This is a genomic window from Streptomyces sp. DH24, from assembly GCF_029813775.1.
Taxonomy (GTDB): domain Bacteria; phylum Actinomycetota; class Actinomycetes; order Streptomycetales; family Streptomycetaceae; genus Streptomyces.
This window is the reverse complement of record NZ_JARVKW010000040.1, coordinates 1-57,486: the sequence shown is the minus strand read 5'-3', so window position 1 is coordinate 57,486 and position 57,486 is coordinate 1. Positions and strand designations below refer to the sequence as shown.

At 71.5% G+C, this 57,486-nt stretch carries 48 protein-coding genes and 2 pseudogenes (1 of these 50 only partly in view); 27 read left to right on the top strand and 23 right to left on the bottom strand.

The window, feature by feature from the left end:
• On the bottom strand, window positions 1-1,843 hold the 5' portion of the coding sequence (locus QC282_RS26325) for a TIM-barrel domain-containing protein (protein ID WP_279552049.1). It extends 1,757 nt beyond the left edge of the window; the window shows 1,843 of its 3,600 coding nt (coding positions 1-1,843); the start codon lies at window positions 1,841-1,843; the stop codon falls past the left edge of the window.
• 353 nt (window positions 1,844-2,196) lie between these two features.
• Between QC282_RS26325 and QC282_RS26320 the strand changes: the two genes are divergently transcribed.
• Both QC282_RS26320 and QC282_RS26315 read left to right on the top strand, forming a co-directional pair.
• Window positions 2,197-2,982, top strand: coding sequence for a DeoR/GlpR family DNA-binding transcription regulator (locus QC282_RS26320; RefSeq protein ID WP_279552048.1), 786 nt, complete (start codon window positions 2,197-2,199; stop codon window positions 2,980-2,982).
• Between the two features lie 235 nt (window positions 2,983-3,217).
• Entirely contained in the window at window positions 3,218-4,663 is a 1,446-nt protein-coding gene (locus QC282_RS26315) for a Gfo/Idh/MocA family oxidoreductase (RefSeq protein WP_279552047.1), read from the top strand.
• Between the two features lie 141 nt (window positions 4,664-4,804).
• Here the strand turns inward: QC282_RS26315 and QC282_RS26310 are convergent, their stop codons facing one another.
• From QC282_RS26310 to QC282_RS26285, 6 genes are read right to left on the bottom strand one after another with little or no spacing between them, the layout of a single operon-like run.
• The gene (locus QC282_RS26310; RefSeq protein ID WP_279552046.1) at window positions 4,805-5,431 is read right to left on the bottom strand and encodes a gamma carbonic anhydrase family protein; all 627 of its coding nucleotides are present in this window, start codon (window positions 5,429-5,431) and stop codon (window positions 4,805-4,807) included.
• A 38-nt stretch (window positions 5,432-5,469) separates the two neighbouring features.
• Entirely contained in the window at window positions 5,470-6,363 is an 894-nt protein-coding gene (locus QC282_RS26305; RefSeq protein ID WP_279552045.1) for a Gfo/Idh/MocA family oxidoreductase, read from the bottom strand.
• 33 nt (window positions 6,364-6,396) lie between these two features.
• Window positions 6,397-7,596: an ROK family protein gene (locus QC282_RS26300; RefSeq protein WP_279552044.1), complete on the bottom strand. Its 1,200-nt coding sequence runs from the start codon at window positions 7,594-7,596 to the stop codon at window positions 6,397-6,399.
• Between the two features lie 19 nt (window positions 7,597-7,615).
• Complete coding sequence (locus tag QC282_RS26295; RefSeq protein WP_279552052.1) at window positions 7,616-8,482, bottom strand: carbohydrate ABC transporter permease; 867 nt, start codon at window positions 8,480-8,482, stop codon at window positions 7,616-7,618.
• 17 nt (window positions 8,483-8,499) lie between these two features.
• Window positions 8,500-9,519, bottom strand: a complete 1,020-nt coding sequence (locus QC282_RS26290; protein WP_279552043.1) for a sugar ABC transporter permease — start codon at window positions 9,517-9,519, stop codon at window positions 8,500-8,502.
• 31 nt (window positions 9,520-9,550) lie between these two features.
• Window positions 9,551-10,954 (bottom strand): ABC transporter substrate-binding protein, encoded by a 1,404-nt coding sequence (locus QC282_RS26285; RefSeq protein WP_279552042.1) that lies wholly within the window; start codon window positions 10,952-10,954, stop codon window positions 9,551-9,553.
• 126 nt (window positions 10,955-11,080) lie between these two features.
• Between QC282_RS26285 and QC282_RS26280 the strand changes: the two genes are divergently transcribed.
• The 6 genes from QC282_RS26280 (at window position 11,081) to QC282_RS26255 (ending at window position 18,754) form a co-directional block, all read left to right on the top strand.
• Window positions 11,081-12,127 (top strand): zinc-binding alcohol dehydrogenase, encoded by a 1,047-nt coding sequence (locus QC282_RS26280; protein ID WP_279552041.1) that lies wholly within the window; start codon window positions 11,081-11,083, stop codon window positions 12,125-12,127.
• Window positions 12,128-12,147: 20 nt separating this feature from the next.
• On the top strand, window positions 12,148-12,948 hold the full coding sequence (locus tag QC282_RS26275) for a sugar phosphate isomerase/epimerase (protein ID WP_279552040.1): 801 nt from the start codon (window positions 12,148-12,150) through the stop codon (window positions 12,946-12,948).
• On the top strand, window positions 12,945-14,309 hold the full coding sequence (locus QC282_RS26270; RefSeq protein WP_279552039.1) for a trehalase family glycosidase: 1,365 nt from the start codon (window positions 12,945-12,947) through the stop codon (window positions 14,307-14,309). Before QC282_RS26275 ends, QC282_RS26270 begins: the two co-directional genes overlap by 4 nt.
• Window positions 14,306-16,252, top strand: a complete 1,947-nt coding sequence (locus QC282_RS26265) for a glycogen debranching N-terminal domain-containing protein (protein ID WP_279552038.1) — start codon at window positions 14,306-14,308, stop codon at window positions 16,250-16,252. The genes QC282_RS26270 and QC282_RS26265 overlap by 4 nt, the downstream gene beginning before the upstream one ends.
• A 409-nt stretch (window positions 16,253-16,661) precedes the next feature.
• On the top strand, window positions 16,662-18,380 hold the full coding sequence (ctaD, locus tag QC282_RS26260; protein WP_279552037.1) for a cytochrome c oxidase subunit I: 1,719 nt from the start codon (window positions 16,662-16,664) through the stop codon (window positions 18,378-18,380).
• A gap of 71 nt (window positions 18,381-18,451) precedes the next feature.
• Window positions 18,452-18,754, top strand: a complete 303-nt coding sequence (locus QC282_RS26255) for a hypothetical protein (RefSeq protein WP_279552051.1) — start codon at window positions 18,452-18,454, stop codon at window positions 18,752-18,754.
• A gap of 64 nt (window positions 18,755-18,818) precedes the next feature.
• Here QC282_RS26255 and QC282_RS26250 read toward each other — a convergent pair whose 3' ends face one another.
• A complete protein-coding gene (locus QC282_RS26250; protein WP_279552036.1) occupies window positions 18,819-19,085 on the bottom strand; it encodes a hypothetical protein in 267 nt (88 codons plus the stop codon).
• A gap of 101 nt (window positions 19,086-19,186) precedes the next feature.
• Window positions 19,187-20,194 (bottom strand): LacI family DNA-binding transcriptional regulator, encoded by a 1,008-nt coding sequence (locus tag QC282_RS26245; RefSeq protein WP_279552050.1) that lies wholly within the window; start codon window positions 20,192-20,194, stop codon window positions 19,187-19,189.
• Window positions 20,195-20,565: 371 nt separating this feature from the next.
• Between QC282_RS26245 and QC282_RS26240 the strand changes: the two genes are divergently transcribed.
• The 5 genes from QC282_RS26240 (at window position 20,566) to QC282_RS26220 (ending at window position 28,204) form a co-directional block, all read left to right on the top strand.
• Window positions 20,566-21,492: a sugar ABC transporter permease gene (locus tag QC282_RS26240; RefSeq protein ID WP_279552035.1), complete on the top strand. Its 927-nt coding sequence runs from the start codon at window positions 20,566-20,568 to the stop codon at window positions 21,490-21,492.
• Window positions 21,493-21,499: 7 nt separating this feature from the next.
• Entirely contained in the window at window positions 21,500-22,450 is a 951-nt protein-coding gene (locus QC282_RS26235) for a carbohydrate ABC transporter permease (RefSeq protein ID WP_279552034.1), read from the top strand.
• A gap of 140 nt (window positions 22,451-22,590) precedes the next feature.
• The gene (locus QC282_RS26230; RefSeq protein WP_279552033.1) at window positions 22,591-23,934 is read left to right on the top strand and encodes an ABC transporter substrate-binding protein; all 1,344 of its coding nucleotides are present in this window, start codon (window positions 22,591-22,593) and stop codon (window positions 23,932-23,934) included.
• A gap of 60 nt (window positions 23,935-23,994) precedes the next feature.
• Window positions 23,995-26,037, top strand: a complete 2,043-nt coding sequence (locus QC282_RS26225; protein ID WP_279552032.1) for a beta-galactosidase — start codon at window positions 23,995-23,997, stop codon at window positions 26,035-26,037.
• A 136-nt stretch (window positions 26,038-26,173) separates the two neighbouring features.
• Entirely contained in the window at window positions 26,174-28,204 is a 2,031-nt protein-coding gene (locus QC282_RS26220) for a glycoside hydrolase (protein ID WP_279552031.1), read from the top strand.
• Window positions 28,205-28,316: 112 nt separating this feature from the next.
• Here QC282_RS26220 and QC282_RS26215 read toward each other — a convergent pair whose 3' ends face one another.
• Window positions 28,317-29,819, bottom strand: a complete 1,503-nt coding sequence (locus tag QC282_RS26215; RefSeq protein ID WP_279552030.1) for a SulP family inorganic anion transporter — start codon at window positions 29,817-29,819, stop codon at window positions 28,317-28,319.
• A gap of 406 nt (window positions 29,820-30,225) precedes the next feature.
• Between QC282_RS26215 and QC282_RS26210 the strand changes: the two genes are divergently transcribed.
• Complete coding sequence (locus QC282_RS26210; RefSeq protein ID WP_279552029.1) at window positions 30,226-30,642, top strand: MerR family transcriptional regulator; 417 nt, start codon at window positions 30,226-30,228, stop codon at window positions 30,640-30,642.
• A 37-nt stretch (window positions 30,643-30,679) separates the two neighbouring features.
• Here QC282_RS26210 and QC282_RS26205 read toward each other — a convergent pair whose 3' ends face one another.
• Window positions 30,680-31,429, bottom strand: coding sequence for a hypothetical protein (locus QC282_RS26205; RefSeq protein WP_279552028.1), 750 nt, complete (start codon window positions 31,427-31,429; stop codon window positions 30,680-30,682).
• Window positions 31,430-31,839: 410 nt separating this feature from the next.
• Between QC282_RS26205 and QC282_RS26200 the strand changes: the two genes are divergently transcribed.
• The 3 genes from QC282_RS26200 (at window position 31,840) to QC282_RS26190 (ending at window position 35,988) form a co-directional block, all read left to right on the top strand.
• Window positions 31,840-33,525 carry a ribonuclease J gene (locus QC282_RS26200; RefSeq protein WP_279552027.1) on the top strand — a complete coding sequence of 562 codons (1,686 nt, stop codon included), beginning with the start codon at window positions 31,840-31,842 and terminating at the stop codon, window positions 33,523-33,525.
• 64 nt (window positions 33,526-33,589) lie between these two features.
• A complete protein-coding gene (locus tag QC282_RS26195; RefSeq protein WP_279552026.1) occupies window positions 33,590-34,321 on the top strand; it encodes a spermidine synthase in 732 nt (243 codons plus the stop codon).
• A 206-nt stretch (window positions 34,322-34,527) separates the two neighbouring features.
• Window positions 34,528-35,988: a SulP family inorganic anion transporter gene (locus QC282_RS26190; RefSeq protein WP_279552025.1), complete on the top strand. Its 1,461-nt coding sequence runs from the start codon at window positions 34,528-34,530 to the stop codon at window positions 35,986-35,988.
• 73 nt (window positions 35,989-36,061) lie between these two features.
• Here QC282_RS26190 and QC282_RS26185 read toward each other — a convergent pair whose 3' ends face one another.
• The 5 genes and pseudogenes from QC282_RS26185 to QC282_RS26165 form a co-directional block, all read right to left on the bottom strand.
• Complete coding sequence (locus QC282_RS26185; protein WP_279552024.1) at window positions 36,062-37,618, bottom strand: GMC family oxidoreductase; 1,557 nt, start codon at window positions 37,616-37,618, stop codon at window positions 36,062-36,064.
• 141 nt (window positions 37,619-37,759) lie between these two features.
• Window positions 37,760-37,987 (bottom strand): annotated as a pseudogene (locus tag QC282_RS26180) (DUF6629 family protein); the annotation flags it as partial.
• A 144-nt stretch (window positions 37,988-38,131) separates the two neighbouring features.
• Complete coding sequence (locus QC282_RS26175; protein ID WP_279552023.1) at window positions 38,132-39,004, bottom strand: trypsin-like serine protease; 873 nt, start codon at window positions 39,002-39,004, stop codon at window positions 38,132-38,134.
• A 167-nt stretch (window positions 39,005-39,171) separates the two neighbouring features.
• On the bottom strand, window positions 39,172-41,181 hold the full coding sequence (locus tag QC282_RS26170) for a spermidine synthase (protein WP_279552022.1): 2,010 nt from the start codon (window positions 41,179-41,181) through the stop codon (window positions 39,172-39,174).
• Between the two features lie 248 nt (window positions 41,182-41,429).
• Window positions 41,430-41,597: pseudogene (locus QC282_RS26165) on the bottom strand (CAP domain-containing protein); the annotation flags it as partial.
• Between the two features lie 306 nt (window positions 41,598-41,903).
• Here QC282_RS26165 and QC282_RS26160 point away from each other — a divergent pair.
• A complete protein-coding gene (locus QC282_RS26160) occupies window positions 41,904-42,326 on the top strand; it encodes a DUF350 domain-containing protein (RefSeq protein ID WP_279552021.1) in 423 nt (140 codons plus the stop codon).
• 132 nt (window positions 42,327-42,458) lie between these two features.
• Here QC282_RS26160 and pgm read toward each other — a convergent pair whose 3' ends face one another.
• Window positions 42,459-44,099: a phosphoglucomutase (alpha-D-glucose-1,6-bisphosphate-dependent) gene (pgm, locus tag QC282_RS26155; RefSeq protein ID WP_279552020.1), complete on the bottom strand. Its 1,641-nt coding sequence runs from the start codon at window positions 44,097-44,099 to the stop codon at window positions 42,459-42,461.
• A 259-nt stretch (window positions 44,100-44,358) separates the two neighbouring features.
• Between pgm and QC282_RS26150 the strand changes: the two genes are divergently transcribed.
• Window positions 44,359-44,877, top strand: coding sequence for a GNAT family N-acetyltransferase (locus QC282_RS26150; RefSeq protein WP_279552019.1), 519 nt, complete (start codon window positions 44,359-44,361; stop codon window positions 44,875-44,877).
• A 208-nt stretch (window positions 44,878-45,085) separates the two neighbouring features.
• Here QC282_RS26150 and QC282_RS26145 read toward each other — a convergent pair whose 3' ends face one another.
• Window positions 45,086-45,877: a TioE family transcriptional regulator gene (locus QC282_RS26145; RefSeq protein ID WP_279552018.1), complete on the bottom strand. Its 792-nt coding sequence runs from the start codon at window positions 45,875-45,877 to the stop codon at window positions 45,086-45,088.
• A gap of 58 nt (window positions 45,878-45,935) precedes the next feature.
• Here QC282_RS26145 and QC282_RS26140 point away from each other — a divergent pair, with 58 nt between their 5' ends.
• The gene (locus QC282_RS26140; RefSeq protein WP_279552017.1) at window positions 45,936-47,138 is read left to right on the top strand and encodes an erythromycin esterase family protein; all 1,203 of its coding nucleotides are present in this window, start codon (window positions 45,936-45,938) and stop codon (window positions 47,136-47,138) included.
• 74 nt (window positions 47,139-47,212) lie between these two features.
• On the opposite strand, the gene QC282_RS26135 is transcribed toward QC282_RS26140, so the two are convergent.
• Window positions 47,213-47,590, bottom strand: a complete 378-nt coding sequence (locus QC282_RS26135; protein ID WP_279552016.1) for a VOC family protein — start codon at window positions 47,588-47,590, stop codon at window positions 47,213-47,215.
• A gap of 409 nt (window positions 47,591-47,999) precedes the next feature.
• Here QC282_RS26135 and QC282_RS26130 point away from each other — a divergent pair, with 409 nt between their 5' ends.
• Window positions 48,000-48,602, top strand: a complete 603-nt coding sequence (locus tag QC282_RS26130) for a hypothetical protein (RefSeq protein WP_279552015.1) — start codon at window positions 48,000-48,002, stop codon at window positions 48,600-48,602.
• A 177-nt stretch (window positions 48,603-48,779) separates the two neighbouring features.
• On the opposite strand, the gene QC282_RS26125 is transcribed toward QC282_RS26130, so the two are convergent.
• The 3 genes from QC282_RS26125 to QC282_RS26115 form a co-directional block, all read right to left on the bottom strand.
• A complete protein-coding gene (locus tag QC282_RS26125) occupies window positions 48,780-49,583 on the bottom strand; it encodes a M23 family metallopeptidase (protein WP_279552014.1) in 804 nt (267 codons plus the stop codon).
• A 520-nt stretch (window positions 49,584-50,103) separates the two neighbouring features.
• Entirely contained in the window at window positions 50,104-50,919 is an 816-nt protein-coding gene (locus tag QC282_RS26120; protein ID WP_279552013.1) for a phosphotransferase, read from the bottom strand.
• 128 nt (window positions 50,920-51,047) lie between these two features.
• Window positions 51,048-51,194, bottom strand: coding sequence for a hypothetical protein (locus QC282_RS26115; RefSeq protein WP_279552012.1), 147 nt, complete (start codon window positions 51,192-51,194; stop codon window positions 51,048-51,050).
• Between the two features lie 224 nt (window positions 51,195-51,418).
• On the opposite strand from QC282_RS26115, the gene QC282_RS26110 reads away from it, so the two are divergent.
• From QC282_RS26110 to QC282_RS26095, 4 genes are all read left to right on the top strand, one after another.
• Window positions 51,419-52,069, top strand: coding sequence for a CatB-related O-acetyltransferase (locus QC282_RS26110; protein WP_279552011.1), 651 nt, complete (start codon window positions 51,419-51,421; stop codon window positions 52,067-52,069).
• Window positions 52,070-52,413: 344 nt separating this feature from the next.
• Window positions 52,414-52,707 (top strand): metalloregulator ArsR/SmtB family transcription factor, encoded by a 294-nt coding sequence (locus QC282_RS26105; protein ID WP_279552010.1) that lies wholly within the window; start codon window positions 52,414-52,416, stop codon window positions 52,705-52,707.
• On the top strand, window positions 52,704-53,090 hold the full coding sequence (locus tag QC282_RS26100; protein ID WP_279552009.1) for a VOC family protein: 387 nt from the start codon (window positions 52,704-52,706) through the stop codon (window positions 53,088-53,090). Before QC282_RS26105 ends, QC282_RS26100 begins: the two co-directional genes overlap by 4 nt.
• A 77-nt stretch (window positions 53,091-53,167) precedes the next feature.
• Window positions 53,168-53,827 carry a class I SAM-dependent methyltransferase gene (locus QC282_RS26095; RefSeq protein ID WP_279552008.1) on the top strand — a complete coding sequence of 220 codons (660 nt, stop codon included), beginning with the start codon at window positions 53,168-53,170 and terminating at the stop codon, window positions 53,825-53,827.
• A gap of 247 nt (window positions 53,828-54,074) precedes the next feature.
• Here the strand turns inward: QC282_RS26095 and QC282_RS26090 are convergent, their stop codons facing one another.
• Window positions 54,075-54,812 carry an NIPSNAP family protein gene (locus tag QC282_RS26090; RefSeq protein WP_279552007.1) on the bottom strand — a complete coding sequence of 246 codons (738 nt, stop codon included), beginning with the start codon at window positions 54,810-54,812 and terminating at the stop codon, window positions 54,075-54,077.
• Window positions 54,813-55,007: 195 nt separating this feature from the next.
• Between QC282_RS26090 and QC282_RS26085 the strand changes: the two genes are divergently transcribed.
• Both QC282_RS26085 and QC282_RS26080 read left to right on the top strand, forming a co-directional pair.
• Window positions 55,008-56,018, top strand: a complete 1,011-nt coding sequence (locus QC282_RS26085) for a YafY family protein (protein ID WP_279552006.1) — start codon at window positions 55,008-55,010, stop codon at window positions 56,016-56,018.
• 218 nt (window positions 56,019-56,236) lie between these two features.
• A partial coding sequence (locus QC282_RS26080; protein ID WP_279552005.1) for a serine/threonine-protein kinase occupies window positions 56,237-57,486 on the top strand: 1,250 nt, incomplete at its 3' end.

Here is a 57,486-nt window from a genome sequence, read left to right as displayed (position 1 = left end):
CCTGCTGCCAGTCGGTGGTGCCCTCGGGGAACATCGGGACGATCGCGCCCGCCCGCACGAACAGCGGCAGCGTGTCCAGCGGCACCCGGTAGCCGTCGAGCGTCCGACCGCCCTCGTACACCCGGCCCGTCCAGTAGTCGACCCAGCGGCCCGCGGGCAGATGGATCCCGTCGCGGACGTCGCTGTCCTCGTACACCGGCGCGACCAGGAAGTCGTCGCCGGCCAGGAACTCGTACTTCGCCTTGTCGCCCCAGGTCGCCGGGTCGTCCGGGTAGTTGAGGTAGAGCGGCCGGGTGGGTCCGACGCCCGTCTTCGCGGCCTGGGCCGTGTGCGTGTAGAAGTACGGCAGCAGCCGCTCGTGCAGCAGCAGGTACTTCTTGTTGACGGCCGCGTACGGCTCCCCGTGGCGCCACGGCTGCTTGTCGCTCGCCGCCCAGCCGCTCATCGAGTAGGTCATCGGCAGGAACGCCTTCCACTGCAGATCACGCACATAGGTCTCGGCGCTGCCGCCGAAGATGCCGTCGATGTCGCCGGTGGTCATGTGCTGCCCGGACATCGTGGAGCCGGCGTACGTCGGGATCTGCCAGCGGATGTAGTCCCAGGAGCCGGACTGGTCACCGCTCCACATCGCGCCGCAGCGCTGGGTACCGGCCCAGCCCTCGATGGTCAGCACGGTGGCGCGGTCGGCACTGTGCTCCTCGATGCCGCCGCGCGCCTTCTCGCAGGCGTCGAGCGCGAAGCGGTAGCCCGGGCCGACCCAGGCCACGTCGGTCTTGCGGACCCGCACCCCGGCGCGGACCTCGGACTCCTGCTCGGTGAGCTCCGACTCGGTCCACAGCCCGAGTTCGCTGCCGCGGTCGTTCAGCATCCTGCCGGTCTCCGGCAGGTCCTCGTAGCCGCAGCCGTAGCCGTCGTTGACGAGCGTCCAGCCGAGCGGGATGCCCCGGTCCGCGTAGCCGTCGGCGATCGCCTGCGCGTCGCGCAGGGTCTTCCGTTCGCCGCGGTTGGCGTTGTGGAGGTAGCAGTCGGCGTCGCCGACCTCCAGCGCGTACATCGGCATCATCGCGGGACGGCCGGTCAGTTCGGTGTAGCCGTCGATGACCTGCCGGGCGTCACCGACGAAGTAGTAGGCGTCGAAGCGCTGTTCACGGTGGGTCGTGCGTACGGGGGCGCCGAAGTCGTAGCGGCCGGGCGCGAAGGTGTTGCGCAGGACGCCGTAGCCCTGGCTGGAGAGGTAGAACGGCACCGCGTTCGGGTTGCCGCCCTCGTTCCAGTTGTAGTCGCGGTCGATGTCGATCGTCTCGCCCCGGTGGCTGAACCGCCCGTTCTGCATGCCGCCGCCGAAGAACTGCTCGCGCTGCCCCTGTTCGAGGGTCTGCACCGTGCCGTCGCCGGACCAGGACAGCGGCGCGCTCTCCCGCCACAGCGGCTTGCCGCTGTCGTCCGCCAGGGTCAGCGTGACCGGCGATTTGGTGACGGTCAGCACCGCCTCGTCGGTACGGATGGTGTACGCGTCGTCCGACTCGGAGTACGTCGAGCCGGCGCCCCGGTAGTCGCGTTTGACGACGATGTCGGCGTCGGGTGCCTTCGGGTCCGCCGGGTCTTCGTTGGCCGGGTCGCCGAACCGCCCGTCGGGAGCGAGGTGGACGCGGAAGAGGTCCTCGTCCTGGAAGTCGATGCGCAGCCTGGCCGGGCCGGACTCCACGGTGTAGGTGTCGCCGTCGGCACGGAAGCCGGTGAGGTCCCCGAGACGGCCGGTGTCCGGCTCGGCGGCGGGTGCTGCCGCGCCGGCGGGCAGCGCGGCGGGGACACCTCCGACCAGCAGCGCCGCCAGGGCGGCCACGAGGAGACTTCTTCGAGGGCCAGGTCTCATGGAGGAACGCTCCAAATCTGCGGGGATCGGTGCGACGAGGGCCGGAGCGAGGGGCGGCATCCTGCAACTGCGTGCCGTCTGAGGGCTCTTGACGGCGACTGAGCGACCGTGGACGGCGCCATCGTCCACCGAACCAGCGAGGAGTGACAAGAGTTGTGCGCAACATCCTCGTTCCTTGCATCCGCGAGCATGGCGACTCGGGTACGGGTGGCCTTCGCGGCATGTGCCGGCCCGCGCGGAGCACGCGACGCCGTGGGCCGACGATCGCCCTCTTCGCGCAGATCGGCGCGGGATAGACTCCCGGCACGAGCGAGGAGGAACGAGTGGCGGCACATGCGCGGTGGACCCAACTGCTCGAAATCCTCGGCGAGGAGCGCCGGATCGACGTGCTGGAGGCCGCCGAGCGACTGAACTGCTCCGCTGCCACGATCCGGCGGGACCTGGACGAACTCGCCCGGCAGAACCTGCTGACGCGCACCCGGGGCGGCGCCGTGGTGAGCGCTGTCGCCTACGACCTGCCCCTGCGGTACAAGGTGGCCCGCAGGGCCGACGAGAAGCTGCGCATCGCCAAGGCCGCCGCCGAACTGATCCCGTCGGGTTCCACCGTGGGGATCAACGGAGGCACCACGACGTCCGAGGTGGCCCGGGAACTGGCGATGCGGCCCGGCCCGGCCGGCGAGAGCGGGGGCATCACCCTGACCGTCGTCACCAACGCGATCAACATCGCCAACGAACTCGCGGTCCGCCCGCACGTGAAGATCGTCGTGACCGGCGGGGTGGCCCGGCCGAACTCCTACGAACTCGTCGGCCCGCTGGTGAACAGCGTCCTCGACAACCTGGCGCTGGACTACACGATCCTGGGGGTGGACGCCGTTCACCCCCGCCTGGGAACGGCCACCCACGACGAGTCGGAGGCCGGTGCCAACCGCGCTCTCGCGGAGTGCGCGAACAAGGTGATCGTCGTGGCCGACTCGTCCAAACTGGGGCGCCGGGCCTTCGCCCTGGTGTGCGAGATGAGCGCCGTGTCGGTGCTCGTGACGGACAAGGACGCGCCGCGGGACATCGTCGAGGAGATTTCCGGCCGAGGCATCGACGTGCTGTGCGTGTGACGCGCGCCTGACCGGCAGCACACCGTCCCCGTCGGCACACCGGTTCGAGAGCCAGGACGGCACGACAACGCCCTCGATCCGTCAGGCGGGTGACACGTGCGCGCGGCAACTTCCCCCTTCTTGCTCGTTTCTGATTACTCCAGCCTTCCAATGAGCATCTATTGACACGGAGTTGTCGGCTCGCCACAGTCGTTCCGCAGGAGCCAGTCGGTCACTCACGAGGAGCGTCGTACGCATGCCTGAGATCCCCGAAGTCTCCCGCCGTTCGCTCATGGGCGGAGCCCTGGTCACCGGCGCGACCCTCGCCGGATTCGGCGCCGGCCCCGCCTCCGCCGTCCCCGCGGCCCCCTCGCGCCTGCCGGACGGCGCCGCGGAGCCGAGGCGCCACAGCGGCCAGAAGTCGATGATCAACGTCGCCTTCGACTCCCACCGGACCGTCCGGGTCGGCCTCATCGGCCTGGGCAACCGCGGATCGGGCATGAGCACCGGCTGGGCAGCCGTCCCCGGCTGCACCGTCACCGCGGTCTGCGACATCCGCGCGGACCGGGCCCGGCGCACCGCCGACCGGCTGGCCGCCGTGGGCGAACCGCGGCCCGCCGAGTACGGCGGCTCCGCCACCGCGTACGAGCGGATGCTGCGCCGCGAGGACATCGACCTCGTCTACATCGCCACCCCGTGGGAGTTCCACTACGAACAGGGCAGAGCCGCGCTGCTGGCCGGCAAGCACGTCATGGTCGAACTGCCCGTCGCCACCGAGCTGCACGAGCTGTGGGACCTCGTGGACACCTGCGAACGCACCCGCAGGCACCTGATGCTCGCGGAGAACTGCAGCTACGGCCGCAACGAGCTGGCGATCCTCAAGATGGCCCACGACGGGATGTTCGGCGAGATCACCAACGGCCACGGCGGATACCTGCACGACCTGCGCGCCCTGCTGTTCTCCGACACGTACTACACGGACGCGTGGCGACGCATGTGGCACACCCGCAGCATCGCGTCCTTCTACCCCATGCACGGTCTCGCGCCCGTCGCGGCCGCCATGGACATCAACCGCGGGGACCGGATGACCACCCTGCGGGCCACCTCCACCGAACCCAAGGGCCTCGCCGACTACCGTGAGCGCTTCGTCGACAGGTCCCACCCGTCGTGGAAGGAGACCTACGTCAACGGCGACCTGATCACCTGCCTCATCGACACGGCCAAGAGCCGGGTGATCCGCGCCGAACACGACGTCAGCTCCCCGCGGCCCTACAGCCGGATCAACACCATTGCCGGAACCCGCGGCATCTTCGAGGACTACGCCGGCACGTCCGCCACCGGCGCGCGCGTCTACGTCGAGCCCGACCACAGCAAGCACGCCTGGGCCGACTTCGCCCCGTACCGCAAGGAGTTCGACCACTGGCTCTGGACGAAGATCGGTGACGACGCGGCCAACAACGGCGGCCACGGCGGCATGGACTACGTCCTGCAGTGGCGCACGGTGCAGCTCATGCGCGCCGGACTCGTCCCGGACATCGACGTGTACGACTCCGCCGCGTGGTGCTCCCCCATTCCCCTGAGCGTCAGGTCCCTGACCGCGGGCGGACGCCCGGTCGCCGTTCCCGACTTCACCCGCGGCTCCTGGGTCAACCGCCGCACGGGCCTGGACTCGCGCCCGTCCGAGATGCCGCCGGTGGACTGACCACCGCCGTCACCGGGCGACCGGCCGGGCCACCCGAGGCCGCGGCGCACGCCGGTGAGTCGTCGCCAGTCGGCCGACGGGGTCGAGAGGGCTGAGGGGTCGGCGCAAGGTGAGAGGTCCCCGCGGGAGGGAGAATCCCGCTCAGTCGGCTGCGTCCGTGCCGTCCGCGTCGTCCGCGTCGAGGACGCGGTCGTCCCGGTGAGTGCCGTAGTAGGCGCTCTGCCGGGCCATGATGTCGCGCATCGGTGTGTCGCGGGAGACTCCGTACACCGTGCCCGGGAAGTCCAACTCCCGCTGCACTTCCCAGAGTTCGTCGTGCTGTCCCGGGGCGAACAGGCGTGCCGGGTCGCCCGCCGCGATCCAGCCGATGGGCAGCACCGTGCCGGGCGCGAGCTTCGAGTTGACGTGCAGCACGCTGTTGATCCGCAGTTCGGCTCCCGCTCCGGCCACCGAGCCGGGGAACGGCGAGGCGCCGGTGGCGACGAAGACCTCGTCCTCGACCGTTGCGCCGTTGACGTGGGCGTGCGGACCGATCAGTACGGCGTCGCCGATCACCGCCGGGTGCCGGGCCCGGCCGCGCACCAGCGCGTTCTCCATCACGACCGTGTTCTCGCCGACACGGATCTCGCCGTCCTCGGCGGTGAGCACGGCGCCGTGCAGCACCCGTGCGCCCTCGCCGAGCACGACCGCGCCGCACAGGGTGGCGGAGGGGGCGACATGGGCGGACTCCGGGACGACCGGTCGTCTCCCCCGGTGTTCGATCAGCATGCGGGACTCCTTGCCGTCCGGTGCGGCGGACACTGGCGTCAATTCTCCATGGCCCGTTCGATGAGGGTCTGAAGGTACAGGCCCCGCCGTGCGTCGAGTCCGGTCGCGGTGTGCGTGCGCACGGCGGTGGCGAACTCGCGGCGCAGGACGGGCCAGCACTCCTCGTGGTCGAATCCGGCGGTGTCGTAGACGACCGGCGGCCTGGCGCCGTAGAGCTCCACGCGGGTGCGGACCCGCGGCACGTTCACCGAGCCGGACAGGGAGGCCTGGCTCACGGCGCCGTTGGCGTGTTCGCAGGTCAGCTCGATCCAGTGGCGCGGGTCCCCCGTGCCGCGGACGTGGACGACCGGACCGACCGCGGCGTCGAGGAGGTCCAGGAGGTGCGGGCCGAGGTCGAGCAGGGCGCCGTGCTCCAGGCGCCAGCCGGTGGCGAGGTCGCCGCCGAGGAACGCGCCGTGGAGGTAGCAGGCGCGGGCGCCGGCCACGTCGACGGTCCGGGCCGCGTCCAGGAAGGCCCGCGTGGCGGGGTGATACCGCTTGGTCAGGACGAGTTGGGAGACGACACCGGCGTCGGCGACGGCGTCCGCGAGTCGTCGTGCCGACGGCAGGTCCGGGCCGAGGGGTTTCTCCAGGAGCAGGGCCTTCCCCCGTTTCGCGGCGAGCGGGGCCAGTTCGGCCTGGACGGCGGGCGGGACGGCGAAGGCGACGGCCTCGCAGCTGTCGAGCAGCTCGTCGAACGTGGTCGCCACGCGGGCGCCGTAGGGAGCAGCGGCCTGCTGCGCGGCTTCGATGCGGCGTGCCCAGACGGCGGCCAGCCGCGTCTCGGGGCCGGCCGCGAGCATGCGGGCGTGCATGGCCCTGGCCCAGGGGCCGGCGCCCACGAGACCGACGTCCACGGGTCGGTGGGGCCAGGGAGCGGATGTGCGGGTCACGTGGTTCCTGTCTGCGTGCGGTGGCCTGCGCGGTCAGGACGCGAGGCGGTTGAGGCGGGCGTCGGCACTGGCTGCCGAGTAGAGGAACTCCACGACCATGGCCGCGGCTCCGATCAGACCGGCGTGGTCGCCGAGACGTGAGGTGACGATCTGGAGGCTGCCCGTGCTGCGGGGCATCGCACGCTGGTACAGCAGTTCGCGCACCCCGGTCATGAAGGGCACCCCGGAGAGGTCGCCGGCCAGCATGAGCACCCCGGGGTTGAGGAGGGTGACGACGGTGACGAGGACCTCGCCGACCCGCCGGCCGGCCTCCCGGGTGAGGCGGACGGCGTCCGGGTGGCCCTCGGCGAGGAGACGGCCGACGTCGGACCCGGACGCGGTGTCCAGGCCGAGCTCCGACAGCTGTCCGGCCAGCGCCCGCCCGCTGGCGACGGCGGCCAGGCAGCCGCGCGAGCCGCAGGTGCACACGGCGTCGGGCCGGTCGTGGAGCCGGATGTGCCCGATGTCGCCGGCACCGCCGTCGACGCCCCGGAAGACCTGGTTGCCGATGACGACTCCCGCGCCGATGCCGGTGGACGCCTTGACCAGGACGAAGGCCGAGCAGTCCCGGTGGTTGGCCTGGTGCTCGGCCAGCGCCATGAGGTTGGCGTCGTTGTCGACGAAGACGGGGACGGGACCCTCCTCCATGCTGGGGCCCACGTGTTCGGCGTAGGCCCGCTGGAGGCGTTCGCGGACCGGGTACTGGTCCCAGCCGGGCATGCTGGGGGGTTCCACGACCCGGCCGGTCTCCCAGTCGACCGGGCCGGGCACGCACAGGCCGATGCCGCAGACAGCGGCGCCTTCGACACCGGCGGCGGCGATCAGACCGGGGAAAGACGCCGCCATCCGGTCCAGCACGTGCTCGGGGCCCTCGGTGATGTCCAGGGGCCCGGTGCGCTCGGCGAGGACGGTGCCGGTCAGGTCGAGGACGGCGAGGCGCGCGTGCCGGGTTCCCAGGTCGACGGCGACGACCGACGCGTGGGCGGGATCGAAGTCGATGCGGTGGGACGGGCGGCCGCCGGTGGAGGTGCCGCTGGTGTGCCGCAGCCACCCGGCGCGGTTGAGCAGGTCCAGGCGCTGGCCGACGGTGGAGCGGGACAGTCCGGTGACGTGTTGCAGGTCGGCGCGGGTGTTGGCCCGGCCGCTGCGGATCAGCTGCAGCAGGTCGCCCGCGCTGGCCTGGTTCGGCGTCATCGGTGGTTCTCCCATGGCGTCAGCTCTTGTCGGCGCCGCTGGTCAGGCCCTCGGTGAGGAGGCGTTCGGCGGCGAAGAACAGAAGTACCACGGGAATCGTCAGCACCACGGAGCCCGCCATCAGGACGGTCTTGGGCACTTCGATGCCGTTGGACAGCTGGGCGAGGCCCAGGGACACGGTCCAGTTGTCCGGGTCCGCGGCCAGGAACAGCAGGGCGAACAGGAACTCGTTCCAGGCGATCATGAACACGTAGAGCCCGGTCGCCATGAGGGAGGGCATGGCGAGCGGCAGGATCACCTTGCGGACGGTCTGCAGCCGGGAGCAGCCGTCGAGGGCCGCCGCCTCCTCGACGGAGTGGGGGATGGTGACGAGGTAGTTCCGCAGCATGTAGATCGACACCGGCACGGTCTGGGCGACGTAGACGATGGCGAGTCCGACCAGGCTGGAGGACAGGCCCATCCTGGCGAAGATGACGAACAGCGGGACGGCCAGCAGGGTCGCCGGGAACATGTAGACGGCCAGGAACAGGGCGCTGACCTGGCGGTGGCCGAAGAACTTCAGCCGGCTGACGGCGTAGGCGCCGGGCACCGCGGCGAGCAGGGTCAGGGCGACCGTGCCGAGGGACACGAGGGCGGAGTTGAGCAGGAACTTCGTGAAGCCCTGACCGCCGTCGTCGGTGGACCGCAGCACGTCCTGGTAGGTGCTGAGGGTGAAGTCCTTGGCCGAGATCCACAGGGATCCCGGGTCGAGCAGCAGTGCGTCGATGGGCTTCAGCGACAACAGCAGCATGTAGTAGAAGGGCAGCAGGGTGATCACTGCGAGGAACGTCACGACGATCCAGCGCAGCACGCCGAAGATCCTGTCCTCGACCTGGGCCCGGGTCAGGGCCGCCTTGCGGGTCGTCACGATTCCTCCTGGACCTTGTTGGCGAAGAACTTGAAGTAGAGGCCGAGCAGGATCATGAGCGAGACGGCCAGGACGAGCGCCTGGGCGGCCGCGGCTCCCACGTCGTAGCGGGCGGTGAGGAAGTCGTAGACCCGGACGGCCGCGACGTCGGTGCCCGCGCCGCCGCCGGTCAGCAGGTAGACGTCGTCGAACTTGTTGAAGGTCATGATGAACCGCAGGACGCACAGCAGGGCCATGACCGGCATCAGCTGGGGCAGCAGGATGTGCCGGAAACGCTGCGTGGGGGTGGCGCCGTCCACCATGGCGGCCTCCTCCAGGCCGTCCGGGACCGCCTGCAGCCGGGCGAGGATGAACAGGAAAGCGAAGGGGAAGTAGCGCCAGATCTCGAAGACGATCACCGTCAGCAGGGCCAGCGGGATGTCGAAGTGCACGCCGAGCAGGCCGACTTCGTACTCGCGGGTGGAGAGGAAGGCGATGGGGTCGTCCCAGCCGAACAGGCGCCGGCCCCAGTCGTTGACGACGCCGTACTGCGGGCTGAGCGCGACCTCCCAGACGAACGCCACGGCGACGACGGGGGCGACGTAGGGCAGCAGCATCGCGGCGCGCAGCAGTCCGCGGCCCCGGAAGGGCCCCCGCAGGGCGAGCGCGGCGATCAGGCCCAGGGCGACGGAGCCGAGGGTGGAGCCCGCGGTGTAGATCAGGGTGGTGCTCAGGCTGGACCAGAAGCCGGCCGAGTCGAAGACCTGGGCGAAGTTGTCCAGGGACCAGTTGCCGAACAGGCCCATGCCCTGGATGTCGACGAGCTTGGCGTCCTGGAACGCCAGCAGCACGGTCCACAGGATGGGCAGGACCACCACGACGAGGACCACGAGGAAGGTGGGCGAGACGAACGCGAGGCCCGCCCGGTTGGCGCGCCGACTGGCGGTCATCGGGCGCCGGGTCCCGGTGCTGGGCCGGTCCTCGGACCGGGGGTCGGTGTCCCGGCGCTGCGGTGCGCCGGCTGGTGCTGTAGTCATGAGAAGACCTTCGTGACGAGCAGGCGGACGGCTACTGCAGGGACTTCTGGAGGGCGGCGACTTCGTCGGCGGCTTCGCGGGCCGCCTCGGTGGGCGAGAGCTGTCCGCCGGTCATGGCGCCGATGGCCTTCGGCACGGGCAGTTCGCCGTTGGTGGCGCCGACGAGTGCTCCTTCGCCCTGGGTGATGCCCCAGCGACCCATGTTGCTGACGCCGTCGGCGAGCTGATTGAGCAGGCTCGCGGGGAAGACCTGGTCGAAGGGCTTCTTGGTGTCGACGCCGATGTCGCTGTGGCGCCAGGCGTCGAGGTAGCGGTCGGGCTCGGCGGCGGTGCCCTCGCGGACGGGGATCTTGCCCTCGGGTGCCATGCCGAACCAGGCCTCGTAGCCGGAGCCCATCACGTACTCGACGAACTCGCGGGACGCCTCGGTCTCCGCGGTTTTCGTGGTCACCCAGGAGGTGATCTCGCCGAACTGGGCGGCCCCGGTGGCGTCCGGGCCCTTCATGGCGGTCACGATGCCGCTGTTGCGCGACAGGTACCGCGGGTCGTCCTGGCACCGGGGGCAGCTGGGCAGGGCGTCCTTGCGCAGGCCGGCGAGTTCGTCCAGCAGGAACGAGGACCAGATGATCATGGAGGAGCGGCCGGCGAAGTAGGTCGCGCGGGTGGAGTCCACGGTCTGGGTGCCCGGGGCGCCGTAGGTGCGGGCGAGTGCGTCGTAGGTGCGGAACGCGGTATGGCAGCGCGGGGATTCGAGGGCCACCTCGTGCCGTTCGTCGACGAGTTCGCAGCCGTTGGCGAGAGCGAGGCTCTCGAAGCTCTGCGAGGTGAAGACGTCGCCGGGGTCGGTGGCGGCCGAGATGCCGTCGTTGCCCTTGGCGTCGAGGGCCTTCGCGGCGGCCAGGGCCTTGGCATAGGTGTCGGGGGCCGCGAGGTGTTTCGCGTCGAACTGGTCCTTGCGGTAGACCAGCAACTGGAGCCAGGCGTCGGAGGGTACGCCGAGACTGGTGGCGCCGTCGGACGTCAGGTCCAGGGCGTTGGCGTTGAAGGTGCCGCGGCCTAGTCCGGCGATGATCTCCTTCGGGATGTCGGTGTTGAGCAGCCCGCTGCTGTACATCTGCCAGACCTGGCCCAGGGGAGCCGCGCCGATGACGTCGGGCAGCGTGCCCGAGGCCGCGGCCGACATGATCAGCTGGGGCATCTGGCCTTCGTCGACGCCGACCAGCTTGACCTTGATCCCGGTCTTCTTCTCGAACCCGTCGACGATCCTCTGCGTCGCGGCGACGCGGTCGGGCAGGTTCTCCTGGGACCAGACCGTGATCTCGCGGTCCGGTGTGCCGGGCCCGGTGCTGCCGGCGCAGCCCGTGAGCAGCCCTGCGGCCAGGGCGGCCGTGATGCCCACCGCGGTCGTCCTCGACCGCCGGCTCTTGGTGTGCATTGCGTGTCCTCGTTCCGGCTTACGTCTACTGGGCACGCATCTCAGCATTAGTTTTGCGTATTGACAAGACATAAGTTGTGGTTATTGTCGACGCAACCGCACCCGCACACCTTTCCGGAGCCATCCGTGGAACGCGTCGTACAGTTCACCGGCCCACGCCAGGTGGAGGTCGCCCAGCACCCCAGAGCCGAACTGCCGCCCGGCCATCTCAGAGTGCGCACCCGCTACTCGGGCATCTCGGCCGGCACCGAGCTCACCGCCTACCGGGGGACGAACCCGTACCTGACGCGGACCTGGGATGCGGAGGCCCGGCTGTTCCGGGACGGCGCGGCCGGCATCGCGTACCCCGTGGCCGGCTGGGGCTACTCGGAGGTCGGCGAGGTCGTCGAGGTCTCCCCCGAGCTGGCCGGGACCCCGGGACTGCCCGCCCCCGGCGATCTGGTGTGGGGCATCTGGGGCCACCGCAGCGAGGGCGTGGTCCCGGCCGAGCGCATGATCGGCCACACCCTTCCCGCCGGGCTTGATCCGCTGGCCGGGGCCTTCGCCCGGGTCGGCGCCATCGCCTACAACGCCGTCCTGGCCGGCGACATCCACCTCGGCGAGGACGTCGCCGTCTTCGGCCAGGGCGTCATCGGTCTGCTCACCACCCGCCTCGCCCAGCTGAACGGCGCCCGCGTCACGGCGGTCGACGCCCTGGACGGCCGCCTGGAGACCGCCAAGCGCTACGGCGCCCACCTGACCCTCAACGCCCGTACCGACGCCGTCGCCGAACGCGTCCGCGAGGCGACCGGCGGGCTCGGCGCCGACCTCGCCATCGAGATCAGCGGCGCCTACCCGGCCCTGCACGAGGCGCTGCGCTCGGTCGCCGTCGGTGGCCGTGTGGTGGCCTCCGGCTTCTACCAGGGCGACGGGGCGGGCCTGCGTCTGGGCGACGAGTTCCACCACAACCGCGTCCAGCTCGTCTGTTCCCAGATCGGCGGCGTCCCCCCGCAGGTGTCGGACCGCTGGACCGTCGAACGCCTCCAGCGGACCTTCCTGCGGCTGGTCGCCGAGCAGCAGGTGGACGTCACCTCCCTGGTGAGCCATGTGATCCCGGCCGCCGACGCCGGCGACGCCTATGTGCTGCTGGACGAGCGCCCCGCCGAGGCGCTGCAGGTCGTGCTGGAATTCTGAGAGTCCCGAAAGGCCCCCTCATGCTCAAGACCGCCGTTCAGGAACAACTCCTGCCCGGGGACAGCCTCCAGGCCAAGTGGGACTTCGCCCAGCGGGCCGGCTACGACGCCATCGAGCTGCGCGGCAAGGGCGACCTGCACTTCGCCTCCCGCCTCGGCGAACTCAGGCAGGCCCGCAGGGACGGCGTCGTCATGCCGACCGTGTGCGTGGACATGCTGCACTTCCTCGGCGCCTTCGACGAGGACCTGCGCCGCGACGCCGTCGCGCAGCTGAAGTCGCAGCTCACGGTGATCGCCGAGATCGGCGGCGTGGGCGCGCAGACCCCGGCCTCGTACGGCATGTTCTCCCGCCGCCTGCCGCCCTTCGAGCCGCCGCGCGGCGAGGCGGAGGACCGCGACATCCTCCTGGCCGGGCTCACCGAACTCGGCGAGCACGCCCGCAAGGAGGGCGTCACGCTCTTCCTGGAACCGCTCAACCGGTACGAGGACCACATGGTGAACCGGCTCGGCCAGGCGGCCGATCTGATCCGTGCCACCGGCCTGGACTCGGTGCGGATCGGCATCGACAGCTACCACATGAACATCGAGGAGACCGATCCCGCGGCGGCGATCCTCGCCCACGCCGACCTCATCGGCCACGCGCAGGTCTCCGACTCCAACCGCTTCCAGCCCGGCGCCGGACACCTCGACTGGCCCGCCTGGCTCGGCGCCCTGCACACCATCGGCTACGACGGCCACCTGGCCCTGGAGTGCCGTCTGACCGGCGATCCCGTCGAGGCCGTCCGGTCCGTCCCCGGCTTCCTCAAGAGGTCCGGCGCGTGAAGTCACTCGTCGACCGCCCGGTCCGGCCCGCGCCCACCGCCGCCGCAGACCTGACACTGCGGCGCGGTGCGGCGCGGGTCCTCCTCGACAACTGGACCGGCGCCTCCACCGTTCCCTCCCGCACCCTCTACCCGCACCAGTGGAGCTGGGACTCCGCGTTCGTCGCCGTCGGGCTGCGCCACCTCTCGGCGCGCCGGGCGCAGCGGGAACTGGAGTCCCTGCTGGCCGGGCAGTGGGCGGACGGGCGTATTCCGCACATTGTGTTCAACCCGGAGGTGCCGCACGGCGCGTACTTCCCGAGCCCGGACTTCTGGCAGTCGTCCGGGGCCGGCCGGGAGGCGGGCGCGCCCTCGGCTCCCGAGACGTCCGGCATCGTGCAGCCTCCGGTGCACGCCCTGGCGGCCTGGCTCGTGCACCGGGCCGACCCGGCGGAGTCGCGGCGCCGGGGGTTCCTCGCCCGTGTCCAGCCCCGGCTCACCGCCTGGCACGACTTCCTCCTCAACCGCCGCGACCTGGGCGGCGGGGGCCTCGCGGCGGTCGTCCACCCGTGGGAGCCGGGCATGGACAACAGCCCCTGCTGGGACCGGGCGCTGCGGCGGGTCGAGCCCGCGCCGCCCAGCGCCTTCCGGCGCGCCGACCTCGACCACGGCCACCCCGCCGACCGGCCCACCGACCTGGACTACGGCCGCTACGTCCGGCTGGCCGCCGACTACCGGGAGGCGGGCTACGACGACCGCGTGGTGCGGCACGGCTTCGCGGTGGAGGACCCCTGCTTCAACGCGCTGCTGATCGTCAGCGAACTGGCCCTCGCCGCCATGGCCCGCGAACTGGGCCTGCCCCACGCGCCGTTCACGACGCGCGCCGAGGCTCTCACCCGGCGCCTGGTGGCCCGGCTGTGGGACGAGTCGGCGGGCCTGTTCCGGGTGCGCGACCTGCACACCGACACCCTCGTCCAGGAGCGCGGCGTGACCGGGCTCGTCCCGCTCGCCGTGCCCGGTCTGCCGCCCGGAGTGGTCCGCGCGCTGCACGGCACGCTGAGCGGGCCGCGCTTCCGGGCCCCGGCCACCCGGCTGGTCCCCAGCTACGACCTGACCGGCCCGGCCTTCGACGCCCAGCGCTACTGGCGCGGCCCGGCCTGGTTCAACACGGCCTGGCTGATCCACCGCGGACTGCGCGCTCACGGTCTGACGGAGGACGCCGAACACCTCCGTCGGGGTTTCCTCACGCAGGCGGCACAGTCGGACTTCGCCGAGTACGTCGACCCGGTCACCGGAGAGGGCCGCGGCACCCGCCGCTTCTCGTGGACCGCCGCCCTCGCCCTCGACCTGCTGTGCGCCGACCCCGAGGAGCCCGCCTCATGACCGCGGCCGACACCCGCGTCCAACTGGTGCGCGACGCCACCTTCGTCCGCCTCGACCCCGGCGGCGGCATCACCGGGCTGCGCGGCACCGCACCCGACGGGCTGTTCCTGCGCGACGCCCGCCATCTCAGCCTCTGGCAGCTCACCGTGGACGGTGCGGGCCCGGTCCCCCTGGTGCCCGCCACGGCGGAGACCGACCACACGGCCACCAGTGTCCTGACCCCGGCGGGCACCCGGGACGACCCACCCGCCTACACGGTGTTCCGCGAACAGGCCGTCGGCGCGGGCACGTTGACCGAGCATCTGCGCCTGGTCAGCAACCGCCCCGGCCCGGTGACCGCGCGCATCGACCTCACCGTGGACGCCGACTTCGCCGACCTGTTCGAACTGCGCTCCGACGGCCGGGACTACGCCAAGCCCGACAGCCGTTACGAGACCCGGGCCACCGGCGGCGGCGCCGACTTCGACTACCGGCGCGCCGAGTGGCACGCGCGCACCACCCTCACCTGCCGACCCGCCCCGGACGTCGTCGCCGACGCGCCGTCCGCTCCGCGGCCCACCGCACGCACCCTCAGCTGGCACCTCGAACTCGACGCCCACGAGCAGGCCGACCTCCACCTGACCGTCCGCGCCCACCCGCACGGGCTCCCCGCCCGCCGGCCTTCCGTGCCGCGCCCGCACCGGGGGACGGTGACCGCGACGGACGACCTCGCCCGCAGCTGCGAACGGGGCCTGGCCGACGTCGACCTGCTGACGATCCCGGTCCCCGGTGTCGACGGCGAGGAGGTGTACGTGCCCGCCGCCGGCATCCCCTGGTTCCTCACCCTGTTCGGCCGGGACTCCCTGCTGACGTCGTACTTCCTGCTGCCGTACCGCCCGGACACGGCCGCCGCCACGCTGAGCGCCCTCGCCGCGACCCAGGGCCGGCGCCACGACTCCTTCAGCGGCGAGCAGCCCGGACGCATCGTCCACGAGACCCGCCACGGCGAACTCGCCCACTTCCGCCAGGTCCCCTACGGGCGCTACTACGGAGCCGTCGACGCCACGCCCCTCTTCCTGGTCCTTCTCCACGCCCACCACGAGACGACCGGCGACTCCTCCCCGGCCCGGCGCCTGGAGCAGCACGCCCGGCGGGCGGTGGACTGGATGTTCACCGACGGCGGTCTGGACAAGCACGGTTACCTCGTCTACACGCCCGATCCGGGCGGCCTGATCAACCAGAACTGGAAGGACTCCGCCGGCGCCGTCTGCTTCACCGACGGCACCCAGGCCCCGGGACCCATCGCCGTGTCGGAGGCCCAGGGCTACGCCTACGACGCCCTGGTGCGCACGGCCGCCCTCGCCCGGGACATCTGGCGCGACGAGCCGTACGCGCGTCGCCTGAGCGAGGCCGCCGACCGGCTGCGCAGCCGGTTCGTGGCGGATTTCTGGATGCCGGACGCCGACTTCCCGGCCCTCGCCCTGGACGGCGACGGCCGTCGGGTCGACGCCCTCGCCTCGGACGCGGGACACCTGCTGTGGTCCGGGATCCTCGACACGGAACGCGGCCACCGGGTCGGCCGCCGTCTGCTGGAGCCGGACTTCTTCTCCGGGTGGGCGATCCGCACCCTGGCCGCCGGCCAGCGGTCCTATCACCCGCTGTCGTACCACCGCGGCAGCGCATGGCCGCACGACAACGCCGTCATCGCACTGGGTCTGGCGCGCTACGGGCTCGCCGACGCGGTCCGCACCGTCGCCGAGGGCCTGGTCGCGGCGGCGGCCCGGCACGGCCACCGGCTGCCCGAGGTCATCGCCGGATACGACCGCTCCGCGACCGCCGGGCCCGTCCCCTACGCCCACGCGTGCTCCCCCCAGGCGTGGGCGGCAGCGACACCGCTGGCCCTGCGCACGGCGCTCCAGCGGTGCGCACAGGACGACCGCCCCGGCGGCCGCGTCGTCCCGTAGCCCTCGTCGGCTGCCGTGTCCCTGGCGCCGCCCGGCTCGGGCCGGGCGGCGACGGGCGGCGACGGGCGGCGACGGGTGGCGACGGGTGGCGACGGGTGGACCAGACGTCGCGCGGCGCCCGCCCGGTCCGCAGCCCGGGCCCTCGGCGGCCTTCCCGAGGGCTTCACGGGCGAGTTGCACGCCGGCGCCCGGAACGACACCCCGGGTGGGCAACGCGCTGCCTCGATCGGATGAACTCGTCCGCCATTCGGGCGAGCAACGGCCCACGTCGGGCCCTGGCTGCGAACCGGGAGGACTAGTTTCCGCTGGGCTGGTTACGCACTGACCGCAGGGCGAGGGACGGCCAGGGCGTTCGTTCGCCCCGTGTTGCCGGAGCCCGCGCACCGCCCGTTGCTGATCGAGGGGTCTGATGGCGACACACACGACTGAACCGATTTCCCCGGTACCGGCGGCCGAGGGGCGCCGCAGCCGGGGCAAGGTGATCGTCTCCTGGCTGACCACGACCGACCACAAGAAGATCGGTCACCTCTATCTGCTCACGTCGTTCGGCTTCTTCCTGATCGCCGGGGCGCTGGCCATGGTGATCCGGGCCGAGTTGGCGCGTCCGGGGCTGCAGTTCATCTCCAACGAGCAGTACAACCAGGCGTTCACGATGCACGGCACGATCATGCTGCTGCTGTTCGCCACCCCGACCTTCGCCGGGTTCGCCAACGCCATCATGCCGTTGCAGATCGGCTCGCCGGACGTGGCCTTCCCCCGGCTGAACATGTTCTCGTACTGGCTGTTCCTCTTCGGCGGCCTGATCGTGCTGGGGAGTTTCCTCACGCCGCAGGGCGCGGCCGACTTCGGCTGGACCGCCTACACGCCGCTGAGCGGCCCGATCCGCTCCGGTTACGTCGGCGGCGACCTGTGGATCATGGGGCTGGCGCTGTCCGGGTTCGGCACGATTCTGGGCGCGGTCAACTTCATCACCACGATCATCTGCATGCGCGCCCCCGGCATGACCATGTTCCGGATGCCGATCTTCACCTGGAACGTGCTGCTCACCTCGGTGCTGGTGCTGCTCGCCTTCCCCGTCCTGGCGGCCGCGCTGTTCGCGCTGGAGGCCGACCGGCGCTTCGGCTCGCACGTCTTCTCCCCGGAGAACGGCGGGCCGATCCTGTGGCAGCACCTGTTCTGGTTCTTCGGCCACCCCGAGGTGTACATCCTGGCCCTGCCGTTCTTCGGGGTGATCAGCGAGATCATCCCGGTGTTCGCCCGCAAGCCGATCTTCGGCTACGCCGGTCTGGTCGGCGCGACCATCGCCATCACCGGCCTGTCCGTGACCGTGTGGGCCCACCACATGTTCGCCACCGGCGCCGTGCTTCTGCCGTTCTTCTCCTTCATGAGCTTCCTCATCGCCGTGCCCACGGGCGTGAAGTTCTTCAACTGGATCGGCACGATGTGGAAGGGATCGCTGTCGTTCGAGCCGCCGATGCTGTGGGCGGCCGGCTTCCTGGTCACCTTCCTCTTCGGCGGTCTGACCGGCGTCATCCTCGCCTCCCCGCCGCTGGACTTCCACGTCACCGACAGCTACTTCGTCATCGCGCACTTCCACTACGTGCTGTTCGGCACGATCGTGTTCGCGATGTTCGGCGGCTTCAGCTTCTGGTGGCCGAAGATGACCGGCACCATGCTCGACACCCGCCTGGAGAAGGTCCACTTCTGGACCCTCTTCGTCGGCTTCCACACCACGTTCCTCGTCCAGCACTGGCTCGGCGCCGAGGGCATGCCCCGCCGCTACGCCGACTACCTGGCCGCCGACGGCTTCACGGCCCTCAACATGCTCTCGTCCATCGGCGCCTTCCTCCTGGGCCTGTCCACCTTCCCCTTCCTCTACAACGTCTGGAAGACCGCCCGGCTGGGCAAGCGCGTCACGGTGGACGACCCCTGGGGATACGGACGTTCACTGGAGTGGGCCACCTCCTGCCCGCCGCCCCGCCACAACTTCGTCACCCTGCCGAGGATCCGCTCCGAGTCCCCGGCGTTCGACCTGCACCACCCGTACCTGGCCGAGCTCGACGAGAAGGAGAACGTCGGCAAGCGCGACGTCATCGACGCGGCCGGGCACGAGAGCGACCGGTCGTGAGGGGAGGTTCGCGCCGGCCCCTGGACGCCGGCCAGGTCTCGGAACTCCTCGCGGAGGCCGAGGGCCACCTCATGGCACGGGCATACCGCGACCAGGCGCGCCGTGAGGCCGAGGAACTGTGCGCCCGCCTGCCGTGGCTGACCAGCGGCCAGGCGGAGGACCTCAGCCGCCACTACGTCCAGCGCCGCCTGGCCGTGACCCGCCGCATGCTGCGGGACACCGCGGAGCGGGCCGCCGAACTGCGGGCGGAGTACGAGGCCCGGTACGCCGCCCTCCGCCGCGACCTGCTCAGGCGTCACGCCGTGTGCGCCTGCGCCGTCCTCGCCTGCGGTGTCGGCCTGTGCGCCCTGGCGGGTCTGCTCACCGCCCGCTGAGCCGGGCCGCGCGTGCGCGCCTGCAGCAGTCCCACCAGGCCCCAGCCGCGGCGGGCGGCCTACGTCACCTCTTCGCCCCACTCAGACGTTGCATGTCGCCCCAGGCACTGCCCGCGCGGACGTGGAGCAGGATGCGGTCCTCGACGGGGATGCCGCCCAACCGCTCCCCCGAGAAGTCGGGCGTGAGGCCGGAGCCGATCCGCCAGCCCTCGCCGGAGTGCACGATGCGGATCGTCCCCGGTTCGGCCCGCATCGAGTCGAGCGCGAAGTCCTCACGGCCGGCAGCCGGACTCCGGAGCCAGAGCGCCAAGTGGTAGGCCAACTCGGCCACCGGGAACGCCTCCCCGGACCACACCGCCCGCCCCCGCTCCACCGTCCGCCCGGCAGGCCCTGTGCAGTCGGCTCGTGACCGGCGCGCCGGGGCACGCGTCCTCAGTTGCCGCCCTGCCCCGCGCCTGCCCGCGGCGGTGCCGTGCTCGCTCGGGTCACCAGGCGGGTCGGTACGAGGGTCGTGCCGTGTTCGGGGCCCTCCTGGCGCATCTTGCGCAGCACCGCCTGGACGCAGAGCCGGCCGACCTCGGCGAAGTCCTGGTGGACCGTGGTGAGCGGGGGCAGGAAGGACGCCGACTCGGGGATGTCGTCGAAACCGATGACGCTGACGTCCTCGGGTACGCGCCGACCGCGTTCGTGGAAGGCGCGCAGCAGGCCCAGGGCCATCTGGTCGTTGGCGGCGAAGACGGCCGTGCACTCGGCGCGGGCCGCGAGTTCGAGGCCGGCGCGGTAACCGGACTCGGCGGACCAGTCGCCCCGGACGAGCGGTGGCGCGGTGCGGCCGGCCTCCTCCAGAGCCGCGCGCCAGGCGTCCGTGCGGCGCTGCGCGGCGAAGGAGCCCTCGGGTCCGCCGAGGTGCCAGACGGTGTCGTGGCCGAGGTCGAGCAGGTGCCGCACGGCGGCGCGGCTGCCGCCCGCCTGGTCGGTGTCGACGACGGTGTAGTGGTCGCCCGCGTCGGAGTCGACGACCACGACCTGGACATGCGGCGGCAGTCGGACGGTGGCCGCGTCCAGGAGGTGGACCTCCATGATGACGATGACCGCGTCGACGGCCAGTTCTTCCAGCCGGGAGAACGCCCCCCGCACCTCGTCCTGGGTGGGTATGGCGACCGGCAGCAGCGTGACCGCGTACCCCTCGTGCGCGGCGGAGGTGGCGATGGCCTCCAGGGTGCGGACGTTGCCGGTGGTGGACAGGGAGAAGGTGATGACGCCGATGGTGCGGAACTCGCCGCGTTTGAGGGCGCGCGCCGCGCTGTTGGGCCGGTAGCCGAGTTCCTTCATGGCGGCCAGCACCTGGCGGCGCGTCTCCTCGTTCACGCCGGCGTACCCGTTGGAGACGCGGGAGACGGTCTGGGAGGAGACGCCGGCGAGGCGGGCCACGTCGGCCATGGAGGCCGTGCCGCGGCCACTGCCCCGGGGCCGGCCGCGAGGGCGCTCGGGGCGTCCCTCGGGCGTGGCCGCTCCGGCGGCGGTCGTGTCCGTGGTGTTGCCGGGCACGCTCGCCGGTGTTGTCTCAGCCGTGTCCACTCGCCGTCCGCCACCTCTCTGCCGCTGCTCGGGCCGCTGTTCCGCCCAGGACCCTTGACCGTCCTCAACGGGGCAGTGTAGACATGCCGCCACCAGATGTTTACGTAAACATAACAGCTCACGGCCCCTTTGCGGGGCCGGATGTTTGCGCAAACATCAGCGATGACGCGGCCCCGGCGCAGGCAGGCCACGGCGGCGTCACGGCTCCAGAACCTGGACGAGCGAGGAACGACATGACGACGCTGCAACCGCCGGTGGCCGCCGGGCCGCGGCCGGCGCCACCCCCGGCGAGACGGGACCGCCGCTCCTGGACGGGGTGGGGGTTCATCGGCCCGTTCGTGGCCGTGTTCGCCGTGGTGTTCCTGGCGCCGATCGCGTACTCGGTCTACCTGAGCCTCTTCCGCGACCAACTCATCGGCGGAACCACGTTCGTCGGCCTGGAGAACTACCAACAGGCCCTGCGCGACGAGAACTTCTGGGCCGCGCTCGGCCGGGTCTCGCTGTTCCTGTGCGTCCAGGTGCCGATCATGCTGGGCATCGCCCTGCTGGTGGCCCTCGCCCTGGACAGCGGACGCCTCTACGGCAAGAACTTCTTCCGCATCTCGATCTTCCTGCCCTACGCGGTGCCCGCCGTCGTGGCCACTCTCATGTGGGGCTTCATGTACGGCACCCGCTTCGGTCTCGTGAGCGACCTCAACTCCGCTTTCGGTCTGTCGCTGCCCAACCCGCTCTCCCCCGACCTGGTGCTGGCCTCCATCGGCAACATCGTCACCTGGGAGTTCGTCGGCTACAACATGCTGATCTTCTACTCGGCGCTGCGCGTCATACCGCACTCCCTGTACGAGGCGGCCGAGATCGACGGCGCCGGGCAGATCCGGGTCATCACCACCGTCAAACTGCCCGCGATCCGCGGAGCCCTGGTCATCGCGACGATCTTCTCGGTCATCGGCAGCTTCCAGCTGTTCAACGAGCCGAGCGTCCTGCAGAAGCTGGCGCCCAACGCCATCACCACCGACTACACGCCGAACTACTACACGTACTCGCTGTCCTTCTCCGGTCAGCAGCACAACTACTCCGCGACGGTCGCCATCGTCATGGGGCTGATCACCATGGTCATCGCCTATGTCGTCCAGCTGCGCGGCATGCGCAAGGGAGTGTGAAGCAGCGATGATCAGTACCGTCACCCCCGCCTCCGCCGGTGCGGCGGCCTCCCCGTCCGGCACCTCCCGGTCCGTGAGCCGGCTGCGCACACCCCGGCGCGCACCCCGCCCCGGCCGGCCCCGCCGCAGCGTCCTGCTGACCGTGCTCACCGGCCTGGTGCTGCTCTACAGCCTGGTGCCGCTGGTCTGGCTGCTCATCAGCGCCACCAAGACCCAGCAGGGACTGTCCCGTTCGTTCGGCCTGTGGTTCGACGGGGAGTTCGCCCTGTGGGACAACATCGCGGAAACGTTCACCTACAACGACGGCGTCTTCACCCGCTGGCTGCTGAACACCGTCCTGTACGTCGTGGCGGGCGCGGGCGGTGCCACGTTCCTCGCCGTGCTCGGCGGTTACGCGCTGGCCAAGTTCGACTTCCCCGGCCGCCGTGCCGTGTTCGCCGTCGTCATCGGCGCCGTGGCCGTGCCGGGGACCGCGCTGGCGGTGCCCACGTTCCTGATGTTCAGCAACATGGGGCTCACCAACACGCCGTGGGCGGTGATCATCCCCTCGCTGATCTCCCCGTTCGGCCTGTATTTGATGTGGGTGTTCGCCAGTGAGGCGATCCCGGCCGAACTGCTGGAGGCCGCCCGCATCGACGGCGCCGGCGAGGTGCGCACCTTCTTCCAGGTCGCCCTCCCGCTGCTCGCGCCGGGCATCGTCACCGTCTCCCTCTTCACCATGGTCGCGACCTGGAACAACTACTTCCTGCCGCTGATCATGATCAAGGATCCGGACTGGTATCCGCTCACCCTGGGTCTGAACAGCTGGAACGCCCAGGCCGCGACCGCCGGCGGCCAGCCCGTGTTCCACCTCGTCGTCACCGGCTCCCTCATCACCATCGTCCCGCTCGTCGCCGCCTTCCTGCTGCTCCAGAAGTACTGGCAGTCCGGGCTCGCCGCGGGAAGCGTCAAGGAGTAGCGCCCTTTCCCGATCGCGCCGCCGCGCGGTGCGTCCGCCGTGCCCCGACGCCCGTACGGGTCCGTCGCGCGGCGGTTGTCCCTGCCCCACCAGCCCTCACCGGTCACGGTTCTCGGCCACGAAGAAGTGGAAACACGACCATGCACAAGCACTCCCGCCGCCTGCTGCGCGGCATCGGCCTCGTCTGCGCCCTCGCCCTGGGCGCCACCGCCTGCGGCGGATCGGACGACTCCGGCCCGGGCCCGAAGGCGGTCTCCGAGGCGGACGTCGACGCCGCGCTGAAGAAGGGCGGCACCATCACCGTCTGGGCGTGGGAGCCCACGCTCAAGCAGGTGGCCGCCGACTTCCAGAAGGAACACCCCGGCGTCAAGGTGAACCTGGTCAACGCGGGCACCGGCAACGACCAGTACAAGGCGCTGCAGAACGCCATCTCGGCCAAGAAGGGCGTCCCCGACGTCGCCCAGGTCGAGTACTACGCCATGGGCCAGTACGCGCTGACCGAACAGCTCACCGACCTCAAGGGCTTCGGTGCCGACAAGCTCGCCGACCAGTACTCCCCCGGCCCGTGGAACGGCGTCGGGGCCGGCGGTGAGGGCGTCTACGGCCTGCCGATGGACTCCGGTCCGATGGCGCTGTTCTACAACAAGAAGGTCTTCGACAAGTACGGGATCGAGGTCCCCGGCACGTGGGACGAGTACGTGGACGCGGCCCGCGCCCTGCGCAAGGCGGACCCGAAGGCGTACATCACCAACGACGCCGGTGACGCCGGCTTCACCACCAGCCTGCTGTGGCAGGCCGGTTCCCGTCCGTACAAGGTCGACGGCACCAACGTGAAGGTGGACTTCTCCGACGCGGGCGCCGAGAAGTTCACGGGCACCTGGCAGAAGCTCATCGACGAGAAGCTGGTCGCCCCCGTCACCAGCTGGTCCGACGAGTGGTACAAGGGCCTGGGCGACAGCACCATCGCGACCCTGGCCATCGGCGCCTGGATGCCGGCCAACCTCGCCTCCGGCGTGAAGAACGCCGCCGGCGACTGGCGCGTGGCGCCGCTGCCGCAGTGGCAGGCGGGCGCCGGCGCGAGCGCGGAGAACGGCGGCAGCGCCCTCACCCTGCCCGAGCTGGGCGAGAACGAGGCGCTGGCCTACGCCTTCGTCAAGTACGCCAACGCCGGCAAGGGCGTCGACACCCGGGTCAAGGGCGGCGCCTTCCCGGCGACCACCGCGCAGCTGAACTCGAAGGCGTTCCAGAACGCCGAGTTCCCGTACTTCGGCGGGCAGCGGGCCAACAAGGTCTTCGCCGAGTCGGCCGCGAACGTCGCCGACGACTGGTCGTACCTGCCGTACCAGGTGTACGCCAACTCGATCTTCAACGACACCGTCGGCAAGGCCTACGTCTCGGACACCCCGCTGGCCGACGGCCTCAAGGCCTGGCAGGACGCCTCCGTCAAGTACGGCAACGAGCAGGGCTTCACCGTCGAGAAGTAGCACGCCGGACGGCGCGGGCAGCCCGCGCCGCCCCGGTCGCCCCTCCCCGGAAGGACCACCATGATCTCCACCCTCCTGTCCCGCCCGAGCGGGGCGGACGGTGATCCCGTCCCGCGCCTCGTCTACGGCGCCGACTACAACCCCGAGCAGTGGCCCCGCGGCGTGTGGGAGGAGGACGTCCGGCTGATGCGCGAGGCCGGCGTGAACCTCGTGTCCGTGGGCATCTTCTCCTGGGCCCGCCTCCAGCCGGCCGAGGACACCTGGGACTTCGGCTGGCTCGACGAGATCATGGACCTCCTGCACGAGGGCGGCATCGGCGTCGACCTGGCCACGGCCACCGCGTCCCCGCCGCCCTGGCTCACCACGGCCCACCCGGAGATCCTCCCGGTCACCGCCTCCGGCGAGACACTGTGGCCGGGAGCCCGTCAGCACTGGCGCCCCACGTCGCCGGTCTTCCGACGCCACGCGCTGCGGCTGGTGCGGGAGTTGGCCGGCCGTTACGCCGGGCACCCCGCTCTGGTCGCCTGGCACGTCAACAACGAGCTCGGCTGCCACAACGTCTACGACTACTCCGACGACGCGGCCCGCGCCTTCCGCGCCTGGCTGCGCGCCCGCTACACCACGCTCGACGCGCTCAACGGCGCCTGGGGCACGGCCTTCTGGTCGCAGCGCTACACCGACTGGGAGCAGATCCTGCCGCCCCGCCTGGCCGCCTCGCACCCCAACCCGACCCAGCAGCTGGACTTCAAGCGCTTCTCGTCGGACGCGCTGAAGGACCATCTGCGCGCCGAACGCGCAGTCCTGCGGGAGATCACGCCCGGTGTCCCCGTCACCACCAACTTCATGGTGATGGGCGGCACCAGGGGCATGAACTACCCGGACTGGGCCGACGAGATCGACTTCGTGTCCAACGACCACTACGTCCGCCCGGGTCCGCAGGACCGCGACGAGCTGTCCTTCTCCGCCAACCTCACCAGCGGCATCTCCGGCGGGCGGCCCTGGTTCCTGATGGAGCACTCCACCAGCGCGGTCAACTGGCAGCCGGTCAACGTCGCCAAGCGGCCCGGCGACCTGGCCCGCGACTCGCTGCTGCACGTCGCGCACGGCGCCGACGCGGTGTGCTTCTTCCAGTGGCGGCAGTCGGCGGCCGGTGCCGAGAAGTACCACTCCGCGATGGTCCCGCACGCCGGGGCCGACAGCGACCTGTTCCGCGCGGTGGCCCGGCTCGGCGCGACGCTCGGGGCGTTGGCGCCCGTCGCGGGCAGTGAGCGGGAGCCCGCCCGGGTCGGCATCCTCTACGACTGGGAGTCGTGGTGGGCGAGCGAGCAGGACTCCCACCCCACCTCGCTGCTCGACTACCGGCAGGAGGCACTCGACTGGTACTCGGCGCTGCTCGCCCTCGGTGTCCGCGCCGACCTCGTCACCACCCGGGCCGACCTGCACCGCCATCAGGTGCTGATCGCACCCGTGCTGCACGTGGTCCCCGCCGACCTGGCCAAGACGCTCACCCGGTTCGCGGAACAGGGCGGGCACCTGATCACCACGTACTTCTCCGGGATCGTCGACGAGCACGACCACGTGTGGCTCGGCGGCTACCCGGGCGCCCTGCGCGACCTGCTGGGCATCCGCATCGAGGAGTTCGGGCCGCTGCTCGCCGGTGACACCGTCGAACTCGACGACGCGACGACCGGCAGCCTGTGGACCGACCACGTCACGGTCACGGCGCCCGAGACGGAGGTCCTGGCGCACTACCGCACCGGCGTGCACGCGGGCCGCCCCGCCGTCACCCGGCGCCCCACCGGCAGCGGTTCGGCGGCCTACGTCTCCACCCGGCTCGGCGTCGAGGGGCTCACCTCTCTGCTGCCGAGGCTGCTGACGCCCGCCGGGGTGGCGAGCGAACTGCCGGAAGGGGTCCGCGGGTCGGTCGAGCTGACCGTGCGCCGCGACGCCGGCAGCCGCTACCTGTTCCTCGTCAACCGCACCGACGACACCGTGCCGGTGCGCGGCCTCGGCGGAGACGTCCTGCTCGGCGGTACCGACGCCGACGGCGTGCTCACCCTGGGGCCCCGGGACGTCGCCGTACTGCGGCAGCCCACGGGCTGACACGCACCCGAGCACTCGCCCGCGCACCCTCGACTCCCCGGACCGGCACGCACCGTTCCGGGGGCCATCCCCTCCCGCCCCCGCCCGGGGCGACAGGGACCACCGCAGCGACGACACCGCACGTTGGGAGCACACGATGGCACGCCGTACCCGCAAGCGACGGCTCCTCGGAGCAGCCGCCCTGACCGCCCTGGCCACCGCGGCCTCACTGATCGGCGCCCCCGCGCCGCCGGCCCGGGCCGACTCGGCCGTCACCGTCCAGCCGGACCCGTCCTACCGGCAGGAGCCGTTCCAGGGCTGGGGCACCAGCCTGGTGTGGTTCGCCAACGCCACCGGCGACTATCCCCAGGAGATACGCGAGAAGCTCGCCCGTCTCCTCTTCGGCGACGACGGCCTGGCGCTCAACATCGCCCGCTACAACGTCGGCGGCGGCAACGCCCCCGACGTCAAGGACTACCTCCGGGCCGGCGGCGCCGTCGAGGGCTGGTGGAAGGCGCCCGCGGGCACCACCCGCGAGGACACCGACTGGTGGAGCGCCGACGACCCGGCCGACTGGAACGAGGACGCCGACGCCACCCAGCGCTGGTGGGTGAACCGCATCAAGGACGACATCGACCACTGGGAGACGTTCAGCAACTCCCCGCCCTGGTTCATGACCGTCAGCGGCTACGTCTCCGGCGGTTTCGACGCCACCGTCGACCAGCTCAAGCCCGGCTCCGTGGACGACTTCGCCGCCTATCTGGCGGGCGCGACGAAGCGGCTGGAGCAGGCGGAGGGCATCAGGGTCGACACCGTCGACCCGTTCAACGAGCCCAACACCACCTACTGGAGCACCCGCCTCGGCGCGGACGGCGAACCCGTCGGCGGACGCCAGGAAGGCGCCCACATGGGCCCCGGACTCCAGCAGAAGGTGCTCGCCGCCCTCGCGCCCGCTCTGGAGAAGGTGAGGACCGGCGCGAAGATCTCGGCGATGGACGAGACCAACCCGTCCATCTTCGCGCAGAACTGGGAGGCCTACTCGCAGCAGTCGCGCGACCTCGTGTCGCAGATGAACGTCCACACCTACGGCACCGGCCGGCGCACCACCGTGCGGGACCTGGCCAAGGCCGCGGACAAACCCCTGTGGATGAGCGAGGTCGAGGGCGACTGGGGCGACGGACAGAGCTTCACGGACATGCGCCCCGGTCTCGGCCTCGCCCAGCGCATCGTCGACGACCTGCGCGAACTGGAGCCGCGCGCCTGGGTGTTCTGGCAGCCCGTGGAGGACTACGACAACATGAAGCCGGGCGGCGAGTCCGCCAAGGGCGGCAACTGGGGCAGCATCCAGCTCCCGTTCAGCTGCACCGCGACGGACACCCTGGAGAGCTGCCCGATCCGGACGAACACCAAGTTCGACACCGCCCGGAACTTCACGCACTTCATCAAGCCCGGCGACCGGCTGGTCAAGGTGAACGACACCTCCAGCGCCGCCGCCGTCGGCAGTGACGGCAAGAGCGCCTCGCTCGTCCACGTCAACAGCACCACCGCCCCGCGCACGGTCACCGTGGACCTGTCCAAGTTCGCCGACGTCCGCCGCAACGCGACCGTGGCGCCCGTGGTGACCAGCGCCGACGGCAAGCTGCGCGAGCACCCCGCCGTGGCGGTCGACGACCGGCGGGCCACCTTCACCGTGCCGGCGCAGTCCGTGACCTCGTTCCGCGTCAAGGGCGTGTCCGGCGTCGCGGAGGACGCCCCGCTGCTGCGCAAGGGCCACACGTACACCCTGACCGGCGTCCAGAGCGGCAAGGCGGTCACGCTCGCGTCCAACGGCACGAACCTGGTGCTCGGGCCGACGGCCCAGCGGTGGCGGCTGAGCGCGGTGCACCCCGCGGGGGGTGTGCGCCGGCACCACGTCTTCACCGACGCCGCGACGGGCGACCGTCTCGCCGTGCGCGACAACGTGCCGGTGACGGAACCCGACACCGGCAGGCGCGACCCGGCGACCGAGTGGCTCATGTCCAGCACCGGTGACGGCACCTGGACCCTCGTCAACGCCGCCACCGGCCGCCTCCTCGAAGTGGGCGGCCAGGCCACCGACGACGGCGCCGCCGTCACCACGTGGCCGCCCAACTCGGGCTCCAACCAGCGCTGGACGGTGACGGACGTGACGAAGCCGGCCGGCGACTAGCCCTCGCCCGCCACCCGCCCTCACGGTCCGGTCCCCCGAACAGGCTCTGCCGTACGACCCCGCTCGGCGGTGGTACGGCAGAGCCTTCGCACGTCCCGGACGACCGGCCGGCTCAGTGGCTGCCGGTCAGCCGGCCGGCGAGGCGGTCGTGCATGTCGGCACTCGGCTCGTTCAGACCGGTGATGGTGACCTTCTTGCCGCGCTGGGCGTACTTGTTCTCGACGGCGTCCAGGGCCGCGACGGAGGAGGCGTCCCAGATGTGGGCGCCGGAGAGGTCGATGACCACGTCGTCCGGGTCGTCCTTGTAGTTGAACTGGTGGACGAGGTCGTTGGAGGAGGCGAAGAACAGTTCGCCGGTGACCGCGTAGACGACCTGGTTGCCGTCCGGGTCGACGACGCCGGAGACGTTGGCCAGGTGCGCGACCCGCTTGGCGAAGATCATCATCGCCGTGACGCAGCCGACGACGACGCCGATGGCGAGGTTGTGGGTGGCGACCACGCAGGCCACGGTGACCAGCATGACGATCATCTCGCCGGCCGGCATGCGCCTGACGGTCTTCGGGGCGACGGAGTGCCAGTCGAAGGTCGCCACCGACACCATGATCATGACGGCGACCAGGGCGGCCATGGGGATGTCGGAGACGACCGGCCCGAAGACGATGCACAGGACCATCAGGAACGCGCCCGCCAGGAAGGTGGACAGCCGGGTCCGGGCACCGGAGACCCGTACGTTGATCATCGTCTGGCCGATCATGGCGCAGCCGCCCATGCCGCCGAAGAAGCCGGTGACGATGTTGGCGACGCCCTGGCCGACGGACTCGCGGGTCTTGCCCGAGTGGGTGTCGGTGATGTCGTCGACCAGCTTGGCCGTCATCAGGGACTCCATCAGGCCGACCAACGCCATGGCGAAGGCGTACGGGGCGATGGTGGCCAGGGTGTCCAGGGTGAAGGGCACGTCCGGCAGGCCCGGCACCGGCAGCGAGGAGGGCAGTTCGCCCTTGTCCCCCACGGTCGGCACGGCGATCGCGGCGCCGACGGTGATGACGGTCAGGACGACGATGGAGACCAGCGGGGCCGGGACCACTGTGGTGACCTTCGGGAAGAACACCATCAGGGCGAGACCGCCGAGGACGAGCGGGTAGACGGCCCACGGCACGTCGCGCAGCTCGGGCACCTGGGCCATGAAGATCAGGATCGCGAGGGCGTTGACGAAGCCGACCATCACGCTGCGCGGTACGAACCGCATCAGCCTGGCCACCCCGAGCGCGCCCAGGACGACCTGGAAGACGCCGGCGAGGATGACGGCGGCGACCAGATAGCCGAAGCCGTGCTCATGGTTGAGCGGGGCGATGACCAGAGCGATCGCGCCGGTCGCGGCGGAGATCATGGCCTTGCGTCCGCCGACGACCGAGATGACGACGGCCATCGTGAAGGAGGCGAACAGGCCGACCGCCGGGTCGACCCCGGCGATGATGGAGAAGGAGATCGCCTCGGGGATCAGGGCCAGGGCGACGACCAGGCCGGCCAGCACCTCGGTGCGCAGGACCTTCGGCGATGCGAGCCAGTCGGGCCTGGACAGGCGGAACACGGGGCCTGCGGGCAGCGGTGAGGACATGCAACCGTTTCTGTTCGGGCGGAGGCGTCACGTGCTGGAACGCGTCCGCGTCGTTCATGATCCCGCGCACGGACGGAGCGGAATCCCAGGCGGCCGGGCCACATCGGCGGGGCCGGCCGGTCTGCGAGGCAGCCTTCCGGCTGCCGGTCGGGCATCATGGCCCGGAAGTCTTCGGATGCCATCGGGGCCCGGTCGGGGCCCGCGCCATGGCCGTTGTCTGCTGCCGCGCCTCTCGACGGCGGCGGCGAACACCTCAAGACTCTACCCTGACGTGAGGGAAGAGTGCGACGTGCGGTGCGGGAAGCGGAGGTGAACAGCCACCAAGATCCTGTGATTCACCTCACGTGGACGGTGCTGCTTCACTGATTCGAAGACCGAGAAAGACAACGAAGGGGATCATGGGGCGATGGCGGATCAGCGGCAGATGCAGATCGGCGAGGTGGCCGAGCGGACCGGTTTGTCGCTGCGCACCATCCGCCACTACGAGGAAGTGAGCCTGGTGATCCCCTCGGCCCGCAGCAAGGGCGGCTTCCGGCTGTACACGGAGTCCGACGTCGAGCGTCTGATGGTGATCCGCCGGATGAAGCCGCTGGACTTCTCCCTGGAGGAGATGCGGGACCTGCTGGATATCACCGACCGTCTGGCCGCCTCCGACGATCCGCCCGTCGGCGAGGAGCGCGAGCGGCTGCGGGAGCGGCTGGACTCCTACCGCGAGGTGGCCGACGCCCGCTGCGAGACGCTGCGTGCCCGGCTGGAGATGGCCGAGGACTTCGCCTCCACGCTGCGGAACCGCCTCCAGGCGGACACCCGCGCCGGCGCCTGATCCGCTCCGGCCCCGCACCGGCCTCCGGCGCGGTCCTTCAGGGGTGCAGCAGGTGCAGGCGGCCGGGCAGGGCCTCGATGCGCAGCGGGGCGCGTACGTCGCGGGAGGGCACGCCGTCCACTTCCAAGCGGTAGGCGCCCCAGGCGCGTTCGAAGCGCAGGCGGCGGATGCGGCGCAGGCCGAAGGAGTCGCCGCGCGCCTCCAGCAGGCCCTGATCGGTCAGGGTGATGCGCAGGGGCCGGTCGCCGGGCGCGGTGATCTTCTCGTTGTCGAGGATGAGGCGGGCGTGGCCCGGGTGCGGCTGCAACGAGACCAGGACGGTCTCGCGCACGGCGACACCGAAGCCGCCGTCGGAGAGACGGAAGCCGACCACGGGCCTACGCCGCCCCTCGAAGGCGTTCGGCTCGCCGCGCGGCGGCCCTTGCGGACGGTCGACGAGCAGCGGCAGGCCCCACAGGGCCGCGGCCCGCATGGCCTGCTCCACCTGGGATCCTCCGGCGTAAACCAGCAGGTCGGCCCTCGGTGGCCGATCGCCACGCCCCGGTCCGTCGCGCTCACCGGCCTCCGCGACGGGGCTCAACTCGGTGCTGCGCACGCGCCGTTCGTCGAGGCCTTCGCGCAGCAGCCGGGCCCGCTCGCGGTCGCCGCGGCTCCAGCCGCGCACGATGCCCACCGTGGGGCGCGCGGCCGGAAGGGTGCCGACCAGGCGTAAGGCGGCGGCCAGCAGGTGGTCGATGTCCGACGCGTCCCGGGTGGACACGTCGGGGGACGAGGTCGAGGGCGGCATGCGGGCTCCTTGCGCGCTCGGTACGGACAGACGACGCCGGGGACGCGACCCGCGGTCGTGCCGGGGCGCGGGGCCCACCAGGCCTTCGGCCGGGGCGGGAGTCGGCCTCGCGGGCCGCGGCCGACGGCCGTTTCGGAAACGACGGCTCCCCGGCCCCCGCCTCCGCGTGCCGGGGCGGCGCCGGCGGCGACCCCCCGGCCGTTCGCCTCCAACCTAGGGCGCGAGGGCCGTCCGCGTGAAGCGGGCCCCGCACGGGATGGACCGCCCTTCGAGTTCACGTGGAGACAGGGTTTTCCGCCGGTCCGGTGCCCCGGTTCCCGAGTCGCCCGCCGCTCTCCGCGAGCCGGGTCGGCACAAGACAAGGACAGGGGTAATGGATCACCCCGGCCGGCCTCCGGTAGCGTCACGGTATGAGTCACCCGCATCCCGGCCTGAAAGCCGCCCCACCACTGCCCGCCGGAGGCTTGAGGGTCGTCGCCCTGGGCGGCCTCGGCGAAATCGGCCGCAACATGACCGTCTTCGAGTACGCCGGCAAACTGCTCGTCATCGACTGCGGCGTGCTCTTCCCCGAAGAGACACAGCCCGGCGTGGACGTGATCCTTCCCGACTTCACCTCCATCCGGGACCGCCTGGACGACATCGTGGCCGTGGTGCTGACCCACGGACACGAGGACCACATCGGTGGTGTCCCGTACCTGCTGCGCGAGCGGTCGGACATCCCCGTCGTCGGATCGAAGCTCACGCTGGCGTTTCTGGAGGCCAAGCTCAAGGAGCACGGCATCCGGCCGCGTTCGGTGCGCGTGCGCGAGGGCGACCGGCGCGGGTTCGGGCCCTTCGACTGCGAGTTCGTGGCCGTCAACCACTCCATCCCGGACAGCCTCGCCGTCGCCGTCCGCACCGGTGCCGGACTGGTCCTGCACACCGGTGACTTCAAGATGGACCAGTTCCCGCTGGACGACCGCATCACCGACCTGCGGGCCTTCGCCCGGCTCGGTGAGGAGGGCGTGGACCTGTTCCTCACGGACTCCACCAACGCCGAGGTGCCCGGCTTCACCACCTCCGAGCGCGAGCTGAACCCGGCGATCGAGCAGGTGATGCGCACCGCGCCGCGCCGGGTCATCGTCTCCAGCTTCGCCAGCCATGTGCACCGCATCCAGCAGGTCCTGGACTCGGCCCACCAGTACGGCCGCAAGGTCGCCTTCGTGGGCCGCTCGATGGTCCGCAACATGGGCATCGCCCGCGAGCTGGGCTATCTGAAGGTTCCCTCCGGCCTGGTGGTCACCACCAAGGAGCTGGAGAAACTGCCCGACCACCGGATCACCCTGGTGTGCACCGGTTCCCAGGGCGAGCCGATGGCCGCGCTGTCGCGGATGGCCAACCGGGACCACATGATCCGCATCGGCCAGGGCGACACCGTGCTGCTCGCCAGTTCCCTGATCCCCGGCAACGAGAACGCCATCTACCGAGTGATCAACGGGCTGACCCGGTGGGGCGCCCACGTCGTCCACAAGGGCAACGCCAAGGTGCACGTCTCCGGGCACGCCAGCGCCGGCGAACTCGTCTACTGCTACAACATCGTCAAACCCCGCAACGTCATGCCGGTCCACGGCGAATGGCGCCATCTGCGGGCCAACGCCGACCTGGCCATCCGCACGGGCGTCGATCCCGAGCGGGTCGTCATCGCCGAGGACGGCGTTGTCGTCGACCTCGTCGACGGGCGCGCGTCCATCACCGGCAAGGTGCCCGCGGGCAACGTCTACGTGGACGGCATGGAAGTCGGCGGCGCCACCGAGGCCTCCCTCAAGGACCGCCTCACCCTCGCCTCCGAGGGTGTGGTCACGGTCGTGGCGATCGTGGACGCCGACACCGGTGCCCTCGCCGAGACCCCCGACTTCCTGGCGCGCGGCTTCGTCCACGACGACACCACCTTCGAGCCCGTCATCCCCGTCATCGAGAAGACGCTGGCCACCGCCGCCGAGGAAGGCGTCGGCGACGCGCACCAGCTCGAACAGCTCATCGCCCGCGCCGTGGCCAACTGGGCGTTCCGCACCCACCGCCGCAAGCCGCTGATCATCCCCGTCATCATCGACGCCTGACGCGCGGCCCGGCCGACATCGCGAAAGCCCCGGCCACCGGCCGGGGCGGAGACGAGGAACACGGATGGGTGCGCGCTTCGAGGAGATCGACTGGCGCCCGACCCGGCTGGGCGACATCAGCCTGCGGCGCCGCAGGTACCCGGGGTCGGACGACGACGTCTACGAGGTGAAGCTCGGCGACGAGTTCCTGATGTCCAGTCTCTTCACGGCCGGGGAGGTCGCCTTGGCGCACCTGGGGCTGGCGGAGCCGGCGGGCGACGAGCTGGACGTCGTGGTCGGCGGGCTCGGCCTCGGGTACACCGCCGGGGCCGCTCTGGACGACCCCCGGGTGCGCTCCCTGATCGTGGTGGAGGCGCTCGGCGAAGTGATCGACTGGCACCGGCGGCATCTGGTTCCGCTCGGGGCACGCGTGGCCGACGACCCCCGCTGCCGCCTGGTGCGGGCCGACTTCTTCGAGGCGGTCGGCGGCCCGGCCGGCCCGGACCCGCGGTCGCCGGGACGCCGCTTCGACGCCGTCCTGCTGGACATCGACCACTCACCGCGCCACGTACTCAACCCCCGACACGCCGCTCTGTACCGCCCCCAGGGGCTGCGCGCCCTCAGCGAGCACCTGCTGCCCGGCGGCGTCTTCGCCCTGTGGTCCAACGATCCGCCGGACGAGCAGTTCACCGCCACGCTCGCCGACGCCTTCGCCACGGCCGAGGCCCACGTCGTGGACTTCGACAACCCGCTCCAGGGCGGCACCGCGACCAACACCGTCTACGTGGCGCGCACGAGCGGGCCCTCGACCGCCTGACCTGCGAAGAGGCCTGCCCGGGCTGGGAAAACCGGCATGGCCGAAGTCATGACATGGCGCATTGGCGTCACCATGATTGGCGATCTTTGGCCTTGCTTTGACTCGCCGTATACGGCAACTTTACTCGCGGTGTGCCGGGAAGTCTGGTCGGCGGCCCGGCCCGCCATGGGCCGGCGTCAGCATGTCGCCGACCGGAGTGAGGGCCGATGTTCCAGCGTGTCGCGAAAGAGATTCTTTCCGGGCTGACCGTTTCCATAGTCGCGCTGCCGCTCGCGATCGCCTTCGGCATCACCGCCACCGGCACCTCCGAGGGCGCCCTCGTCGGACTGTACGGCGCGATCTTCGCCGGGTTCTTCGCCGCGCTGTTCGGCGGCACCCCCGGCCAGGTGACCGGCCCGACGGGTCCCATCACCGTCGTCGCCACCGGAGTCATCGCCGCGCACGGACTCGAGTCCGCGTTCCTCGCGTTCATCATGGCCGGCGCCTTCCAGATCCTGTTCGGACTGTGCAGGCTCGGCTCGCTCATACGCTTCATCCCCCACCCCGTGGTGTCGGGGTTCATGGGCGGCATCGCGCTGATCATCATCCTGGGCGAACTGGACCAGGTGCAGCGGAGCTTCCTGGTCGTGGCGGTCACCATCGTGCTGATGCTCGTGGCCACCCGCGTCATCAGGTCGATCCCGGCGAGCCTGATAGCGCTCCTGATCATCACCCCGGTCCTGCGGCTCGCGGACCCGCTGCTGCAGGACGTGGGCGTCGGACCGGTCCGGCTCAACGAAACGATCGACTACATAGGCCGGATACCGGAGTCCATCCCCTCGGTGACCGTCCCCGAGTTCGGCGGATCAACGCTCCTCACGCTCCTGCTGCCCGCGCTCAGCATCGCCCTGCTGGGTTCCATCGACTCGCTGCTGACCTCGGTCGTCATGGACAACATCACCGGCAACCGGCACCGCAGCAACAAGGAACTGATCGGGCAGGGCATCGGCAACGCCGCCAGCGGACTGTTCGGCGGGCTGGCCAGCGCCGGCGCGACCGTCAGGTCGGTGGTCAACGTCCGCAGCGGCGGCACCACCGCGCTGTCGGCGGCCACCCACAGCGTCATCCTCCTCGCCCTCGTGGCCGGCCTCGGGTCCGTCGTGCAGTACATCCCCCTCGCGGTGCTCTCGGGCATCCTGATCCTCACCGCGATCGGCATGTTCGACTGGGACAGCCTGCGCAAGGCGCACGTCTCCCCGCGGGGCGACGTCGCGGTGATGTTCGCGACGATGATCGTCACCGTCGTCTTCGACCTGACCGTGGCGGTCGCCGTCGGCGTCCTCCTGGCGCTCGTCGTGCACGCCGCGCAGTCGCGCCGGCGCAAGGCCCAGGTCGTCCACGACGGCGCGGACACGTACCGCATCGAGGGGCCGCTGTCGTTCCTGACCGTCGACCGGGTCTTCACCACGCTGCGCAACGACCGGCCGGCCGTGTCGCTGAGCCTGGAGAAGGTCGACTACATCGACATGTCCGGGGCGAAGGCGCTGCTGACCTTCATCGACCACTCGCACAGGTCCTGCGTCGAGGTGGGCATCAAGGACCTGCCCGCGCACGTCGAGGCGAGGCTCGTCGCCCTCGCCGACGACGAACAGCGCGACAAGCTGAAGACGGTCGTGGAGACGGCGTAGGCCGCGGGCGGCACGGTCCGCGTGGGCCGTGCCGCCGGGCGCGTAGCGGCGCTGCCGGGCAGCGGCCCTCCCGTCAGACCGGCGCCGGAAGTCCTCGGATCAGGTCGGCGGCCTTCTCCGCGATCATGATCGTGGGGGCGTTGGTGTTGCCCCGCACCACGGTGGGCATCACGGAGGCGTCCACCACGCGCAGCCCGCTCACGCCGTGGACACGGAGCCGGGAGTCCACCACTGGCCCGATGGAGCAGGTGCCCGCCGGGTGGTACAGGGTCTGCAACTCGCGCCGGGCGAAGTCGAGCAGGGCGGTGTCGTCGGTGGAGCGCGGGACGCGGAAGTCGGCCCGGCGGTGCTTGGCGAGCCCCGGCCGGTCGGCGATGTCGAGCATCATCCGCAGCGCCCGGACCATCGTCGCGCGATCCTCCTCGCTGACCAGGTAGTTGTGCAGGATGTGCGGCTTGGCACCGGGGAGCGTCGAACGCAGGGACACCTTGCCGCGGCTCGTGGGCGCGAGCAGGGCCGCACCGAACATGAAGGCGTGGTCGGTGACGGGGCTGATGCCCTCCTCGTGGAACATCACCGGCGTGGCGTGCACCTGGATGTCGGGGGCGTCCAGTCCCTCACGGGTGCGGAGGAACCCGCCGGCCTCGCCGACGTTCGAGGTGAGGGGGCCCCGTCCTTCGGTCTCCAGCAGGCGGAGGTTGTCCGGCGTTTCGGCCGTGAACAGCGACTCGGTGTCGGTGAGGAAGCACAGGCCGACGTGCGGATGGTCCTGCAGGTTCTCCCCGACGGGCAGGTCGACGCGGGGCGCGATGCCGCGGGCCGCCAGCTCGCCGGCCGGGCCGATGCCGGAGAGCATGAGCAGCTGCGGGGAGTTGTACGCGCCGGCCGACACCACGACCTCCCGTTCGGCGCGCAGGGACAGCAGTTCGCCGTTCCGGTCCACCTCGACGCCGGTCGCACGGTCGCCGTCGAGCAGGACGCGGGTGCACTCGACGCCGGTCAGCACTTCGAGGTTCGGCCGGGAGAGGGCCGGCCGCAGATACGCGTCGGCCGTGCTGCAGCGCAGGCCGTCGCGCTGGGTGAGGTGGTAGTGGCCGACGCCGTCCTGCTCGAGGCCGTTGAAATCGTCTGTGCGGACGTGGCCGGCTTCCTGTGCCGCCGTCAGGAAGGCGTCCGTCAGCGGATGGCGGGAGCGGCCTTCACCGACCGTGAGCGGTCCGCCGGTCGCGTGCCACGGTGACGCGGGGCCCGTGAAGTCCTCGGCGCGCAGGAAGTACGGCAGGACGTCCTGCCAGGCCCATCCGTCGGCGCCGCCGGCCGCCCAGGCGTCGTAGTCGCGGCGGTTGCCGCGTATGTAGATCATCGCGTTCATCGAGGAGGAACCGCCGAGCATCCGGCCCCGGGGCAGGTAGCGGCGGCGGCCGTCCAGTCCCGGTTCGCACTCGGTGAGGTAACTCCAGTCGTACTTCGTCTGGAAGAGTTTGCTGAACGCCGCCGGAACGTGGATCTCGGCGGCGTCGTCCGCGGGGCCTGCCTCGATGAGCAGTACGCGTGTGTTCTCGTCCTCGGTGAGCCTGGCCGCCAGCACGCACCCGGCTGATCCGGCGCCCACGACGATGTAGTCGTACACCTGTCCCCCTTCGCCCCGACACGGTTGCCCGACCCCTTCAGCCAACCGGCAGGCACCGGGGATTCACACCGTGCAATCGGCCAATGTGGGCTCGCCGTCGGCGCGTTCGCGGACAGGTGGTGCCGGCGGGGCCACCTGACGTCATCCGCCCGGGAGCGCGTGTTCCGGTTCCCGGCGCCCGCGGACCCAGCCGAACAGGGCGACCGAGCACACGGCCGCGACGGCGCACCAGGTGGAGACGGACTCCAGCCGCCACAGCCACCAGCAGACCAGTGCCCCGGCACCGAGCACGATCCCCAGGCGCAGCAGCCCGCGGTCGCCGGACAGCAGCAGCGAGCCGACCGTGGCCAGGAGGTAGCCGACGACCACGGTACGTCGCTCGTGCGCCGCACCCCGGGCGGCACGACGGCGGCCACGCCACCTCGGGCGGAGACCTCCCCGCGGGAGGCGGTGCGGTCGGTCGTCCTCACCCGCGGACGGCCGTCGCACGGGTGAGGACGAACGCCGGTCCGGCTACGGCAGTTTCACGAACGGTGACAGGAAGGCCCGCGCTCCGGGCGTGTCCAGCCGGTAGGTGACATTGGTGGCGTAGCAGGGGCTGTCGCCGGTGATGGTGGTGGCCGCGAGGATGCTCCTGCCCCCGATGACGGCGAAGTTGGGGCCGCCGGAGTCGCCGTAGCAGGCGCCGCCGTTGCCCTGGGGCGCGGTCATCGCCAGGCGTACCCAGGCGTCGTTGAGGGCGTCGAAGGTCACGGGTGCCTTCATGCGGACGCCGCCGCCGGGATGGGTCTGTCCGCCTGGTCCGTTCACCGCTTCCTGGGTGCCGTATCCGGCGACGGTCCAGTCGGTGGAGTTCAGCTTCTGCGGTCCGAGGGCGCCCAGTTGGTTCGCGGTCGGCAGGGTGGCGGGGGTGAAGGACCAGCGTGCCTTCATCTTCGTGGCGGGCAGTTCGACGACGGAGATGTCGCGGGTGTCGGAGGCGGGCCCGGGGTAGCCGGGGTGGTTGTGGGCCTGGCCCTGTACGGCGACGGCGCTCGCCTGCGCGGCGGGGTCGCCGGGGTACTTCTTCGCGGCAGCGTCGAGTGCGGCCTGCACGTCCTGGTCGAGCGACACGTAGAACCGGACGTTGTCCGGCCAGTCCGTGGTGCAGTGGGCCGCGGTCAGGAACGTGTTCGCGTCGACCATCGTGCCGGAGCACACCCAGTCGACCCGGTCCGGGGTCGCCGGATCGTCGTCGTTGTCCCAGGTGGCGACCAGCGCACCGACCTCGGTGCGCTCCGGGGCGGGTGTCGCGTTGTACGAGTTGATCGCCGACGAGGGAAGGGCGACGGCGAGCACGGTGGCGCAGGCCGCTGCGGTGACGGCGGTGGCGCGTATGGCGGTCAAGAAGAACCCCTTTGCTGGGTGTGGGACCGGCGTTCTCCTGTGGGAGGTGAGGTGCATTGAAACCCGTGTCGTCCGCCGCGACAAGACCGTGACCGCGGCTCGCCGGGAATCGGTGAGCCGCGGTCACGGTGTTGCCGCCGACCGGGTTCTGCGGGGGTCGGCCGGGGCTACGTGCTGACGCTCGCCGGCTCGTCGCCCACCGCTGTCGCCGGCGTCCCGGGCCCGCGCCCGGCGAAGCGCATGGCGACGCACGCCCCCAGGTACAGCGCGGCGACGACCAGCAGCAGCGCCTGATAACCCGTCACCAGGGCCAGGTACTCCAGCGCTCCCCCGGTCAGCGCGCCCAGCAGGTTCGCTCCGAACGCGGACGTCGGGTCGGCGGCGCGCGCGAGACGGTCCGAGAAGATGAGGTTGGCGCAGAAGATGGGCGCGAAGGCCAGGGCGATGGCGGCGGCGAGCCGTCCGGCGAACGGCAGCGAGAGCACCGCCTGCGCCGGGACGAGCCAGGCCACCGCCAGGGTGGTGAACAGCAGGATCTGCAGCAGCGTCTGGTTGACCCGCCGGAGCCTGCGCCGGACCTCGACCGCCGCGAGGACGGCGACCAGTACGCCGAAGAACACGAGGGCGTTGACGAGCCATGTCGTACCGAAGTACAGCGCGAAGCCGATGACGTTCTTCGTTTCGAGCAGCATGAACGCGGCGCCCAGCAGGAACATGTCGGCGTAGCGGAACGTGCTCCGGATCCGGACCCCCGTCAGGCGCACCGACAGGAGCGTCACCAGCAGGATCGCGCCCAGCGCGCCCAGGTAGAGCGTGGGGATGTTCCGGTGGAGCAGGTAGGGGAAGGGGTGGTCGTCGCTCGCGGCGGCCGGGATCGGACCGCTGGGCTGCCAGGTCCGCTCGCACGACTGGTCGGCGGGTTTCATGCCGGCCACCAGCACGGCCGCGTTCCTGTTGAACGTCGTCATGCAGGGGGCGTGGCCGTAGACCTCGTCGAGGGTGCCGGCGAACCGGTCGACGAGCCAGCTCTTGCGGTAGTAGTTGTACATGGCGAAGGCGCCGTCCGGTGCCAGGTGGTCGCGCGCGGCCTCGAAGGCCTCCCGGGTGAACAGGTAGCTCTCCAGGCGGAGGTTGCTCGCGCCGGACACCAGGGTCAGGGAGTCCGGCAGCGCCAGGACGACGAGGTCGTACTTCCTGTCCGTCCGCTCCAGGAAGGCGCGGCCGTCGTCGATGTGGACGTGCACCCTGGGGTCGTCGTACGGCCTCGCGGGGTGCAGGTCCGCGCCGATCTGCTGGAGCCGGGGGTCGATCTCGACGGCGTCCACGCGTTCCGCGCCGTGCGCCAGCGCGACCGCGACGTCGTTGCCGTTGCCGGCGCCGATGACCAGCACGCGCTTGTGCGGGTTGTCGGGCGTCTGCTCGTAGGCCTTGCGGTAGGGCGAGTTCTCCCGCATCAGCACGGGGAGCGGGGCGGTGCTCTGGTGCGGGACTCCGTTCGCGGAGATGTGGTAGGTCCGGTTCGCGGTCGGCGAGGGTTTGAGCTGGATCTTGTAGTAGGGCGACCAGGAGATGCCGGTCGTCGTGGTTTCCAGGAACAGCGCGGCGACCATCGCCGTGAGCGGGATGCCGTACCGCAGGGCGTCGCGCCGTCCGCCGAGGACCAGGAAGGCGACGGCGGCGAGTACGCCCCACACGACCGACGGTGCGCGGAGCCAGGAGAACACGGCGAAGGACACCGAGCCGGCGATGCTGCCGAGCAGGTCGTAGCGGTAGGCTTCCAGCGAGGGGAGCTGGCGGAAGAGATCGGCGGTGATCTTGCCGATCCCGGCCATGATCAGCGCCGTCAGCAGGAAGATGGCGGGCAGCGTCACCCACTCGGGCAGGCCGGTGGTCTCCACGGCGGTGAAGTAGACGACCTGGTCGCTGCTCTGACGCACCTGCACCGGGAACTCGCGCACGAAGACGACGAGGAGCGCCAGCGGCAGCGGTGTCCAGCGCTTCAGCCACTGTCCGCGCGCGGCGGGGATCAGGAACCCGATGCCGATGCCGAGGAACGATCCCAGCAGGATGAAGTTCGAGAAGTAGCTGAGGTGTACGACGTTGGCGCCCGCCCATCTGATCAGCGCCAGCTCGACGAAGAGCATGGTGGTGCTGGCCAGCGTGAGCCGCCAACGCACCGTTCGTACGCTTTGCCCGATTTCAGCCCTCTTCATGCGCCCGTACGGTGCCACCTTCGACGCGGCGAGTCGAGGTGCCTTGCCGGTGCCGCGCCTCGGACAGCGGTAAGAGGAGGTCCCGGGACGTCGGTGCGGACACCTGCCGGTGCCCGCCGTGCCGGGCCGGACCCGTGGCTCACACGTGGGACCTGGCGTCCTCCGGCGGAGCCGTTCCAGTGACCCTGGCGGGACCGGCCACGGGGCGCCCGTCAGCCGGAGGCGGCGAAGACCTGGGTCCACCACGGGGGGCCGGCGCCCTCGTGGATGCCGACGCCCATCTCCTCGAACGCGCAGTTGAGAATGTTGGCGCGGTGTCCGGGGCTGTCCATCCACGCCCGCATCACCCGCTCGGGGGTCTGCTGCCCACGGGACACCGAGCGCAACGGCTCGACGCCGACCTACAAGGACGGCGCGGCGTACACGCTGGCGAACGTCTTCATGCTCGCCGCGGAGCAGCCCTGCGGTCGTGCGTGTCGTGCCCGTGATGCTGCGGAGACCCGTTGAGGCCGGACAGGGCGGCCAATCCCCGGCGCCCGGGCGCGCGTAGCCGGGCGGCCGACCGGTTGGCTGAACAGGTGACTGAACGGGTGCTTGAGCAGGTGGCTGAACGGGTGCGCTAGATTTTGCGTCACCTTGACCGCGATCACTCAACGATCTCTCACGTTACGGAGCCGGGCATCCCCATGAGCGACATCGTCAACGGACTGGGACGGGCCACCACTTACGGCGCCCTCGGCCTCGTCCTGCTGGTCCTCGGCATCGTCCTGGTCGACGTGCTCACCCCCGGCAAGCTGGGCCGGCAGATCTGGGAACAGCGCAACCGCAACGCCGCCCTGGTGCTCAGCTCCGCGCTGCTCGGCATCGGCGGCATCGTCTTCACGTCCATCTGGACGACGTACGAGGACTTCGGCAAGGGACTGGTGTCGACGGCGGCGTTCGGGCTGCTGGGGCTCGTGATGATGGCCGTGGCGTTCCTCGTGGTCGACCTGATCACGCCCGGGCGCCTGGGCGCGACGCTGGTCGAGCCGGAGCCCCACCCCGCGGTCTGGGTTACGGCGTCCTGCAACCTCGCCGTGTCCGCCGTCATCTCCGCGTCGATCGCCTGACACCGCTCCCCCGGCCGGCACCGGCACGTTCACGCGCGTCCGTCGTCGCGCGGGCGGCGCCCGGAGCCGTGCCGGCCGGACCCTGCCCCGGCACGCCGCACCGCAGTCGGTGCGGCGTGCCGCCGCGCGTCCTCAGCCGCCCAGCGCCCCGAGGACCACGCCCTTGGCCTCCTCCTGGACCTGCCGCAGGTGGTCGGGGCCGCGGAACGACTCCGCGTAGATCTTGTAGACGTCCTCGGTGCCCGACGGGCGGGCCGCGAACCAGGCGCTCTCGGTGGCCACTTTGAGACCGCCGATGGCCGCACCGTTGCCCGGTGCCTCGGTCAGCACGGTGGTGACCGGCTCTCCGGCGAGGGTGTCGGCGGTGACCTGCGCCGGGGACAGCCTGGCGAGGCGGGCCTTCTCCTCACGGCTCGCCGGTGCGTCGATGCGGGCGTACGCGGGCGACCCGAAACGCGCGGTGAGCGCGGCGTAGTGCTCGGAGGGGGTCTTGCCGGTGACGGCTGTGATCTCGGAAGCGAGCAGGGCCAGGACGATGCCGTCCTTGTCGGTGGTCCACACCGATCCGTCCCGGCGCAGGAACGACGCCCCCGCCGACTCCTCGCCGCCGAAGCCGAGCGAGCCGTCGACCAGTCCGTCCACGAACCACTTGAAGCCCACGGGCACTTCGACCAGCCGGCGGCCGAGGTCGGCGGCGACCCGGTCGATCATGCCCGAGGAGACCAGCGTCTTGCCGACCCCCGCGTCGGCGGGCCACTCGGTGCGGTGGGAGTAGAGGTAGGAGATGGCCGCGGCGAGGTAGTGGTTCGGGTTCATCAGCCCGGCGTCCGGGGTGACGATGCCGTGCCGGTCGGCGTCGGCGTCGTTGCCGGTGGCGATCTGGAAGCGGTCCCGCTGCTCGATGAGCGAGGCCATCGCGTACGGCGACGAGCAGTCCATGCGCATCTTGCCGTCCCAGTCCAGCGTCATGAACCGCCAGGTGGGATCGGTGAGCGGGTTGACCACGGTCAGGTCGAGGCGGTGCTGCTCGGCGATGCGGCCCCAGTAGGCGACGGAGGCCCCGCCCAGCGGGTCGGCGCCGATGCGCACGCCGGCCGCCCGGACCGCGTCGAGGTCCAGCACGCCCGGCAGGTCGCAGACGTACGCGTCGAGGAAGTCGTACCGTCCGGTGCCGGGAGCGGCGAGGGCCCTGGCGTAGGGGATGCGCCGTACGTCCTTCAGGCCGCCGGCGATGATCTCGTTGGCCCGGTCCTGGATCCACGAGGTCGCGTCCGAACCCGCCGGGCCGCCGCTGGGCGGGTTGTACTTGAAGCCGCCGTCGGCGGGCGGGTTGTGCGAGGGGGTGACCACCACGCCGTCCGCGAGACCCGAGGCGCGGCCCCGGTTGTGGGTGAGGATCGCGTGGGAGACCGCGGGGGTCGGGGTGTAGCCGTCCGCCGTGTCGATCAGGGTCGTCACGTCGTTGGCCGCGAACACCTCCAGCGCGGTAATCCTCGCCGGCTCGGACAGGGCGTGGGTGTCGGCGCCGAGGAACAACGGCCCGTCGGTGCCCTGCGCCCGGCGGTACTCGCAGATGGCCTGGCTGGTGGCGGCGATGTGGTCCTCGTTGAACGAGACCGCCAGGGACGATCCGCGGTGGCCCGACGTGCCGAACGCCACCCGCTGGCCGGGCTCTGCCGGGTCGGGGTGCAGCGCGTAGTACGCCGTCACCAGGCGGGCGACGTCGATCAGGTCCTCGGGCCCGGCCGTCCGGCCCGCTCGCTCGTGCTGCATGCCACAACTCCTCCACATCGGATCCGCTCGGTCGCCCTCTCATCTTCCCCTGTCCGGCCGGGCGGTCCCGCACCCCGGTCCCCCACTGCGCAGGAAGGCACGAGGAAGGCGGCCGGTCCTGCGCTCGCCGGTCCTGCGCTCGCCGGTCCTGCGCTCGCCGGTCCTGCGCTCGCCGGTCCTGCGCTCGCCGGTCCTGCGCTCGCCGCGTCGCGGCGCGCCGCCTCGCGGCAACGGGCGGACCGGTGGAAGGGTGTCGCGGATGACTTCCCACACGCCTGCGGGGGCGCCGACCTGGTGGCCCGCCGCCCTGGAGACGACGAGGTTGCTGCTCCGTCCGGTGACGACGGCGGACCTGCCGGCGATCGAGCGCCTGTGGCGTGACGAACGGGTACGCCGCTACCTCGGCGGGCCGGTGAGCGAGGACAGGATCGCGATTCGGCGCCGGCGTCTGCCGGGCACGCCCGGAGCGTTCGCGGTCGAGCGGCGGTCGACGTCCGCGGTCGTCGGGCTGGTCACCGTCGAGCCGGGTTCCCCCAGGGGCGGGACGGAGGTCTCGTACACGCTCCTGCCGGACGCATGGGGGCGCGGCCTGGGGCGCGAGGCCGTCGGCGAGGTGATCCGCTGGGCCCGGGGCCTGCCGGGCACGCGGTCGATAGTGGCCGTCACACAGAGCGCGAACGTCTCTTCCCGGAGCCTTCTGGAGGCCGTCGGCATGCTGCCCGGCGACGAGTTGGTCGAGTACGGGGAGCGACAGACGATCTACCGCCTTCCCGTGTGACTCCCGCCCGGACGGCCGTGCGCCGGCCCCGCTTCCCCTGCCGAGCCGGCCGCCGCAGCGCGCCGTGTCCGGGAAGGACCGAGGCTCCGCTCCCGGGCGAGCATCGGGATGGACCGGGCGCGTCCGTGCGCCGGCGGACGATCCGGATGCGGGCCGAGGCCGCCGGACCTGCCTGTACGGCGCGCAGGCGGCCCAATCGGCCGAGATCTCAACCGCGTTCGCGGAGGTACGCCTCCAGTTCCGCCGCCCCCGTGAGCATCGCCCGCGCGCGGGCGGACAGCCGGTCGTGCCAGTCGCGCAGGGCGGACTCCAGGGGCTCCAGACCCCCGGCCGCGCGCACCTGGGTGATCAGCGGGGCGATCTGCTCCAACAGGTAGCCGCCGCGCCTGAGTTGGTGGGTGAGGCGGGCGTCCCGCACGTCGGCCTCGTCGTAGACGCGATAGCCGGTCCGTGGGTCGCGGCGCGGGCGCACCAGCCCGACGCGTTCCCATGTGCGCAACGTCGCGGGGCGGATGCCCAGCCTTCCTGCCAGCGGGCCGATGAACACGGCGCCGGGCCCGGGCCCGGGCACCGTACCGGGTCCGGACCCCACGCCCCGTTCGGCCACCGCGCCCGGTCCGGACGCCGTGCCGTGTTGCGACGCCTTGATGGGCTCCAGGTCGCGGAGGGCGCTCTCCACGGCCCGGAGGGTCCGGCGGTCCTCGAGGAGCTGGGCGTGGCTCTCGTCGATGAGGCGGAATGCCTCCTCGACGGCGCCCTCGTTCACCGCCCGCATGATCGCCGTCGCCGTCCGGTGGCCGTGGCCGGGCACCAGGGCGAGGAACGCACGCAGGGCCCGCGCGTGCAGCGGCGTATAGGTGCGGTAGCCGTGGGGTGTGCGAGCGGCGGCCGGGAGGATGCCGGCCTCCTCGTAGTTCCTGACCGCCTGCGTGGACAGACCGTGCCCGCGCGCCAGGTCGACCGGCCTGAGCCGTTCACCGGTTTTAAGGTTTCTCCCCATGCTCCTGCCGGGTTCCATAAAAAGTCTCAACCGTCGCTTCAACGATAGCGTTGAAGGCATGGCTACAGACATCAAGAGCGCCGCCCATGCCGCCCATGCCGACGCCGTCATGAGGCTGCTCCCGGCCCGGCCGAGGCTCCTCGCCCTGGGCGAGCCCACCCACGGCGAGGACACGCTGCTCGACGTGCGGAACGAGCTTTTCCGGCAACTGGTCGAGCAGGAGGGGTACCGGTCGATCGCGATCGAGAGCGACTGCGTCATGGGCCTGGTCGTGGACGACTACGTCACCTCGGGCACCGGCACCCTCGACGAGGTCATGGAGCGCGGGTTCAGCCACGGGTGGGGCGCGTCCGCCGCCAATCGCGAACTCGTGCGCTGGATGCGCGCGTACAACGACGGCCGGCCCACGGCCGAGCAGCTCCACTTCGCAGGCTTCGACGGCCCGCTGGAGATCACCGGCGCCGCGAGCCCCCGGCAGGTCCTCACCGCACTCCACGACTACCTCTCGGCCCACGTGAACCCGGACCTGCTCCCCTGCACCGCCGAAACCCTCGACCGTCTGCTCGGCGCGGACGGCCAGTGGACCGATCCGGCCGCGATGACGGACCCGACCCGGTCCGTGGGGCGGTCGGCCGAGGCCGGGGAACTGCGGCTGCTCGCCGACGACCTGGCCGCGCTGCTGACCGAGCAGACGCCGCACCTGCTCGCGGCGACCTCCCGGGACGACCTGGACCGGGCGCGCCTGTACGGGCGTACGGCGAGGGGCCTGCTGCGGTATCACTTCTGGATGGCCGACACCTCACCGGGCCGACTGACGCGGCTGGTGGGGGTGCGGGACCAGATGATGGCCGACAACCTCCTCGCCGTCGCCGAACGGCGCCCGGCACTGGTCCACGCCCACAACGCCCATCTCCAGCGGAACAAGAGCACGATGCGGATGGGCGGGCAGCAGCTGGAGTGGTGGAGCGCCGGCGCCATCGTGAACGCCCACCTGGGCGAGGACTACGCCGTCCTGTTCACGGCCGTCGGCACGATCCGGCACCAGGGCGTGGGCACCCCGCCGCCGGACACCGTCGAAGGACTCCTCTACGCGCTCCCGGAGGACCACCACGTCATCGACGCCCACCGCCTGGCCGGCGCCCTCGGCGGCATACGGCCCGTCCCCCGTGTGTCCCCCTGGTTCGGTTACGCCCCACTCGACCCGGCCCACCTGTCCGCAACCGACGGGCTCGTGTTCGTGAAGGACCTGTCGCAGGGCTAGCACAGAGAGTCAGTGGTACGGCGTGTCCGTCAAGGCGCGGGCCCGCCCGCTCCCCTGCCCGCGTCCGCGGTCCCTCAGTGGCGGACAAGGCAGAACGGGTGCCCGGCCGGGTCGGCGTAGACGCGCCAACTCCGTTCGCCGGAGCCGTCGTCGAGCAGCGACGCGCCCTCGGCCAGGACCAGGTCCTGGGCCCGGTCCAGGTCCGCCACACCGAAGTCCAGATGGAACTGCTGGGGCCGGGCGGGGTCGGGCCGGCGCGGCGGCCGGTAGTCCGCCACCCGCTGGAACGCGAGCACGAAACCGGACGGTGCGTGCAGCGTCGCCCAGTCGTCGCCGACGGCCCACCGCCGGTCGGGCTGGTTGACCGTCCCGCCCAGCAGCGACTGGTAGAACTCGGCGAGCACCAGCGGGTCGGGACAATCCAGCACCACGCACTGCAGGTCAGCGATCATGTTCCAGATCCTAGGCCGGGTCCGCGAAGTGGCGCCTGCCGCACGGGCGGCGCCCCGGCGGCCGACACGTTCCGGCCACCCATGAATTACCTTTTTCTGCGTCGATCCTTCACACGACCCGGCCCGCTCCAGCCGGGAACGGCGCATCCGTCAAAATAAGGTCAACCGCCAAAAACCCCTATCTTTCCGCATCATCGGACAGGTTTGTTACCTTCGGTAACTTGGCTTAATCCATTCGAAGCGGAGTATTGCGACCCGCACTTTCCGCCCTTAAATTCCAGGCAAGTGCTCGATCGGTCGGCCGACCATCCTGGCCGGCGTTTCCGTTACGTGTGCCACGTCCGCGGTTGCCGCCCGATCGGGCCGGTTCCCCGCGGGCGCGGCACCCCCGCAGAAGGGAACCGGAACCATGCACCGCATCACCCGCACGGTCCTCACCGCCGCCGCCGTCAGCGGCGCCGCCCTCGGCCTCACCGTCGCCCCCAGCTCGGCCGCCGCGCAGGCCACCTGGACAGTGACGCCGGGCGGCAACTTCACCGCCCACTCCGACAGCCCGGGCGTGGTGACGGACTCCGGCACCTACTACTGCACCTCCGCCGACGGCACCGGCTCCCTCAAGAGCGGCTCGGGCCTGTCCGGCGCCGGCATCGGGCAGATCAACTCGCTGTCCTTCGCCGGCTGCAAGGCCTCCGGGATGAGCATCACCATCACGACCTCGGGCCTGCCGTACGCGATCAACGTCACCGGGGTCGACGCCGACAACCCGAACCGGATCAACGGTGAGGTCGTCGGCGTCAAGGCGCACGTCTCCGGCTTCGGCTGCCGGGCCGACTTCACGGGCACGGTCCACGGCTACTTCGACAACACCGACGGCACCCTGGTGGCGGACGGCACGAGCCGGGACCTCGTGGCCTCCAACGCCAGCTGCCTGGGCCTGATCAACAACGGCGACACGGCGGCCATCAAGGCCGTCATCAAACTGAACCCCGCACAGAAGATCACGCTGGACTGACCGAAGGCCGCGCGGAATGCACCGCGCGGCCTCCTCATTGCGTCGGCGGACTCACTGTCCTCCGAATCCGGCGATGCCGGCGACCGGTATTCAGAGGGCAGCGCACGCCGACGCGGATGCGCAATTCCCTGAATCGAAGGCGCCCTCCGTCGAATTCCCGTGAAGCGCCGGGAGAATTCAGCAGTCGGGAATCACCCTGCCGCTGTTGTCGCGGGCCTCGTCATTGCCCCAGCGGGACAGGTAGTAGGCCGAGACGTACTGGTTGGCCGGGCCCACGTCGAGGTCGGTCTTCAGCCACCAGTGGTTGAAGTTGCCGGCGCTGTCACGGATTTCACGGCCCCACGCCTTGCAGAACACGTAGTTGGTGCCGGCGTAGAGGGTGCCGGTCTGAGCGGTGCTGGTCGGCGAGGAGTAGCCCGGCGCGTTGGCGAACGTGTCGACCCAGTACTTGCCCCCGCCTGCGCAACCGTTGTCGCTGGTCAGGTACTTCTGGTGGTAGGAACCGGGGTACGGGGCGAGCGAGGCCCCGTTGATGCGGATGGTCTGGCCCACGCCGTTGTAGAGCTGCTCGTAGTGGATGTGGGCGCCCGAGCTGTTGCCGGTGGAGCCGGTGGTTCCGATCGACTGGCCCTGGGCCACGGCCTGTCCGTGGCTGATTCCGAAGGAGGCGAGGTGGAAGTAGTAGGTCTTCCAGCCGCCACCGTGGTCGATGACGACGTAATTGCCGGCGCCGCCCGCCTCGTAGTAGCGGTAGGCGGTGCCCGAGGCGGAGGCCAGCACGGGGGCGCCGGCCGTGGCGCCGCCGTCGGAGCGGACGAAGTCCAGCGCGAGTCTGACCTCGGCCGAGTGATGGCTGTAGGTCCAGGTCTGCCCGCAGGGATAGGGCGCCTTGAAGTTGGGCGCCGCCTGCGCCGTGGGTGCGGTGAGCAGGCCGACGAGGAGTGCGGCCAGGACCACCAGGACTATCCGCAGATGACGCATCAAACCTCCTGAGAACGGGGGGGTTGCCGACGGGCAAGAGGGGGTTGCCGGTTCGGGACGGGGTGCCGCTGATGTCGCGGTCGGTTCGGAGAGGGCCGTCGCGGGCGGACCGGAAGGGCTTCGACGGGGGCGGCCCGCGTCGCGCACCCGGACAGGCACTTCCGGTCGACGGTCAGGCCGACCGCGAGCGCGCCCTCCCGCCCCGGCGGTGCCGCTGCGACGGACCGGGCTCGCCTCGCGAGCGGCGGGCGCCGCGATCCTGCCTCACGGGAGCGTGTCCGGGTCGTCGGCGTGGTTGCCGCACGGCACCTCGACAAGCCGCATGCACCACTCCACTCCACTTCACTGGTCATCCGCGGGCGAGACAGAATCCGAGCGTGTTCATGACAGACGATACTGGCCAAGTCGCCCGCGGAACAGGGGGGGTGAGGAGGACTGGGGTGCCGCTCCGTGGTTCTCGTCGGTGCCGGAGGCGGGCGTCGGCTCCCGGTCACGGGGCCCGTTCCGCGGCCCGGGCCGGTCAGTCCCGCAGGGCGTCGGCGAAGGTCTCCCGGTGGGCCGTGAGCCAGGCCTGCACGCGGTCCCAGCGTTCCCAGCCTCCGCGCTCGGCCAGCGCCCGGACGTAACCCGGGTCACCGCCGGCCACACGGTCGGCCACGAACGCCCGGCAGACTTCCGTGGCCTGCTCCACGACCGCGGGCAACTCGGCGCGTTCGGGCGGCGAGAGACCATAGCCGTCGGCGAGAGTCCGCAGTCGTGCGGGGGCGTCCAGTCCGGCGGGGTAGAGGCCGGCCGCGGAAGCGGGGTCGAGCATGGGTACCCAGTAGCGGGCGGCCATGGCGACGTCCCAGAGGGGGCGGCCCGGGGCGGCCATGTCGAAGTCGATCAGGGCGGCGGCCCGGCCGTCGCGGAAGACGACGTTGTCCGGACACACGTCGTTGTGGCACAGCGTCGTGCCGCCCTCCGGATCGGCCAGGTCCCGGGGCCAGGGGACACCGGAGCCGGCCGGGACGGCGCCGCCGGCGTCATGCAGACGGCGCAGCAGTCCGCCCACGGAGGCGAGGGCGGTGTCCGTCATCACCCAGTCCGGGAACGGCGGCAGGGCCACGTCACCGGGGATGAAGGTCAGCTGTTCACGACCGTCGGCGGTGAGGCGGACAGGGCTGGGCGCCGCGTCGAAGCCGCGCTCTCTCAGCGCGCGCAGGTGGGCATGGAGGGCGTGCGCGTTGCGCGGCGCCGGGCGGTCCACCAGCGCGCCCCGGCGGAAGACCGCCCCGGCGTTCAGCAGGCCGCCGGCCAGCGCCTCGCCGTCCTCGGCGTCGCCCTCAGCCGTCATGCCGACCACGTTGCCGCCGCACGGTCACGGCCCGGTTCCGGGGCGGGCGTGCCGGAACCGTGCCGCTTCGGCAACCCCCGAGGCTCAGCAACCGCGCCCCGGGGACCCGGCCGGGCCGGAGGCGAACGTCACCGGCGGGAGCGCAGACGGGAGAGGAGCCGCTGGGCCTGGGCGCGGCGGCGGGGGTCGGACGCGGCACGCCGCGCCTCGCCGATGGTGCGCCGCCCCTGCGGACTCCGCGCGAACTGCTTGATTCGTTGGATCAAACCAGGCATGACACTCCTTCCACGGGTCGTACCGGGTTCGGTGCCCGGTTCTCATGTCACCCCCTTACCCTGTGTCCGCGGGTCCATCCCGGCAGGTGGACGGCTTCCCCGCCCGTTCGGCCCAACCCGCGCCGTGGCCACCACGCGTCCCCGCCGCCAAATCGGTGTCCCCCGCCCGCGCCGTGCGGTGATCATGAGCGGACACGACACCGATCCACGAGGAATCGCCCGCCATGCCTGTGCCTGCCGACCCGACCGTGCTCCGTCCGATGCCCGACCAGCCCCGCGTGGTGCTGCTCAGGCCACTGGTGCGGTCCCCGCTCATCGAGGTCGGGGAGTTCTCGTACTACGACGACCCCGACGACCCGACCGCGTTCGAGACACGCAACGTGCTCTACCACTACGGGCCGGAGAAGCTGGTCATCGGCCGGTTCTGTGCGCTGGGCACGGGCGTGCGCTTCCTGATGAACGGCGCCAACCACCGCATGGACGGCCCGTCGACCTTCCCCTTTCCCACCATGGGCGGCTCCTGGTCCGAACACTTCGACCTGCTCACCGGCCTGCCGAACCGCGGGGACACGGTCGTCGGCAACGACGTGTGGCTCGGTTACGGCGTGACGGTGATGCCGGGCGTGCGGATCGGGCACGGCGCGATCGTCGGTTCCGGCTCCGTGGTCACCTCGGACGTGCCCGACTACGGGATCGTCGGTGGCAACCCGGCCCGCCTCCTGCGCACCCGCTACAGCGACGAGGACGTGTCCCGGCTGCTGGCCCTCGCCTGGTGGGACTGGCCGCTGCGGCACATCACCGAGCACGTGCGGACGATCATGTCGGGCAGCGTCGCGGAGCTGGAAGCCGTCGCTCCGGACACTCGGCGCACCTGACGCCGACACCGTCGCCGACGCGCGTCAGTGGTGGCGGCCGTGCCGGCCGAGGGTGTCCACGGGGGTCGCGCCGGGGCGGGACCACTGCGGCACGGGGCGGCCGGCCGGGCAGCGCGGTGGTCGGTTCGTCCGGCGTGGTCGCCATGGTGTCCTCCGGGGTCTCGTGCCGGGCGGCGTCGTACGGCGCGCTCTGCGGCGGTCACCGGGACAGACTCCCGGCCCGGCCGGAACTCATCGCAGCGGACACCGTCACTGCGCCGTCGCCGACGGCGATCCTGGCGGCGGCACCCCTGCGTGAGCGCGGGCCTTGATAGGCAAGTCAATACTTGCCTATGGTGGTGGGCATGGCGGAAGATGTCTTCAAGGCCCTGGCCGACCCCACCCGGCGGCGCATCCTTGACGAGCTGGTGGAACGGGACGGCCAGACCCTGTTCGAGATCTGCACCCGGCTGGCGACGAAGCACGGCCTGGGGCTGTCCCGCCAGGGGATCAGCCAGCACCTGGCCGTACTGGAAGCCGCGGGCCTGGTCACGTCGCGACGCCAGGGCCGCTACAAGTTCCACGACCTGAACACCGAACCCCTTGAGCGCATCGCGACCAGATGGCTCAGGCCCAAGAGACCGGAGAGCACCCCATGAAGATCCATCTGTCCAGCGTCTTCGTCGACGACCAGGAGAAGGCCCTGCGCTTCTACACCGACGTGCTGGGCTTCGTGAAGAAGCACGACGTCCCGTTGGGCGAGGACCGGTGGCTGACCGTGGTCTCGCCCGAGGACCCCGACGGGACCGAACTGCTGCTGGAACCCTCCGGCCACCCCGCGGTGCAGCCGTACAAGACGGCGCTGCTCCAGGACGGCATCCCGGCCACCTCGTTCGCCGTGGACGACGTGCACGCGGAGTTCGACCGGCTGCGCGCGCTCGGGGTGCAGTTCACGCAGGAGCCGTTGAAGATGGGCCCGGTGACCACGGCCGTGCTGGACGACACCTGCGGCAACCTGATCCAGATCGTGCACAGCGAGTAGGGCACCGGCCCTCGGAGCGTCCCCCAGCCCTCCCCCTCAGGGCTCTCCCCCCTCAGGGCTCCCCTAGAGTCGCCCGCGTGACTGAGCCCTCCTACCTCGCCGCGGTCCGGGAGTCGTACGACACCGTCGCCGCCGCCTACGCGGAATTCGTCAAGTCCCCTGCCGAGCTGGACCCGTTGTCCCGCTCGATGCTGGCCGCGTTCGCCGAGGCCGTGCGGGCGGCCGACCGCGGACCGGTCGCCGATCTGGGGTGCGGTCCCGGCAAGGTCACGGCGCATCTCGCGGACCTGGGAGTGTCCGCGGTCGGCATCGACCTGTCCCCGAGGATGATCGAGCTGGCCCGGCAGGCGTACCCGGGCCTGGACTTCGCGGTGGGGTCGATGACCGCGCTGCCGGTCGGGGACGACGCACTCGGCGGCATCCTGGCCTACTACTCCGTCCACCACACACCGCCGGAGTCGCTGCCGGTCGTGTTCGCCGAGTTCCGACGCACGCTGGCGCCCGGCGGCCATCTCATGCTGGCCGGCCACGTGGGGGACGACGAGCACCTGCGTCCGACGCAGGCGTACGGCGGCCGTCCCGTGTCCTACGAGTCCCACCTGCTGCCGGCGGACCGGATCGCCGGGCTGCTGGACCGGGCCGGGCTCGCCGTCACCGCGCGCCTGGTGCAGGAGCCCGGCGAAGGAACGAAGAGGACCGTCGGCACCTTCTTCGCCGGAAAGCCCGCGCGGTCGTGAGCGGGACGGGGTTCCGAGCACCCCGGGCAGACGGCGGCACGCCGTGCCCGGGCACTGACCGGCGGCCCGTGCCCGGGCAGCAGGGGCCGGAGGTATTCCCGCCCCACACTGCACCGCACCCGGAGCGGCCCCCGCGCCGGGCCTGAACCTGCGCGCACGTTCCTGGCCGAAACCCTGGTGTCACTGAGTCAGCGCGACCATCCGACGAACACGATCCCCGTCCCGTACGGGCCCGATGCCGCGGCGGTCAATTGACGAGCGAACGGCCCGTCGGTGCCAGCCTCAAGATCTGCGGGGACGCCGCCTGTTCCTTCTCGACTCTCGACAGGATCTCCCGCCCCACCGGGTGGGCCCGCACCGCGGCCAGGTGGCCGCGGTGCGCGCTTTCGTCGGGGTAGGAGGTGAGGACCGCGACCACGTTCTCCCCGGTGCGGACCGGCAGCCTGGCGAAGGTGTTGGGTGCTGTTTCGGTGGTCAGGACGGCGAGCGGCTCGGGCCCCGTCTCGCGGAGCACGGGGAGGAGAGCGTCCCGGATCAGTCCCTCGCCGTCCGGGTCTCCGGGAGGGAAGGACCAGACGGTGACGGACACGAAGCGGTCCGGTGCCGGAGTGCCGGGCCGGGACCGTTCGGCCGGGCGGACGGTGAAACCGCTCCCGGCCCACATCGGCCGCAGCAGCAGGACGTCGTCCGAGTCGACCATCGTGGCGTTGGCCCGGGGCCCGTGCTCGGCCCAGACGGGTCCGCCGTAGAACGCCGTCAGGGCGCGGTGCCGTACGGCCATGTCCGGGAATCCGCGCAGCCAGACGAAGCGGTCCGGATCGTCGAGGTCGCGGAACTGGCCGAGGACGACCATCCCGGTCTCCTCCTGGGTTTCGACGAGCTCCCGGTCGAACAGGTCGATCAGCTCGTCACGCCGCCCTGACCGCAGCGTGTACTGGCGAAGCTCGATCACGGCGGGGCTGGGCGCGGGGTCGGTGGGCGACACGGCGGAACTCCTGTTGTCGGCGCTCTGATACGGAGGTTTCAGTGCTGCGGCACGGAGGTTTCAGTGCTCTGGCACGGAGATGTCGGTGCTCTGGTCCGGAATGGGCGCCGGCTCGTTGTGGGGGAGCCGGGCCCGCACTGACGCTAGAGGAACCGTGTGCCAGGTGCTGTCAGGGTTTCCGGGCAGAATGCGGCCATGTCCGCCGAACGCCTGCTGTCGCTGCTGCTGTTGCTGCAGACCCGTGGCCGCATGTCCGCACGGGCGATCGCCGGCGAACTCGGCGTGTCCGTGCGGACCGCCTACCGCGACGTGACCCGTCTGCAGACCGCCGGGGTGCCGGTTCGCGCGGAGCCCGGCCCCGGGGGCGGTTATCAGCTGCTCGACGGCTATCGCACCCGCCTCACCGGGATGAGCGAGGGCGAGGCACGGGCACTGTTCTTCGCCGGACTGCCCGGCCCCGCCGCCGACCTGGGCCTCGCGGCGGAGGTGACGGCGGCGCGGCTGAAACTGCTGGCCGCGCTGCCCACGGGCCTGCGCGAGGCGGCGGCGCGGACCGCCGCGGTGTTCCACCTGGACGCCCCCGGCTGGTACCGGGCCCCCGAGGAGACGCCGTTTCTGTCCCTGTTCGTCGACGCGGTGCTCGCCCGGCGTGCGGTGGACGTGCGGTACCGGCGTTGGCGCGCGCCGCAGGAGGTGCGGCGCCGCCTCCACCCCTACGGCCTGGTGCTCAAATCCGGCACCTGGTACCTAGTGGCCGCCTCGGAGAGCGGAGTCGGGACGTACAGGGTCGCCCAGGTCCTCGACGCGGTGCTCGGCGAGGAGCGCTTCGAGCAGCCACGGGGCTTCGACCTGGCGGCCCACTGGACTTCCTACCTCGCCGATTTCGCGTCACGCCGCTTCACGGGCTCCGCCACCATCCGCCTGTCCCCGCGAGGGCGCCGACGCCTGCCCGACAACATGCCCCCGGAGGTGGTGCGGGCGGTCGCCGCCACCGCTACCGCCGTCGGGGACGACGGATGGGTCGAGGCCGTCATCCCCACCGAGAGCACCGACCACGCGTGCGGCGAGCTGCTGCGGCTCGGCACAGACGTCGAGGTCGTCGCGCCGGCCGAACTCCGGAGGGCGATGGCCGACACCGTCGGCGCCCTCGCCAGGACCTACGGTCGCGCCGGCGTCGGGGCCGGGGAAGGGACCGGCGAGGAGTGACAGTCCTGCCGGGGATTGCGCTGTAGGCAGTGGGTCCTGAGCAGGCCGCTCCCGTCCCGTCGCCCGCCTGCCCGCCCGGCGGTTCCGACGGGGACGGGCCTCGGGTGCCGGCGGGAGCCGGGTAACCTGGGCCTGCCGTACCCCAAATCACAACGCACCATGGGATTTTGGGGCCGTGCGGTGTCTTCGTGTCGCAACGATGTGGGGTGGGCGGGCAAGTGCTGTTGGCGGATCGCTACCAACTGGACGAACTGCTGGGACGCGGTTCGATGGGCGAGGTGTGGCGGGCCACCGACCAGATCCTCGGGCGCCGGGTCGCGGTCAAGCTGCTGCGTACCGTGGAGGCGACGGACACCGAGCGGTTCCGGCTGGAGGCGCTGACGGCGGCCCGCCTCAATCATCCGCACGTGGTGGGCGTGTACGACTTCGGCTCCGACGGCGACCAGTTGTATCTGGTGATGGAGTGCATCGACGGCTGGAGCCTGGCGCAGGAGCGGTCGATGCGCGGTGTGCTGCCTCCGGAGGAAGCGGCCGCCCTGGTGGCGCAGGTGGCCGTCGGTCTGTCCGCGGCGCACCAGCACGGCGTGATCCACCGGGACATCAAGCCCGCCAACATCATGCTCACCGTCGAACGCACCGCGAAGATCACGGACTTCGGGATCGCCCGCTTCGCCGACGAGGCCGAGCGCACCCTCACCGCCACCGGCAAGATCGTCGGAACGGCCGACTACCTCGCGCCCGAACGCGCCCTGGGCCGGTCGGCCCGCCCCGCGGCCGACGTCTACTCGCTGGGCTGCGTGCTGTACCAACTCCTCACCGGCCGGGCGCCGTTCCAGGGCGCGACCTCCCTGGCCGTGGTGCAGCAGCACGTCGACGCCGTGCCGGTGCCGCCGGACCGGCTGCGTCCCGGCATACCCCAGCCGCTGTCCGACTACGTGCTGCGTCTGCTGTCCAAGGACCCCGCGCACCGGCCCACCGCCGACGAGGTGGCCGACTGGCTCAACGCCCGGCGGTGGGCGGTCTCCCCGGCGGAGCCGGTCGGTGCCGCAGCCGCACCCGCGCCCCCGTCCGCCACCGCGTCGTTGCCGCTCCCCTCGGCGAGCCCTCCCCCGGCCCGCGCCCGGTCCAGGGCACGCGGCCGCGTCATGCCGGCCTCCAGGGCGGTACTGGGCACGGCTGCCGTCGTCCTGTTCGCCGGTGCCGCCACTGTCGGCGCGTCGTTGAACTCCGGCGACAAGAGCCCCGTACCACCGGCGTCGCCGACCCCGACCAGCGTCACGTCAGCCCCGGCGACCGAATCCCCCAGCGCCACGCCGTCCTCTGCCAGGCCGTCCTTCGCCACGCCCACGTCCGCCGTCCCGTCGCCGGCCTCACGAGGCGAGGACGATGAGGACGACGACCGCGAGGACGAGGACGAGTACGGCAAGGGCAAGCGCGAGAGGGGCGAGGGCAAGGGCAGGGGCAAGGA

Coding starts and splice junctions, on each gene's coding strand:
- QC282_RS26315 (WP_279552047.1), top strand. CDS start 3,218: ATGCCTGAGATCCCCGAAGTCTCCCGCCGTTCGCTCATGGGCGGAGCC.
- QC282_RS26310 (WP_279552046.1), bottom strand. CDS start 5,431: ATGCTGATCGAACACCGGGGGAGACGACCGGTCGTCCCGGAGTCCGCC.
- QC282_RS26300 (WP_279552044.1), bottom strand. CDS start 7,596: ATGACGCCGAACCAGGCCAGCGCGGGCGACCTGCTGCAGCTGATCCGC.
- QC282_RS26290 (WP_279552043.1), bottom strand. CDS start 9,519: ATGACTACAGCACCAGCCGGCGCACCGCAGCGCCGGGACACCGACCCC.
- QC282_RS26285 (WP_279552042.1), bottom strand. CDS start 10,954: ATGCACACCAAGAGCCGGCGGTCGAGGACGACCGCGGTGGGCATCACG.
- QC282_RS26275 (WP_279552040.1), top strand. CDS start 12,148: ATGCTCAAGACCGCCGTTCAGGAACAACTCCTGCCCGGGGACAGCCTC.
- QC282_RS26265 (WP_279552038.1), top strand. CDS start 14,306: ATGACCGCGGCCGACACCCGCGTCCAACTGGTGCGCGACGCCACCTTC.
- ctaD (WP_279552037.1), top strand. CDS start 16,662: ATGGCGACACACACGACTGAACCGATTTCCCCGGTACCGGCGGCCGAG.
- QC282_RS26255 (WP_279552051.1), top strand. CDS start 18,452: ATGGCACGGGCATACCGCGACCAGGCGCGCCGTGAGGCCGAGGAACTG.
- QC282_RS26245 (WP_279552050.1), bottom strand. CDS start 20,194: ATGGCCGACGTGGCCCGCCTCGCCGGCGTCTCCTCCCAGACCGTCTCC.
- QC282_RS26240 (WP_279552035.1), top strand. CDS start 20,566: ATGACGACGCTGCAACCGCCGGTGGCCGCCGGGCCGCGGCCGGCGCCA.
- QC282_RS26235 (WP_279552034.1), top strand. CDS start 21,500: ATGATCAGTACCGTCACCCCCGCCTCCGCCGGTGCGGCGGCCTCCCCG.
- QC282_RS26230 (WP_279552033.1), top strand. CDS start 22,591: ATGCACAAGCACTCCCGCCGCCTGCTGCGCGGCATCGGCCTCGTCTGC.
- QC282_RS26225 (WP_279552032.1), top strand. CDS start 23,995: ATGATCTCCACCCTCCTGTCCCGCCCGAGCGGGGCGGACGGTGATCCC.
- QC282_RS26220 (WP_279552031.1), top strand. CDS start 26,174: ATGGCACGCCGTACCCGCAAGCGACGGCTCCTCGGAGCAGCCGCCCTG.
- QC282_RS26215 (WP_279552030.1), bottom strand. CDS start 29,819: ATGTCCTCACCGCTGCCCGCAGGCCCCGTGTTCCGCCTGTCCAGGCCC.
- QC282_RS26210 (WP_279552029.1), top strand. CDS start 30,226: ATGGCGGATCAGCGGCAGATGCAGATCGGCGAGGTGGCCGAGCGGACC.
- QC282_RS26205 (WP_279552028.1), bottom strand. CDS start 31,429: ATGCCGCCCTCGACCTCGTCCCCCGACGTGTCCACCCGGGACGCGTCG.
- QC282_RS26200 (WP_279552027.1), top strand. CDS start 31,840: ATGAGTCACCCGCATCCCGGCCTGAAAGCCGCCCCACCACTGCCCGCC.
- QC282_RS26195 (WP_279552026.1), top strand. CDS start 33,590: ATGGGTGCGCGCTTCGAGGAGATCGACTGGCGCCCGACCCGGCTGGGC.
- QC282_RS26190 (WP_279552025.1), top strand. CDS start 34,528: ATGTTCCAGCGTGTCGCGAAAGAGATTCTTTCCGGGCTGACCGTTTCC.
- QC282_RS26160 (WP_279552021.1), top strand. CDS start 41,904: ATGAGCGACATCGTCAACGGACTGGGACGGGCCACCACTTACGGCGCC.
- pgm (WP_279552020.1), bottom strand. CDS start 44,099: ATGCAGCACGAGCGAGCGGGCCGGACGGCCGGGCCCGAGGACCTGATC.
- QC282_RS26150 (WP_279552019.1), top strand. CDS start 44,359: ATGACTTCCCACACGCCTGCGGGGGCGCCGACCTGGTGGCCCGCCGCC.
- QC282_RS26145 (WP_279552018.1), bottom strand. CDS start 45,877: ATGGGGAGAAACCTTAAAACCGGTGAACGGCTCAGGCCGGTCGACCTG.
- QC282_RS26140 (WP_279552017.1), top strand. CDS start 45,936: ATGGCTACAGACATCAAGAGCGCCGCCCATGCCGCCCATGCCGACGCC.
- QC282_RS26135 (WP_279552016.1), bottom strand. CDS start 47,590: ATGATCGCTGACCTGCAGTGCGTGGTGCTGGATTGTCCCGACCCGCTG.
- QC282_RS26130 (WP_279552015.1), top strand. CDS start 48,000: ATGCACCGCATCACCCGCACGGTCCTCACCGCCGCCGCCGTCAGCGGC.
- QC282_RS26125 (WP_279552014.1), bottom strand. CDS start 49,583: ATGCGTCATCTGCGGATAGTCCTGGTGGTCCTGGCCGCACTCCTCGTC.
- QC282_RS26120 (WP_279552013.1), bottom strand. CDS start 50,919: ATGACGGCTGAGGGCGACGCCGAGGACGGCGAGGCGCTGGCCGGCGGC.
- QC282_RS26115 (WP_279552012.1), bottom strand. CDS start 51,194: ATGCCTGGTTTGATCCAACGAATCAAGCAGTTCGCGCGGAGTCCGCAG.
- QC282_RS26110 (WP_279552011.1), top strand. CDS start 51,419: ATGCCTGTGCCTGCCGACCCGACCGTGCTCCGTCCGATGCCCGACCAG.
- QC282_RS26105 (WP_279552010.1), top strand. CDS start 52,414: ATGGCGGAAGATGTCTTCAAGGCCCTGGCCGACCCCACCCGGCGGCGC.
- QC282_RS26100 (WP_279552009.1), top strand. CDS start 52,704: ATGAAGATCCATCTGTCCAGCGTCTTCGTCGACGACCAGGAGAAGGCC.
- QC282_RS26085 (WP_279552006.1), top strand. CDS start 55,008: ATGTCCGCCGAACGCCTGCTGTCGCTGCTGCTGTTGCTGCAGACCCGT.